Consider the following 56,406-nt stretch of genomic DNA (forward strand, 5'->3'; position numbering starts at 1 on the left):
CGGCGACTTCTTCGCCAACCCGGTGCTGACCGCCGCCGTCGATAAGGCCGTAGCGGCCGGCAAGGCAGTGCATATCATGGGCCTGCTGTCGCCGGGCGGCGTGCACAGTCACGACGAGCACATCCTGGCCATGATCAAGCTGGCCGCCAAACGCGGCGCCAAAGCCGTTTATCTGCATGCCTTCCTCGACGGGCGCGACACGCCGCCGCGCAGCGCCGAAGCCCCGCTGCAACGCTGCCGCGACGCCTTCGCCGCGTTGGGCGTCGGGCGCATCGCCTCGCTGATCGGCCGCTACTACGCGATGGACCGCGACAACCGCTGGGATCGCGTGCAGCTGGCCTATGACCTGCTGACCGCGGCCAAAGGCGACGCCGTGGCCGAGGATGCGGTCGCCGGTTTGCAGGCCGCCTACCAGCGCGGTGAAAACGACGAGTTCGTCAGACCGACCGTGATCCGCGCCGCCGGTGAGGCCGATGCCGCGATGCAGGACGGCGACGCGTTGATCTTCATGAACTTCCGCGCCGACCGCGCGCGCCAGATCACCCGCGCCTTCGTGAACGCAGATTTCGACGGTTTCCCGCGCGCCAAGCAAGTGCAGTTCGGCGATTTCGTGATGCTGACCGAATACGCCGCCGACATCGCGACCGCTTGCGCCTATCCGCCGGCGTCGCTGGCCAACACCTTCGGCGAATGGCTGATGAAGCACGACAAAACCCAGCTGCGCATCTCGGAAACCGAAAAATACGCCCACGTTACCTTCTTCTATAACGGCGGCGTGGAAGCGCCATTCAAGGGCGAAGACCGCGTGCTGGTCAACTCGCCGAAAGTCGCCACCTACGATCTGCAGCCGGAGATGAGCGCCGCCGAGCTGACCGACAAGCTGCTGAGCGCCATCCGCAGCGGCAAATACGACGCCATTATCTGCAACTACCCGAACGGCGACATGGTGGGGCATACCGGCGTGTATGAAGCGGCGGTCAAAGCGGTGGAGACGCTGGACGCCTGCATCGCCCAGGTGGTTGACGCGGTGCGCGACGTCGACGGCCAGCTGCTGATCACCGCCGATCACGGCAACGCCGAGCAGATGCGCGATCCCGCCACCGGCCAGGCGCACACCGCCCACACCAGCCTGCCGGTGCCATTGATTTACGTCGGCAAACCGGCGCGGGCGATCGAGGGCGGCAAGCTTTCGGACATCGCGCCAACCCTGTTAACGCTGATGGGAATGGAAATCCCGCAAGAGATGACTGGTAAGCCGCTGTTCATCGTGGAATAATCCTTCTCCATGAGGGAGAAGGCGTTTTTTGCACTATCAAGGGTAACCCGAAGCGCAAACGCAGGCAGCCGGCCGCTGCCTGAACGCACCGCGCCAAGGACGTTCACCGCCATGTGCGCCAGCGTATTTTGCGCTGGCGTCTTGCTGTTGCCGCTCGCCGGCCAGGCGGCGGAAGACAATAAATCCCAGCTGAAAGACATCCAGCAGAGCATCGCCGAGAAAGAAAAAGCGGTGAAGCAGCAGCAACAACAGCGCAGCTCGCTGCAGGATCAGCTGCGTCAGCAGGAAAAAACCATCGCCCAGGCCAGCCGCCAGTTGCGCGACACCCAGGGCACGCTCACCCAGTTGGGCAAGGACATTTCCGGCCTGAACGCCTCGATAGCCAAACTGCAAAAGCAGCAATCGGCCCAACAAAACCTCCTCGCCAAACAGCTCGACGCCGCCTTCCGGCAAGGGCAGCACAGCGCCGTGCAGCTGATCCTCAGCGGTGAAGAAAGCCAGCGCAGCGAACGTATTCTGGCCTATTTCGGCTATCTGAACGAAGCGCGCCAGAAAACCATCGAAGAGCTGAAGCAGACCCGCGCCGAACTGGCAAAGCAAAAAACCACGCTGGTGGCCAAACAGGGCCAGCAAAAATCCTTACTGGGCGAGCAACAGACGCAGCAGCAGAAGCTGGAGCAGGCGCGCGGCGCCCGCAAGAAAACGCTGACCGCGCTGGAAGCCTCCCTGGAAAAAGACCAACAACGCCTGGTGGAACTGCGCCAGAACGAAGCCCGCATGCGCGACAAGATCGCTCGGGCGGAGCGCGAAGCCCGTGCGCGCGCCGAACGCGAAGCGCGTGAAGCGGCCAAGGTGCGCGAACAGGTGCGCATCAAGGAGCAGCAGGCGAAGAAAACCGGCACCACCTACAAACCTAGCGAAGCCGATCGATCGCTGATGGCGCGAACCGGCGGTCTCGGTCGTCCGGCCGGCCAGCTGATGTGGCCGGTGCGCGGGCGCACGCTGCACGGCTTTGGCGAACAGCAGCAGGGCGAGCTACGCTGGAAAGGCATGGTGATCGAAGCCCGCGAAGGCAGCGAAGTGAAAGCCGTCGCCGATGGCCGCGTGCTGCTGGCCGACTGGCTGCAAGGCTATGGCCTGATGGTAGTGGTCGAACACGGTAAAGGCGACATGAGCGTGTACGGCTATAACCAAAGCGCGTTGGTCAACGTCGGGGCGCAGGTGCGCGCCGGCCAGCCGATCGCTCTGGTCGGCACCAGCGGCGGCCAGGGAACGCCGTCGCTCTATTTCGAAATCCGTCGTCAGGGACAGGCGGTTAACCCACTGCCGTGGTTGGGAAGATAGATTTGCGTTATGTCAAAACCCGTACAGCTCTGTTAATAGGCTGTCTGCTGCAGGTTTACGCTGCGCAGGCAGGAAAACTCTCCATCGTCATCGATGACGTGGGCTACCGCCCTCACGAAGAAAACGCGGTGCTGCAAATGCCGACGGCAATCTCGGTCGCGGTGTTGCCCAACGCGCCGCATGCCCGCCTGATGGCCACCCGCGCCCACAGCCAGGGCCGTGAAGTCTTGATCCACATGCCGATGGCGCCGCTGAGCAAGCAGCCGCTGGAGCGCGATACCCTGCAGCCTTCCATGAGCAGCGAAGAGATCCAGCGCATCATCCGCAACGCGGTGAACAACGTGCCCTACGCGGTCGGCATGAACAACCACATGGGCAGCGCCATGACCTCCAGCCTGCCGGGCATGCAGAAAGTAATGCAGGCGCTCGAAAGCTACCGCCTGTACTTCCTCGACAGCATGACCATCGGCAACAGCCAGGCGACCCGCGCCGCGGCAGGCACCGGCGTGAAAGTGATCAAACGCAAGGTGTTCCTCGACGATACCGCGAACGAAGCCGACATCCGTCGCCAGTTCAACCGCGCGGTCGAATTGGCACGGCGCAACGGCTCTGCCATCGCCATCGGCCACCCGCGCCCGGCGACGGTGAAGGTGCTGCAGCAGATGCTGCCGTCGCTGCCCGCCGATATCGTGCTGGTCAAACCGAGCGCGCTGCTGAATGAACCGCAGGGCAACGGCGGCGGCAGCTACGTCCCTCCGCCGGTCAAACCGCAAAAACCGCAGCCGAAGAACCCATTCAGCGGTGGCATCAAGCAGTGCAAGGTCAAACCGCCGAAGGAAAAAACCAACGCCGGCACCGCGCTGGGCATCATCGCCGACAGCATCGCCACCTCGCCACCGGTGACCTTCATCAAGCGTCATTGGCAGCACTGGACGCAAGCCAAACCGCAAACATAAAAAAAGGCCGGAATTCCGGCCCTTTTCACATCAGCCGAGATTAATCCCAGCTCAGCACCACTTTACCCGACTTGCCGGAGCGCATGGCGTCGAAGCCCTGCTGGAACTCGTCGATCGAGAATCGGTGGGTGATGATCGGGGTCAAATCCAGACCGGACTGGATCAGCGCCGCCATCTTATACCAGGTTTCAAACATTTCACGGCCGTAAATCCCTTTGATAAACAGCCCCTTGAAGATGACCTGATTCCAGTCAATCGACATGTCCGAAGGCGGAATGCCCAGCATGGCGATACGTCCGCCGTGGTTCATCGCGTTGAGCAACGTGCGGAACGCCGGCGGCGCGCCGGACATTTCCAGACCGACGTCGAACCCTTCGGTCATGCCCAGCTCGGCCATCACGTCGTTAAGGTTTTCCTTGCTGACGTTCACCGCGCGGGTCACACCCATCTTGCGCGCCAGTTCCAGGCGGTATTCGTTAACGTCGGTGATCACCACATGGCGGGCGCCGACGTGTTTGCACACCGCCGCCGCCATGATGCCGATCGGGCCGGCGCCGGACACCAGCACGTCTTCCCCGACCAGATCGAACGACAGCGCGGTGTGCACCGCGTTGCCGAACGGATCGAAGATCGAAGCCAGTTCGTCGGAGATGTTATCCGGGATCTTGAAGGCATTGAACGCCGGGATCACCAGGTATTCCGCGAAGCTGCCCGGACGGTTCACGCCCACGCCGACGGTGTTGCGGCACAGGTGCGTGCGGCCGCCGCGGCAGTTGCGGCAGTGGCCGCAGGTGATGTGGCCTTCGCCGGACACGCGATCGCCGATGCTGAAGCCTTTGACTTCCTGACCGATCGCCACCACTTCGCCCACGTATTCATGGCCGACCACCATCGGAACCGGAATGGTTTTTTGCGACCACTCGTCCCAGTTGTAGATATGCACATCGGTGCCGCAGATCGCGGTTTTGCGGATTTTGATCATGATGTCGTTGTGGCCCAGCTCCGGCTGAGGCACGTCGGTCATCCAAATTCCTTCTTCCGCTTTCAGTTTTGACAGTGCTTTCATGGTTTTACCTTATGCAATAACGCCAAGATCCTTACCGATACGTGTAAACGCCGCCACTGCGCGTTCGATTTGCTCCGGGGTGTGGTCGGCGGACATCTGGGTACGGATGCGCGCCTGGCCTTTCGGCACCACCGGATAGAAGAAACCGGTCACATAGATGCCTTCCTTGAGCAACGCATTGGCGAATTCCTGCGCCAACTTCGCCTCACCCAGCATCACCGGGATGATGGCGTGATCGGCACCGGCCAACGTGAAGCCGGCGGCGGTCATTTTTTCGCGGAACAGACGCGCGTTGGCCCACAGGCGATCGCGCAGGGCATCGCCCTCTTCCAGCAGTTCCAGCACTTTGATCGACGCGGCGACGATCGCCGGCGCCAGCGAGTTGGAGAACAGGTACGGTCGTGAACGCTGACGCAACCACTCCACCACTTCTTTCTTGGCCGCGGTGTAGCCGCCGGACGCGCCGCCCAGCGCTTTGCCTAACGTACCGGTGATGATATCGACGCGGCCCATCACTTCGCAGTATTCATGGGTGCCGCGCCCGTTGGCGCCGACAAAGCCCACCGCATGGGAGTCATCCACCATCACCAGCGCCTGGTACTCGTCCGCCAGATCGCAAACCCCTTTCAGGTTGGCGATCACGCCGTCCATCGAGAAGACGCCGTCGGTGGCGATCAGAATGTGGCGCGCGCCGTCGGCTTTGGCCTGCTTCAGCTGCGCGGCCAGCTCGGTCATGTCGTTATTGGCGTAGCGATAGCGTTTGGCCTTGCACAGGCGCACGCCGTCAATGATCGACGCGTGGTTCAGCGCATCGGAGATAATGGCGTCTTCCGGGCCGAGCAGGGTTTCGAACAGCCCGCCGTTGGCGTCGAAGCAGGAGGAGTACAGGATCGCGTCTTCCATGCCCAAAAAGGCCGCCAGTTTCTGTTCCAACTGCTTGTGGCTGTCCTGGGTGCCGCAGATGAAGCGCACCGACGCCATGCCGAAACCGTGGCTGTCCATTCCCGACTTGGCGGCGGCGATCAGCGCCGGGTGGTTGGCCAGGCCCAGGTAGTTATTGGCGCAGAAGTTGATCACATGGCTGCCGTCGGCAACGGCGATATCCGCCTGTTGCGCGGAGGTGATGATGCGTTCTTCCTTGAACAGCCCTTCACTGCGAGTGGCGGCAAGCTGTTGTTCCAACTGCTGATAAAAAGACGCTGACATTCGGTTATCTCCAGGATTGGGCTATTTGCGGCATATTTTACTGATTTGTAACCAAACTGACGAGAATGCGCGGGAGAGAATATTAAAATTGCAGCAGATATCACGGCAAAAAGCGGACTTCAATGGCAATGCGGGATATTCGGAGCCCTTCCGCTGTTTGCCGCGGCATGAAATGCTATGATAACCACCATTGAGCGTGGGGCATTGTGCCCCGCCAGCAGCTTAGCAGGGGTAACCCAATGATTATCGTCACAGGCGGCGCCGGCATGATCGGCAGCAACATCATTAAGGCACTGAACGACAAGGGATATCGCGATATCCTGGTGGTGGATAACCTGAAAGACGGCACCAAGTTCGTCAACCTGGTCGATCTGGACATCGCCGACTATATCGATAAAGAAGACTTTATCGCCAGCATCATGGCCGGCGACGATCTGGGCGATATCGAGGCGGTCTTCCACGAAGGCGCCTGCTCCGCGACCACCGAGTGGGACGGCAAGTACATGATGGACAATAACTATCAGTACTCCAAAGACCTGTTGCACTACTGCCTGGACCGCGAAATTCCGTTCCTGTACGCCTCCTCCGCCGCCACTTACGGCGGCCGCGAAGAGTTTATCGAAGAGCGTCAGTATGAAGCGCCGCTCAACGTGTACGGCTACTCCAAATTCCTGTTCGATCAGTACGTGCGTGAGATCCTGCCGGAAGCGGACTCGCAGATCTGCGGCTTCCGCTACTTCAACGTTTACGGCCCGCGCGAAGGCCATAAAGGCAGCATGGCCAGCGTCGCTTTCCACCTGAATACCCAGATCAACCGCGGCGAAAACCCGAAACTGTTCGCCGGCAGCGAAAACTTCAAGCGTGACTTCATCTACGTCGGCGACGTGGCGGCGGTTAACCTGTGGTTCTGGGAAACCGGCAAATCCGGCATCTTCAACTGCGGCACCGGCCGGGCGGAAACCTTCCAGGCGGTGGCCGACGCGGTGGTGGACTTCCACCAGAAGGGCGCGGTGGAATACATCGAGTTCCCGGAGAAGCTGAAGGGCCGCTATCAGGCGTACACCCAGGCCGATCTGACCAAGCTGCGCGCCGCCGGCTACGACGCACCGTTCAAAACGGTCGCCGAAGGCGTGAAAGAGTACATGGCCTGGTTGAACCGCACCGCATAAGCTGAAGGAATTAACGCTGGGTATGAAAATACTGGTTATCGGCCCTTCTTGGGTTGGCGACATGATGATGTCGCAAAGTCTCTATCGCACCCTGAAGGCCGAATACCCGTCGGCGGAGATCGATGTGATGGCGCCGGCCTGGTGCCGCCCACTGCTGGCGCGCATGCCGGAAGTCAATCAGGCGCTGGCGATGCCGCTGGGCCACGGCGCGCTGGGGCTCGGCGAACGCCGCCGCCTGGGGCGCGCCCTGCGCGCCAACCGTTACGATCGCGCTTATGTTCTACCCAACTCGTTCAAATCCGCGCTGGTGCCCTTCTTCGCCGATATCCCACAGCGCACCGGCTGGCGGGGCGAAATGCGCTACGGCCTGCTGAACGACGTCCGCGTGCTCGACAAGGCGGCCTTTCCGCTGATGGTGCAGCGCTACGTGGCGCTGGCCTATGACAAAGGCCGCATTCAGCGCGCCGACGATCTGCCGCAGCCGCTGCTGTGGCCACAGCTGCAGGTGAGCGACGAAGAGATCGCCGACACCACCGCAGCCTTCAACCTGACCGACAGCCGGCCGATCGTCGGCTTCTGCCCGGGTGCGGAGTTCGGCCCCGCCAAACGCTGGCCGCACTACCATTATGCGACGCTGGCTCAGCAGTTGATCGAGGGCGGCTATCAGATCGCGCTGTTCGGTTCGGCGAAAGACCACGAGGCTGGCGAACAGATCCGCGCTGCGCTGCAGGAAGACGCGCGCGATTTCTGTCTTAACCTGGCCGGAAAAACCCAGCTGGAGCAGGCGGTGATCCTGATCGCGGCCTGCCGGGCGGTGGTCAGCAACGACTCCGGTTTAATGCACGTTGCCGCAGCGTTGAACAAACCGCTGATAGCCTTGTACGGTCCAAGCAGCCCCGACTTCACGCCGCCGCTCTCCGACAAGGCACGGGTGATTCGTTTGATCAGCGGTTATCACAAGGTGCGCAAGGGCGATGCCGAGCAGGGATACCACCAAAGTTTGATCGATATTCAGCCGCAGCAAGTGTTGGATGCGCTGACGCCGCTACTTGTCGCCAGCGAGGAATAGTCATGCAGGTGTTAATTGTAAAAACCTCCTCGATGGGAGACGTGCTGCATACGCTGCCCGCCCTGACCGACGCGCTGCAGGCCATTCCCGATATCCGCTTCGACTGGGTGGTGGAAGAAGGTTTCAGCCAAATCCCGACCTGGCACCCGGCGGTGGATCGCGTGATCCCGGTAGCCATTCGTCGCTGGCGCAAAAACTGGTTCGGCAACGACACCCGGCAACAGCGCTGCGACTTCAAACGTGCGCTGCAAGAACGCCGTTACGACGTAGTGATCGACGCGCAGGGCCTGATCAAAAGCGCCGCGCTGATCACGCGCATCGCCAAAGGCAACAAACATGGCCCGGACTGCAAGAGCGCGCGCGAGCCGTTCGCCAGTTGGTTCTACAACGTGCGCCATGAGATAGACAAGCATCAGCACGCGGTGGAACGCACGCGCGAACTGTTCGCCAAAAGCCTCGGCTACGATAAACCGGGCAGCTACGGTGATTACGCCATCGCCGCACGCTTTCTCGGCCACCCGCCGGCCGATGCCGGGCAGTATTTGGTGTTTCTGCACGCGACGACCCGTGACGATAAACATTGGCCGGAGCAAAACTGGCGTGAGCTGATCGCGCTGACGGCCGACAGCGGGCTGAAGATCAAACTGCCGTGGGGCGCAGAGCATGAACATCAGCGCGCGCTGCGCTTGGCGGAAGGTTTTCCACATGTCGAAGTGCTGCCGAAGCTCAGCCTGCAGCAGGTGGCCGAGGTGCTGGCCGGCGCCAAGGGCGTGGTCTCGGTCGACACCGGACTCAGCCATTTGACCGCCGCGCTCGACAAACCCAACATCACGCTGTTCGGGCCGACCGATCCCGGCCTGATCGGCGGCTACGGGCAAAATCAGCACTCGTTGATTTCGCCGGAAAAAAGCATGGCAGATATAAACGCCAGCGATGTCATGACACGGCTCAACTAGGTCCTGACAGAGGGATAATCGTAATATGACTCCAGAAAAAGTATTGCTCAGTATCGTCATAGCGGCGCACAACAGCGAAAATTATGTTCGGCAAACTCTGCACAGTTTGATCGCTGCTTTAGACACCGCCTTGGCACGGTGTGAGATCATATTGGTGAACGACGCCTCTACAGATAGCACCGGTGCCATTTTTGCAGACTTCGCGCAATCTGTGCCACAGGCGCGCTATTACGAGGTGGAGTACAAAAATATCGGCAAAGTGCGTAATTTCGCCATCGCCCATTGCCTCGGGCGTTATGTCACCATGCTTGATAGCGACGACGTACTGAAAAAAGGCTCAATAGAGAGCATTATTGATTTTCTCGAAAAAAACAGTCCGGACCTCCTGCTGACCAAACTGCATGAAGTACATCATCTCGCTGACGTAGATAAAACCTGGAAAGGATTACAACCGGAGAAACTGTCTACTGACGAAGCAATCTCTCGCTTCCTCCGTCATAAAGATTTTCAAGCGCACCTGATTGGCCAGTTTATTAAACGTAACTTATTGTTAGACTCGCCAATACCTGATTTTAACTGTTATGAAGATTTTTATATCTTCCCAGATTTATTAACGCACTCGAGAAAAATCATTTTCTCTCGAGAGAGCCATTATTTATATATTAAACATGGTTCCAGCTTATCTAACACTCCCTCAGCAGAAAAGATAAATAATCTTTTCGTCTGCACAGAGAAAATGGATGAAGTATTCGGCAGTAAGTTTCACGACCAAGTTTTATGCCATTGGTTAGACATCTATCTAAAACAGAAAGAGTGGATAGTTAACCCGGAACAACTAGACACTCTTCATAAAAAAGTGAAAGAGACACATAGAATTGGCTTTCTTATGAATTCAGTGGTCAGATTTAGCTACAAAAGAAAGGCGGTAAAGACATTATGGAAAAACTAGAGCGAAATTTTTACATCACTACTTTTGTGATGGCAGCATTATCAATTATATTTTCGCTCATCATCGCATCTAAACAGCGGGAGTTCTTTTACTTCGCTTTCTATATTGCCGCCCTTGCTCTTTTTTTCGAAAGAAGAAAAATAAAATTTCCCAAGTTTGATATTTCTTACTTGATAATAGCGATTGGTTTAATCAAGATAATATGGACTTTAGTGCTATATAGACAGGCCGCAGATTATGGTTTTGGTGCCACACAACTGGACTCTGGAAAAAAGTTGATTGTCGGTGGCATTCTCATATTTTATCTTGCGCAGTTCTCACATTACCGAACAACCTTTAATTATCACCGTTACCTGCTAATTGCATTTTCTCTCGCATTCATACTCGCGACAGGATATGGTCTGTATCAGATTTATAACGGTATAGATCGAATAGCAATGAGCACAAACCGTGCAACAATCGCTGCTTATATTTATTCTGCTTTATCGATATTATTAATTTACCTCTTACTAAAAACAAAAATTGCAAAAGGTCATCATTATATTACCTTAGCCATGGTGTTTATAATCTCATTTTTGATCATTACCATGACAGGAACACGTGCAGCCATTTTAGCGCATCCCCTATTGATTATACTGATGATGTTATTCCACTATCGAAAAATTCATCTCAAGTCATTGGTGATGATAGCTGTCTTGATCAGCTTGGGTGTCACCGTTTCCTACGATAAATACATCAAACCTAAATTTGAACAGACCAGCACTGAAATATTGGAATATCAACAGGGTAACGACTTCAGTTCACTCGGTTCGCGTTTTTCACTGTGGAATGTTGGCCTCAATATTTTCCTGCAGCACCCATTCGGCAATACTGTTGAAGCGCGCCATACTCAGGCGGAAAACATCGTACTTCAGGAGCCAAAGAACAAGACTGCGATGGTTTACATAGACTCCCATTTGCATGATGAATTACTGGAAAGCGCCTCATTACAAGGTGTTGCTGGCCTGTTTTCCGTGCTCGCTTTATATATCGCTATCATCGCCCTTGCGGTGAAACGCAAAAACACGCCGCTATTAATGATAGGTAGCTGCATGATCGTCTACGGTTTAACAGACGTACTATTAATCAGCTCTGAGTCATTGCTTTTCTTCATATCTTGCATTGCATTCTTTGCAAAAGAAACATCATCAGAAGTCAAGATTTGATATCACCAAACCGGCGCTAGAGATAGCGCCGGTTTGCCTATTTATTGCCATACCGGACTAAAATATGAGCAATGGCCTGATTGAACGAATGGTAATAGTTGTCATCGTAAAATTTGGAAATAGAGCCTTTAATCTGCTGCTGATCGATGACAATATCACCGTCTACCAACTCCTGCAGAATAGCAGTTAATTGCGGCGAGTCCCCTACCTTATACAAACGACCGTTATGGCCATCAATCACATCTGCCGGCCCCGTAGGACAATCTGAACTGACACAGAAAATGCCATGTGCCATGGCTTCCAGCAACGTCATGGGTAATCCCTCAAATGCCGATGTCAACACTAAGGCTTTTAGATTCCCGATATGGTCACTCACATACCCCCATGGTTTTTTTTGCCAACCATGCCATATTACCCGAATTCCGATACCTAACGTCGCTGAGTATTGCCGGCATAGCTCCATGTCATCACCATCGCCGACCACATGCAATCGCCAATCGCCTTGCACCTCAGCTAAAGACGTCAGCAGATCTTTCAATCGTTTTTGCCCTTCAAAAATAACGCGGCCAATGTAAATAAAGTTAACCGGTACCCCGCTGCTGACCGCAATATTCGTCTCCGTCCTTCCTACTGGATTAAATATCGTATAGACGTCATTCTCATCGACACCGAGTTCTTGCACTTGGCGATTGATGCCATTACTAATAACTAAGTGAGCATCGGCATACAGGATGTAATTATACTTATACAGATCATAAAGAGAGAAATGCAGCCATGAAGCAATCGGATATTTTCCGAATATCCATTTTCTGGCCACATTGGCGATGTAACAAGACAGGGTATCCAGAGCAATAATCAGATCCGTTTTTTTTCCACACAAGAATCGAGACAGTGAATAAGCAAAATGTAACCTTCTCAACTTAGTATTATGTATGGAGGAAGAGCACGTTTCGGCATCCAAACCTGCATACCATTCCTCATTCACGTCTTTTTTCTCATTGAAGAAAAGGAATTTCACCTGAGTCTCAGGTTGATTCTCGGCAATGAGTTTGACCAGTCTTTTGCAAACGGTCTCCATCCCACCGTGGCCGCCCAGCGAGTAACCGACTATGACAATGTTCATAATACCCTATCACTCAATGCAAACTGGAAGTATCTTCATATCTTCCAGCGAATCGTAGACCCGTGCAACCGGGATGATTGCCAATGGCAACTCATCAGACGAAATGACTGTGCCTTCATAGCGTTCAGAAAGATCGATGACGCAATGTATCTCTTTGTTCTGATAAGGACCGGTAAAACGCGGCTTCGCCGTAACGAACAGGCTTAGCGTTGGTACCTTCAAAGCCACCGCCAAATGCAGAGGCCCGGTATCACCAGTCAACAGCACATTCAACGAATCGATAACACCAACTAATTGTGGTAGCGACGTTTTCCCTACGTAACTGACAATACGGGATTGAACATCCGTTGCTAGGTGAGCCATAAAGATGCTTTCAATTTCACGGTCAGCCGGTGAACCGATGATGAACACTTCCACATTATTATGTCGTGTAATCAATTTGTTAGCTAACTCAGCGAAATACTCAACGGGCCAACAGCGCTCTTTGCTTGATGCCCCCATATTGAAACCTATACGGATAACATCCGCACGCTGAGACAGCTTTTCAAACTGACACGGGATCTCCATTTCAATATTGGTGGTATCGCCGCCAATAAAATTCATCAGATCTAACTTACGCTGAATCAAGTGCCCGCTGAAATTCAATGAACAGCTGTAAACCCACCTATCGATGCCCTTCGGAAGGGTGAGATAATTATCTCGCAGAATATACTGACAGCCAGCCAGCACCGCACTAATAATATCATATGGCAAATGTGCATGTAGAATCACAGCAAGCTCTGGCCGTCTTTTCCTTATTTCTGCCACGGCTCCACGCATTTGCCTGAACTTATTATCCCAAAAAATAACCTCGTCAAAGCAGCTGTAATCTTTAACCATTCCACGATTTATCGTGCCGGCAACTAAAGTAATATGCGCACTCGGATAACGGTTGCGGATAGCGCGCATCGTCGGTGTGTTGAACATGAAATCACCCAACGCCGTTGTGGAATATACTACAATACGCTTGAACTCCTGGTCAGGCCGCAAAGTTCCTTTCGGCTTTACATTGCCGAACAAAAAATTATAAACAGTCAAAAACCAATGCGCGTATTTTAATTTTTTTAATTTCATATGTTATTCAGCGGTAGTCTTTTTCTGATAATACTCGGCCAGCGTCATGCCCACCGTGCGCTGCTGCAGCCACTCAAACAGCTGCTCCAGATCGCGGTACAGCACTTCGATATCCTGCTCGGTTTTGAACGTCGGGCTGCCGCCCGGCATAAACTCGGAGGAGTGCAGCATAAATTCGACGTAGTCATGCCCCTGCGCCAGCGACGCCTCAGCCACGCTTATCATCTTGGCCACGTTGCCGCCACTCGGCCGCAGCCAGTTGACGGACGGTGAACGCCGCTTGCCACGCAGCCGATCATAGCCTTGCTTGAACGCGTTCATCAGCGCCGAGTGCTTGTACTGAATGCTCATCGGCACTTCCAGCAGCGACGAAGTGCCCGGTTTGGCAATGTTCTGCGGATCGATGAAATAAGCCTGCGACGGGAACCGGCTGTAATCGGTGCCGCCGTTGCCCTGCGGATTGCCCGGCGAAAACTGCCAGTTGACCCGCGGCGTCACCGAACAGTCCACCTGATAGCCGTATTCCAGCAGCAGCGAGGCATAATATTCGTTGAACGCCCAGCGGCCGGCGCGATGGCTGAGCATTTTGGTCTGAAAGGCATCTTCCAGCAGCTTGGTCATGTGATCGACCTTGGCACGGATCTGATCGGCGGGATACTCGATCAAATAAGGCTTGTGGCGCCAGTCGTCGTCGGTGAGCGGCGTCAGCGGCGGGCTATTCCAGGCGTGCAGGTGCATGCCCACTTCTCCCACGCCGCGGGCAATTACATCACGCGCGAACTCGACGTAAGCCGGGTCCACCGCCATTTCATAGTTGGTGAGATAAACCGGTTTGAAGGCGTATTTTTCGCACAATGCCTGAAAGCGCGGCAAGAAACGCGTGTTTTCGGTCGCGATGCGATCGTGGTTTTGCCACAGATTATCGCCTTCGGTATCAATGGTGATGAGAAACGCCGGTTTAGTCATGAATATCGAGCCTGATATCAACAGAATGCACTATGTTACGCAGGCCGTTTCGCCAGGGCAAACGACTTTGCTGCCTGGTTTGGACAACGTTGAAGCGCATTCGTCCCCGGCCCGGCGATTTTTTTGCGGCCCGGCAAGAAAACCTTGCAACAGTAGCCACATGCGATCGGGTCATTTAGAATCAAAGATTGGTTTCCCAGAAAGCGACTCATGATGAACGACGCGCCAGCCCCAACTTCCGCCCCATCCGTACAGCGTATTTTGATCATAAAACTGCGCCATCACGGCGATATGCTGCTGGTCACGCCGGTCATCAGCAGCCTGCGGAAAAACTACCCGCAGGCGCAGATCGATGTGCTGCTGTATCAGGAAACGCAGGAGATGCTGGCCAGCAATCCGGAGCTGTCGACGCTGTTCGCCATCGACCGCCAATGGAAAAAGCAGGGCACCCGCGCGCATCTGGGGCACGAGCTGGCGCTGCTGCGCCGCCTGAAGGCGCAGCGCTACGATCTGGTGGTCAACCTGGCCGATCAGTGGCGCAGCGCCATTATCACGCGCCTGACCGGCGCGCGCATCCGTCTGGGCTTCGATTTCCCCAAACGCCGCGGCTTCCTGTGGCGCCACTGCCACACGCAGTTGGTGCCGGTCGACAATCACGCCCACCTGCATACCGTCGAACAAAACCTCTCGCTGCTGGCGCCGCTAAACCTGCCCGCGCTCAGTGATCATGTGACCATGAGTTACGATCCGCAGGATTGGCAGGCCTGTGAGCAACGGTTGCAGAAACAGGGCGTCGCCGGCAGTTATATTGTGGTGCAGCCCACCTCGCGCTGGTTCTTCAAATGCTGGAGCGAAGAGAAAATGGCCGCCACCCTCACCGCCTTGCAGGCCGACGGCCACCAGCTGGTGATCACCTCCGGCCCCGACGCCAGAGAACAAGCCATGGTAGAACGCATTTTGGCGCTCTGCCCGCCGCAGGGCGTGATCTCGTTGGCCGGCCAGCTGACGCTGCGCCAGCTGGCCGCCCTGATCGACCACGCCAAGCTGTTTATCGGCGTGGATTCGGTGCCGATGCACATGGCCGCCGCGCTGCAAACGCCGTGTGTGGCGCTGTTCGGCCCTTCCAAGCTGACGTTCTGGCGGCCATGGCAGGCTACCGGCGCCGTGATCTGGGCCGGCGACTTCGGCGAACTGCCCGATCCGGACGCCATCGATACCGGCACCGACGAACGGTATCTCGACCTTATTCCTACAGACGCGGTGATTGCAGCCGCGCGGAGCACGCTGGCATGAAAGCATTTCGTTTGGCGATCGTTCGCCAAAAGTACCGCCCGGACGGCGGAGCCGAACGTTTCGTTTCCCGCGCCCTGGAGGCGCTGGAGCAACAGGATCTCGATCTGAACGTTATCACCCGCGAATGGCAGGGTGACGCCAATCCCAACTGGCATATCCACTTGTGTAACCCGTTAAAACTCGGCCGCATCAGCCGCGAGCGAGGCTTCGCCGTGGCAGCCAGGGCGCTGTGGCAGAAAGAGCATTTCGATCTGGTGCAAAGCCACGAGCGCATTCCCGGATGCGACATCTACCGCGCCGGCGACGGCGTACACCGCCGCTGGTTGCTGCAACGCGCGCGTCTGCTGCCGGAATGGCGCCGCAAATGGCTGTTCTCCAATCGCTATCACCGCTATGTGATGTGCGCCGAACGCGCCATGTACGCCGCGCCGGAGCTGAAAGCCGTCATCTGCAACGCCGAGATGATCAAGCAGGAAATCATCGCCGACTTTGGCGTGCCCGCCGAAAAAATCACGGTGATCTATAACGCCATCGACAATCAAAAGTTCCCGCCCGCCGACGAGGCCCAGCGCCAACGTCTGCGCGAGCAGTATCAGATCCCGCAACAGGCGCACTGCCTGATCTTCGTCGGCTCCGGTTTCGAGCGCAAAGGGCTGGCCGCCGCCATCCGCGCCGTGGCGGCGACCGACAGCCACCTCCTGGTGGTCGGCAAAGACAAGGCCGAAAAACGCTACCGGGCGCTGGCGCAGTCGCTGGGCTGCAGCGATCGGGTTCACTTTATGGGCGTGCAGAAGCAAACCTTGCCGTTCTATCAGGCCGCGGACGCGCTGCTGCTGCCGACGCTGTACGATCCGTTCCCGAATGTGATTCTGGAAGCGATGTCGTGCGGCCTGCCGGTTATCACCAGCACCACCTGCGGCGGCGCCGAGTTTATCACCCCCGGCCAGAACGGCTTCGTGACCGACGCGCTCGACGTACCGGCCATCACGGAGGCCATTCGGGCACTGCCGCGCCAGGCGCTGGGATCATCCATGGGTGAAGCGGCGAGATTGCGCATTATGACGGCTACGCCGGCACATCTGTCCGAACAGCTGATTTCCCTCTATAACCGGTTACTGGATTAACTATGCGTATTCTGATGATCATCGACGGCCTGCCGGGAGGCGGAGCGGAAAAAGTGGTGCTGACCCTGTGTCAGGGCATGCAGCAACAGGGGCATGACATCTGTCTGATCTCGCTGCGCGACGTCTGCAATTACCCTATCCCGCCAGGCATTGATTATCAGGTGGTGGCCGATCGCAGCCGCGCCCCCTGGCGCAAGCTGACCGAGCTGCCGCGCCGCGCCGCCGCGCTGGATCGGGCGATAGCCGAACACGAGCGCCAACGCGGCGCGTTCGATCTGGTGTTCTCCAACCTGCATAAAACTGATCGCATCGTCAGCCGCAGCAAGCGGTTGGCCGCGGATCGCCTGTGGTTCTGCATTCACGGCATTCTCTCCACCTCCTACCTTGGCCACCGCAAGGGCCTGGATCGCTGGCTGAAGCAGCGCAAAATCGCCAACGTTTACCTGGGGAGAAATATCGTCGCCGTTTCACGGGCGGTCGGCGACGATCTGCAGCAGAACTTGCCGATTCGCCCACGCCGGCTGGCGGTCATCAACAACCCGTTCGACATCGACGCCATCCAGCAACAGGCGGCGGCGCCTTGCGAACTGGCCGGTCAGGACTATCTGGTGCACGTCGGCCGCTTTCACGCCACCAAGCGGCATGACCGTCTGCTGAAAGCCTATGCGCACTCGGGCATTCAGGCACCGCTGGCCTTGATAGGCACCGGGGACGACGCCAGAGTCGCCGAGGTCAAACGTCTGGCAACAGACTTAGGCATCGCAGAGCGCGTGCTATTCCTCGGTTTCCAGGCCAATCCCTACCCGTTTATTCGCCATGCCTCGCTGCTGGTGCTCAGCTCCGACAGTGAAGGGTTTGGTAACGTGCTGGTGGAATCGCTGCTGTGCGGCACGCCGGTGGTCAGCACTCGCTGCCCGGGCGGCCCTGCGGAAATTCTGGAAAAAGCCGGCATGGCTAACGCGCTGGCGGAATTAAACGAAGCGTCGCTGGCAGAAAAAATGGCGGAAATTTACGCCAATCCGCCGCAGATAAATCAACAGCAATTGCTGAGTTATGGGCTGGAGCCTATTTGCCGCCAATATATTGAGCTGAAAGAAAAATAATAAAGAAATAAATAAGGCAGGGATACCTGCCTTATTTTCTTCGTTAGCTGAGCGCCTGCATTTTCTGCCAAACCTCATCGACAGAAACATCTTCACAGTGCCCCGACTCACTCTGCAAAATATGATGACGGCCGGTCCATGGATGCCAGGAGGCTTTATCGGTATCGCCAAAGAACACCACCATGTCCTTATTCAGCGCGGCGGCAAGATGCATCTGCCCACCGTCGCTGCACAGCACCCGGTCGCATAAATCGAACCCGCCCAACAGCTCGCGCACCGAGGCCGTCGGGTAAAGCGCGACGCGTTCGTTTTGACACAGCGCCAACAGCTGTTCGGCGCGCTGCTGGTCGCCGATGTCGTCCGGCGCCAGCGTGCCCTGCGGCGACCAGAAGATCAGCACGCCGGTGTGGGGATCGGCAACCAGACGGTTGATGATTTCGGCATAACGTTCAACCGGCCAACGCCTTTTCGGGCTGCGGCTACTGATGTGCACGGCGCATACGCGCTCGACCGGCGGCAGACGCTCCTGTAGCCGTTGCGCCGCCAATTGCCGCTCTTCAGGCGTCAAAAACACCCGCACCGGCGGGATCGGAATGGATTGGTCGGTTATCGCCGATAAATAGCTGTAGGTATGTTCGACCTGATGTTGACCGTGGAAATCGTCCTTGCGGAACGGGCGATGAATATCTTTCGTGCCCAAATCGGCGCCGATGATATGGGTGGCGCCGGCCATTTTTGCTAAACGCAGGCTGTATTTGCAAGGCACCGGGTTGGCCAGAATGACCGCATCGAACTTTATTTTTCGCAGCTTCAGGAAGATCATCAGGCGTTCGAAATAAACGCCCAACGTCGTTTCATTCTTCGCCTTGTGCTTGGCCTTTTTATAGACAAAAACCTTCTCGAGATGAGGATTGTTTTTAACGACATCCTGGCTGATTTTATTGATCAGCAGATAAACTTTAGCGTCTGGATAGGCAATTTTCACCCCTTCAATCAGAGGCGTGGTGCAAACAAGATCGCCGATGTTGTCGCGGCGAATAATTAAAATATTCTTCATTCCGAGCCTGTCGGCGAAATCGCTCGCCGGTTGTCTGAAACTGACACCCAAGGTTACCAAATTAGCGCCTTTCCCTTCCAGTTATGGTACTATTCCGAATAACCCATATAAATGAAATTGATAGAATGTTGCTGCGTTTATATCAGGTACTACTCTACCTCATCCAACCCCTGATCTGGCTCCGCTTACTGCTGCGCAGCCGCAAAGCTCCAGCCTACCGTAAACGCTGGGCGGAACGCTATGGCTTCTGCGCCGGGAAAGTCGTGCCAGGCGGCATCATGCTGCATTCCGTCTCCGTCGGCGAAACGCTGGCGGCCATCCCGTTGGTACGGGCGCTGCGCCACCGTTACCCCGCTTTGCCGATAACTGTGACCACAATGACCCCAACAGGTTCAGAACGCGTCCAGTCCGCGTTCGGCAAAGACGTACATCATGTCTATCTGCCCTACGATCTGCCCGGTTCCATGAACCGCTTCCTCGATCAGGTGAATCCCAAGCTGGTGATCATCATGGAAACCGAGCTGTGGCCTAACCTGATCAACGCGCTGCACCAGCGGCAAATCCCCCTGGTGATCGCCAATGCGCGCCTGTCGGCCCGCTCCGCCGCCGGCTATAAGAAAATTGGCGGATTCATGCGCGATATGCTGCGCCGCATTACGCTGATCGCCGCACAGAACCAGGAAGACGGCGATCGGTTTATCGAACTGGGCCTGAAGCGCTCGCAGCTGGCCGTAACCGGCAGCCTGAAGTTCGATATCTCCGTCACCCCGGAGCTGGCCGCCCGCGCCGTTACGCTGCGTCGCCAATGGGCGCCGCGCCGCCCGGTGTGGATCGCTACCAGTACCCATGACGGTGAAGAAACCATCCTGCTGGAAGCGCATCGCAAACTGCTGGAAAAACACCCCGATCTGCTGCTGATCCTGGTGCCGCGTCACCCGGAACGCTTCCCGACCGCCAAAGAGCTGGTGCAGAAGGCCGGCTTCAGCTACACCCTGCGCAGCAGCGGCGAAATCCCGTCCGGCAGCACCCAGGTGGTGATCGGCGATACCATGGGCGAGCTGATGCTGCTGTACGGCATCGCCGATCTGGCCTTTGTCGGCGGCAGTCTGGTGGAACGCGGCGGGCACAACCCGCTGGAAGCCGCCGCGCACGCCATCCCGGTGCTGATGGGCCCGCATACCTTCAACTTCAAAGACATCTGCGCCAAGCTCTCGCAGGCCGAAGGCCTGATCACCGTGACCGACGTGGATTCGCTGGTGAAGGAAGTGGAAACCCTGCTAACCGACGAAGACTACCGGCGCTACTACGGCCGCCATGCGGTGGAAGTGTTGTATCAGAATCAGGGAGCGTTGCAGCGCCTGCTGCAGCTGCTGGAACCGCACCTGCCGCCCCGGAGTCACTGAATGAGCAGCCGCAAAAGCCTGTCGGTGGTGATGATCGCCAAAAACGAAGCCGGGCTGTTGCCGGACTGTCTGCGTTCGATCGAATGGGCCGATGAAATCATCGTGCTGGACTCCGGCAGCGAGGACGACAGCGTCGCCATCGCCGAAGGCCTGGGCGCCAAAGTCTTCACGCACACCGACTGGCAAGGGTTCGGCAAGCAGCGTCAGCTGGCACAAAGCTATGCCAGCCATGACTACGTTTTGATGATCGACGCCGACGAACGCGTCACGCCCGAGCTGCGGCAATCCATCGAGCGAGTGTTGAATACGCCGGACGACGGCGCCGTCTACAGCTGTGCGCGGCGCAACCTGTTTCTAGGCCGCTTCATGCGCCACAGCGGCTGGTATCCCGACCGCGTCAACCGCCTGTACGCCAACCAACGCTATCGTTATAACGACGATCTGGTGCACGAGTCGCTGAACATCGGTGGCGCCAAAGTGATCCCCCTCAGCGGCGATATGCTGCACCTGACCTGCCGCGACTTCTTCGCCTTTCAGCGCAAACAGCTGCGCTATGCCGAAGAGTGGGCCGCGCAGCGCCAGCGGGCCGGCAAGCGTTGCGGCTATCTGTCTATCCTGACCCACACGCTCGGCGCCTTCGTCAAAACCTGGCTGCTGCGGGCCGGCTTCCTCGACGGTAAACAGGGGTTGCTGTTAGCGGTGGTCAACGCGCAATATACCTTCAATAAATATGCCGCATTATGGGCATTGGGCCGCAACTACTCAGAGAAGTGAATCATGACCAGCAAAGCCATCTATCCCGGGACCTTCGATCCCATGACCAACGGCCACCTGGATTTAGTGACGCGCGCGTCACTGATGTTCGATCACGTGATTCTGGCCATCGCCGCCAGCCCGAGCAAAAAGCCGCTGTTCAGCCTGGATGAACGCGTGGCGTTGGCGACGCAGGTCACCTCGCATCTGGACAATGTGGAAGTGCTGGGCTTCAGCGAGCTGATGGCGCACTTCGCCGCTCACCAAAATGCCAATATCCTGGTACGCGGCCTGCGTGCGGTGTCTGACTTTGAATACGAATTGCAGCTGGCGAACATGAACCGCCATTTGATGCCGACGCTGGAAAGCGTGTTCCTGATGCCTTCCGAAGAGTGGTCGTTCATCTCCTCCTCACTGGTGAAGGAGGTCGCCCGTCACGGCGGCGATATCGCACCTTTCCTGCCTGACGTGGTCACCCAGGCGCTGATGGCGAAGCTCGCCGCCGAGTGATGCTCAGCGCTGGCAGCGACGGCAAAAGAAGGTGCTGCGCTGCCCGTGCTTGGCCGATTCGATCGGCGTACCGCACGCGCGGCACGGTTCTCCCGCCCGCCCGTAAACCTGCAGCTCCTGCGCGAAATACCCCGGTTTGCCGTCCGACTGCAAAAAGTCGCGCAATGTCGTGCCGCCCTGCTCGATAGAGCGCTGCAACACCGCCTTGATGGTCTTCACCAGCAGTTCCGCTTCGGCTTTGCTCAACGATCCCGCCGGACGATCGGGCAGGATCCCGGCGCTGAACAGCGATTCGCTGGCGTAAATGTTACCGACCCCAACCACCAGCTTATTATCCATCAGCCACGGTTTGATCAGCGTGCGCTTATTACGTGATTTTTCATACAGGTAATCGCCGTTGAACGCTTCACTCAGCGGTTCCGGCCCCAGATGCGCCAACACGCTGCTGGCCGCCAGGTCTTCGCACCACAGCCAGGCGCCGAAACGGCGCGGATCGGTATAGCGCAGGATCATGCCGTTGCTGATCACCAGATCGACGTGGTCGTGTTTGCCGGCTTCGTCTTCGTTTTCCTCGCGTAGCATGCGCAGGCTGCCCGACATGCCCAGGTGCACGATAATCCAACCGTTCTCCAGCTCGATCAGCAGGTATTTGGCCCGGCGCTGCACGCTGAGCACCGGCCGATCGCTCAGCGTCAGGATCTGCTCGGAAACCGGCCAGCGCAGGCGCGCGTTGCGCACCACCGCATACTGAATGCTGTGGCCGACAAGATAAGGCTCTATACCGCGTCTGCTCGTCTCAACTTCCGGTAATTCAGGCATCTGGCTTCCCCTCCGACGTTTTCTACCCTTTATAAAACAAAAAACCCGGCCAAGGCCGGGTTTTTCATTAATCCACTAAAATTATTTAATTTTAGCTTCTTTGTATACTACGTGCTGACGGACAACTGGATCGAATTTCTTCAGTTCCAATTTTTCCGGCTTAGTACGCTTGTTCTTCGTGGTGGTATAGAAGTGACCAGTACCAGCAGAAGAAACCAGCTTGATCTTCTCGCGAACACCTTTAGCCATGATTCAGTTCCTTAATACTTCTCACCACGGGCACGCAGATCGGCCAGAACCGTCTCAATACCCTTCTTATCGATAACACGCATACCTTTAGCAGATACACGCAGAGTTACAAAGCGCTTCTCAGCCTCAACCCAAAAACGGTGTGAGTGCAGGTTAGGCAGAAAACGGCGTTTGGTCGCGTTCATTGCGTGGGAACGGTTGTTACCGCTCACCGGGCGCTTGCCAGTAACTTGGCAGACTCGGGACATGTCTATTCTCCAAAAATCAAATCAGCTCGAGCTTCGTATAGGGTATGGCCGCCTCGTCAGGCTTTTAGAGCCCATCTCAGCAAACTTCATACTGAGGAGACTCTCGTCATCAGGTAGAAACCACACATCAGGTCAGAAACCTGCTGAGATAGGCTCTTGCGCCAAACCCAAGATTCTCAAAGGTGGCGTAGTATACGCTCTGAAGCGTAAGTGCTCAAGTCCCGAACAGCTAAAGATCCCACAAGGATCGCGAAAAAATCGCTTAAAGCCATCCGCGCTCGGCAAAAGAGACGCATTCACCCCGACCGATCACCAAATGATCAAGCACTCGGATCTCCAATAACTGACAGGCTTTCACCACCTGTTCCGTTATCAAACGGTCGGCATGACTGGGTTCAGCCTTACCCGAAGGGTGATTATGCGCGAGAATCAGCGCAGCGGCATTAGCCTTCAACGCTTCACGCACAATTTCTCTCGGGTAGACGACGACGCTGCTGATGGTACCAGCAAACATCTCCTGATGGCGAATAACCCGGTGCTGATTGTCTAAAAACAATACCAAAAAGACCTCTCGCTCGCGATGCGCCAGCAGGCTTTGCAGATAATGCTGGGTGACGCGCGGATTGAGCATGGCGTTTTCCTGCGACAAATGGCTGGAAAAGAAGCGCAGCGCCAGCTCGGCAATCGCCTGCAGCTGCGTATAGCTGGCGTCTCCCAGACCTTTTTGGCTGCAAAAAGCCTGATGGTCGGCCGACATCAGGTGATAAAGCGAGCCGAACCGACGCAGCAGCTGCTCTGCCAGCTGCATCACGTGCACGCCGGGCAACCCGGTACGCAAGAAAATGGCCAACAGCTCTGCGTCGGACAGCGCCGCCGCCCCCTGCATCAACAGCTTTTCACGCGGCGCCAGCGCGCCCGGCCAGCACGCCACAATCGGGTTGCTCATCGTGTTCCTCCCTGAAAGGGCTACAGCATGCCATGTGCTGCCCGGCGCGTTCGACAGGTGTTTGATAACATTGCGAAGTGTTTCGCAAAGCACAATGTAACGCCCTGCAGCCATTGCGGAATCGCTCACCTGAACGGCGGATATGCTAAAATGGCGCATCTTTCGGCTTTCAATCGGACAATGATGATGACGGGACTTTCCGGCAAACATATTGTGCTTGGCATCAGCGGCGGCATCGCCGCCTACAAATGCCCAGAGCTGGTGCGCCGCCTGCGCGACAGGGGCGCAGAAGTGCGCGTGGTGATGACCCACGCCGCCAAGGCGTTCATTACGCCGCTGACGCTGCAGGCCGTTTCCGGCTACCCGGTGTCCGACGATCTGTTGGATCCCGCCGCCGAAGCCGCCATGGGCCACATCGAACTGGGCAAGTGGGCGGATCTGGTGATCCTGGCGCCGGCGACCGCCGATCTGCTGGCGCGCGTCACCGCCGGCATGGCCAACGATCTGTTGACCACCGTCTGCCTGGCGACCGACGCCCCCATCGCCGCCGCCCCCGCCATGAACCAGCAGATGTATCGCGCCACCGCCACGCAGGCCAACCTGCAAACGCTGCAGGCGCGCGGCATGCTGCTCTGGGGGCCGGACAGCGGCAGCCAGGCCTGCGGCGACGTCGGCCCGGGCCGCATGCTGGATCCGCTGGACATCGTCGACCTGGCGAACGCGCATTTCTCCGCCCCGCAGGATCTGCAACATTTGCAGGTTATGATCACCGCCGGCCCGACGCGTGAGGCGCTGGATCCGGTACGTTTCATCAGCAACCACAGCTCCGGCAAAATGGGCTTCGCCATTGCCCGCGCCGCCGCCGCCCGCGGCGCGCAGGTGACGCTGATCGCCGGGCCGGTCAGCCTGCCGACGCCGCCATCGGTCACCCGAGTGGACGTCACCAGTGCGCTGGAGATGGAGCAGGCGGTGCAACAGCGCGCCGCGCAGCAGCAGATTTTCATCTCCTGCGCCGCCGTGGCCGACTACCGCCCCGAGCAGATCGCCGATGAAAAAATAAAAAAACAGGGTGATGAAATCGTCCTCAAGATGGTAAAAAACCCCGATATCGTCGCCGGCGTGGCGGCGATGACCAAAAATCGACCGTTTGTCGTGGGGTTTGCCGCCGAAACCCAGAATGTGGAAGAATACGCGCGGCAAAAACTGGCGCGTAAGAAGCTGGATTTGATTTGCGCTAACGATGTATCGCTTGCAGAGCACGGGTTCAACAGCGACACCAATGCCCTGCATCTTTTTTGGCAGGATGGAGAAAAGCGCCTGGCGCTGAGCGACAAGGCACTCCTTGGCCAACGTTTAATAGACGAGATAGTCAGCCGTTATGATGAAAAAAATCGACGTTAAGATCCTCGACCCGCGCATCGGTCAGGATTTCCCGCTACCGACCTACGCCACGCCGGGTTCTGCCGGTCTCGACCTGCGCGCCTGCCTGGACAGCGCGGTGGAGCTGGCGCCGGGTGAAACCACGCTGCTGCCTACCGGTCTCGCGATCCACATCGCCGACGCCGGCCTGGCGGCGGTGATCCTGCCGCGCTCCGGCCTGGGCCATAAGCACGGCGTCGTGCTGGGCAACCTGGTCGGCCTGATCGACTCCGATTATCAGGGGCAGCTGATGGTGTCCGTTTGGAACCGCGGCCAGAAGCACTTCACCATCGAGCCGGGCGAACGCATCGCGCAGATGGTCTTCGTGCCGGTGGTGCAGGCCGAATTCAACCTGGTGGAAGAGTTCGACGGCAGCGAGCGCGGCGAAGGCGGCTTCGGCCACTCGGGGCGCCACTAAGCGCCCCCCAAGGCACGATGGCCGGCAGGAAAACGTCGCCTGAACCTTGCCTTTCCGGGGAGAAGGATGTCTCTGCGGCAAGGTTTTACCGCGACAATTGCAGCGCACACCAGGCAGCGCGGAAAAAGGCCGTTAAGGCCGCTGACCCCAGCATCGTAAAAAAGCTATCACATAAGCCGCACAGAGCCTGCTCTGCAGCGGCCGGTGCGCGGGTTTCCGTCAGTTAAGTTTTAGCAAGGGTCTAATCAGACATGGCAGAAAAAGAAAAGACGAAAAGGAATCGGCGCGAGGAAATATTGCAGGCGTTAGCCCAGATGCTGGAGTCCAGCGACGGCAGCCAACGTATCACCACCGCCAAGCTCGCCGCGAACGTGGGTGTTTCTGAAGCTGCGCTGTACCGGCATTTCCCCAGCAAGACACGGATGTTCGACAGTCTGATCGAGTTTATCGAAGACAGCCTGATCACCCGCATCAACCTGATCTTGCAGGACGAGAAAGAGACGTTTAATCGTCTGCGCCTGATTTTACTGCTGATTCTGGGCTTTGCGGAACGCAACCCAGGGCTGACGCGCATCATGACCGGCCACGCGCTGATGTTTGAACAGGATCGCCTGCAGGGCCGCATCAATCAGCTGTTCGAACGCATCGAGGCGCAGCTGCGCCAGGTGTTGAAAGAGCGCAAATTGCGCGAAGGCAAAGGCTTTATCGTCGATGAAACGCTGCTGGCGAGCCAGCTGCTGGCCTTCTGTGAAGGCATGTTGTCGCGCTATGTGCGTTCGGAATTCCGCTATCGCCCAACGCAGGAATTCGACGCCCGCTGGCCGCTGTTGGCGGCGCAGTTGCAATAATAAAGATAACGCCGGGTATGCCCGGCGTTTTTACTTACACGCCGTACTGCTCACGGTAAGCGCGCACCGCCGCCAGGTGGTCCGCCATTTCCGGCTTCTCTTCCAGATAGGCGATCAGGTCCTTCAGCGTGACGATCGAAATCACCTTGCAGTGATAGTCGCGTTCCACTTCCTGAATGGCGGAGATATCCGCGCGGCCGCGTTCCTGACGGTCGAGGGAGATCAGCACACCCGCCAGCGAAGCACCGCTGGCGCCGATGATTTCCATCGACTCGCGGATCGCGGTGCCGGCGGTGATCACATCGTCCACCAACATCACGCGCCCCTGCAGCGGGCTGCCCACCAGCGAACCGCCTTCGCCGTGGGTCTTGGCTTCCTTGCGGTTAAAACAGTAAGGCACGTCGCGCTCATGGTGTTCCGCCAACGCCACCGCCGTGGTGGTGGCAATAGGAATGCCTTTATAGGCCGGGCCAAACAGCAGGTCGAAATCGATGCCGGAGTCCATCAGAGCTTCGGCGTAGAAGCGCCCCAACAGCGCAAGATCGCGCCCGGTATTAAACAGGCCGGCATTAAAGAAATACGGGCTGGTGCGGCCGGACTTCAGGGTGAACTCGCCGAATTTCAATACCTGCTTGTTAAGCGCGAACTCGATAAACTGGCGCTGATAGGCTTTCATTACTGCTTCTCCTCGTCTGAATCTGCTTGGGTCTAGTCATTACTGCCGCCCGATCGCCGGGCATAAAAAAGGCGACTTCTCAGTCGCCTTAAAAAATCAGTCCGCCAGCGCCGCTTTCTGCGCCTGGAAGATGGTTTCGATGCCCCCTCGGGCCAGCGCCAATAGCGCCAACAGCTCATCGTGGCTGAACGGCTCGCCTTCGGCGGTGCCCTGCACTTCAATCATGCGGCCGTCTTCCATCATCACCACGTTCATGTCGGTTTCCGCCGCGGAATCTTCCACATACTCCAGATCGCACAGCGCTTCGCCATTGACGATGCCGACGGAAACCGCCGCCACCATGCCCTTCATCGGGTTGGCTTTCAGCTTGCCGTTGGCCACCAGCGTGTTCAGCGCATCGGCCAGCGCCACGCAGGCGCCGGAGATGGAGGCGGTGCGGGTACCGCCGTCGGCCTGCAGTACGTCGCAGTCGAGGGTGATGGTGAATTCACCGAGCTTTTTCAGATCCACCGCGGCGCGCAGCGAGCGGGCGATCAAGCGCTGGATCTCCAGCGTGCGGCCACCCTGTTTGCCTTTGGCGGCTTCACGGGCGTTGCGGCTGTGGGTAGAGCGCGGCAGCATGCCGTACTCGGCGGTGATCCAACCTTGCCCCTGGCCTTTCAGGAAGCGCGGAACGCCCTCTTCTACCGTGGCGGTGCACAAGACTTTGGTATCGCCAAACTCAACCAGCACTGAACCTTCAGCGTGTTTGGTATAGTGACGGGTCAGTGTCAGGGGGCGAACTTGCTGTGGTGCTCTGCCTGCAGGACGCATGGGCTCTCTCCGGCTTCAAATCAACGATTGGCTGCGCATTATACGGGCTTCGTGACGTAATGCCTATCCTGCCCGCAGCCGCGACGCTATAATCGCCCCATCTTTTCCTATTACGGGTACGCATCAATGATCCGCAGCATGACCGCCTACGCCCGGCGTGAAATCAAGGGTGAATGGGGCAGCGCAGCCTGGGAGCTGCGTTCCGTTAACCAGCGCTACTTAGAAACCTACATCCGCCTGCCGGAACAATTCCGCAGCCTGGAGCCGGTGATCCGTGAACGTATCCGTGGCCGCCTGACCCGCGGCAAAGTCGAATGCAACCTGCGTTTCGAACTGGATCCAAGCGCGCAAAGCTCGCTGATCCTGAACGAAAAACTGGCCAAACAGCTGGTTGAAGCCGCCAACTGGGTGAAAATGCAGAGCGACGAAGGGGAAATCAACCCGATCGACGTGCTGCGCTGGCCGGGCGTGATGTCCGCGCAGGAGCAGGATCTGGACGCCATCAGCGCCGAGCTGATGCAGTCGCTGGACGGCGCGCTGGATGACTTCATCGTCGCACGTGAAAGCGAAGGCGCCGCGCTGAAAACGCTGATCGAACAACGCCTCGACGGCGTCAGCGCCGAAGTGGTCAAAGTGCGCGCCCAGATGCCGAACATCCTGCAATGGCAGCGCGAGCGTCTGGTCAGCAAGCTGGAAGAGGCGCAGGTACAGCTGGAAAACACCCGCCTGGAGCAAGAGCTGGTGCTGATGGCGCAGCGCATCGACGTCGCCGAAGAGCTGGACCGTCTGGAAGCGCACGTGAAAGAGACGCACAACATCCTGAAGAAGAAAGAAGCCGTCGGCCGCCGCCTCGACTTTATGATGCAGGAGTTCAACCGCGAATCGAACACCCTGGCCTCCAAGTCGATCAACGCCGACGTCACCGCTTCCGCTATCGAGCTGAAGGTGCTGATCGAGCAGATGCGCGAGCAGATCCAGAATATCGAGTGATCCCGCTCCGCACGCCACCAAGCCCGCGCCAAGCGGGCTTTTTTATGGCTGAAGATCAGCGATAAGCGGCCGACTGCTCTTCACCCGTCAGCCCCATTTTCTGTAGCTGCACCGCAATGCTCCAGGTTGAGCGCTCGAACTCATCGCTCAGCGCTTCCAGCGTCGCCCCGGCCGCATGGCTCTCGCGCAGCCGCAGCTTTTCCTCTTCCGACCAGGGGAAGTAGGCATTGGCCGGCCGACCCTCGGTGCGATTTTTCTGCCGCTTCTCCTCCGGCGTCAGCCGAGCTTTTTTCTGCAGTTCGGACTCACCATCGAACTCGTTGGCCAACGCGAACAGCAGGCGGATAGCCTCCGGCGCGCAGGCCGCCGAAGCCGATCTCAACAGCTCGCCGGTGTCGGGATTAACCCCGTTGGCCAACGCCCTGAGCAACGTGCCGGTATTCATCGTTCACCTCCTTGTCCGAGAAAATGTGCGCCGGTCACGGCACCTTTCCCAAACATGTTTCTCCGCCTCAGCCAAGAAAACCACGCTTTGCGTCGGAAAAAATCGCTCGTTGCGATCCAGGTTCCAGGCGTTTGCACGCAAGTGACGGCGATTGCATCAGGTTGCGAGCCGGCAGGCCCCTGGGGAACCGGCTCACCAGGGAGCTTATGAAAAACTGCCGGACAGCGCGTGTGGATGACATTTGGCAAGATATCCCGCATACCATAAGTATTTTGTTCTAATTATCACGCAAGGTAATGAAAGGACGGCGATGCTGTGGCTAAATGTGTTTTTTCTCTGCCCGTGAACCGTACGGACCGTTTATGCCACAAATTCTGCAATTTATTATGGCCCTGGTGGTGATCATCGCCCTGGCGCTGCTGGTCAGCAATAATCGCAAGAAAATCCGCCTGCGCTATATCATCCAGCTGCTGGTGATCGAAGGCGCGCTGGCCTATTTCTTCCTGCACTCTGCCAGCGGGCTCAGCGTGATCAAACACGTCGCCGGCTTCTTCGATACCCTGCTCGCCTACGCCGCCCAAGGATCGGAGTTCGTGTTCGGCGGCATGAGCAAGGATGGCCTGGCGTTCATCTTCCTCGGCGTTTTGTGCCCTATCATCTTTATTTCCGCCCTGATCGGCATTTTGCAGCATTTCCGCATTCTGCCGCTGATCATCCGCCTGGTCGGCACCCTGCTGTCCAAGGTCAACGGCATGGGCAAGCTGGAGTCGTTCAACGCCGTCAGCACGCTGGTGCTGGGGCAGTCGGAGAACTTTATCGCCTACAAGGGCATCATCGGCGATATCTCGCCGCGCCGCATGTACACCATGGCCGCGACCGCCATGTCGACGGTTTCGCTCTCCATCGTCGGCGCCTATATGTCGATGATCGACGCGCAGTACGTGGTGGCGGCATTGATCCTTAATATGTTCAGCACCTTCATCATCCTGTCGATCATCAACCCGTATCAGGTCGAAGACGAGCCGGAGCTGAAGCTGAACAAGCTGCACGAAGATCAGAGCTTCTTCGAAATGTTGGGCGAGTACATTCTGGCCGGCTTCAAGATTGCGATGATCATCGCGGCGATGCTGATCGGCTTTATCGCGCTGATCTCCGCCGTCAATGCGCTGTTCTCCGCAGTGCTCGGCATCAGCTTCCAGCAGATCCTCGGCTATGTGTTCTATCCGCTGGCCTGGCTGATCGGTATCCCGGCGGAGGAGGCTCTGAAGGCGGGCAGCATCATGGCGACCAAACTGGTGGCCAACGAATTCGTGGCGATGATTGAGCTGAAGAAAATCGCGGCGGAGCTGTCGCCGCGCGGGCTGGGCATTCTGTCGGTGTTCCTGGTGTCGTTCGCCAACTTCGCCTCCATCGGCATCGTCGCCGGCGCCATCAAGGGGCTGAACGAGCAGCAAGGCAACGTGGTTTCCCGTTTTGGCCTGAAGCTGGTTTATGGCTCGACGCTGGTGAGCCTGCTGTCGGCGGCCATCGCCGGCCTGGTGCTGTAATCCCCACTCCCGGCCGTATGGCCGGGAGTTCGCTTTAAAACGCCACGCACACCGGCGCATCCACCCGCATCACCGAATCCTGCGCAAACTGCTGCTTATAGCCGCTGCGCAGCGCCTCGATATTCGCCTCATTCTCTTTGCCCGGCACATGGATCAACAACAGCGCCTTGCTGTTCTCGCGCGCCAGCTTGCCGTCGTGGCCCAGCCACTGCCCTTTGGCATCAAAGATCGTCAGCCCGTCTTTAAAGCGGGGCGTCACCTGGCTGTCGACGAAGGTTTGCCACTCGGCGGCGGTGATGGTCGGCCCCGCCGGGCGATTCAGGCCGAAGTAGAGCGTTGTTTGCACCAGCGGATCGCCGGTGTGGCAAGCCGGAGCGGGTGACACAGCCTGATGGCCTGGCGCCACGCAGCCGCTCAGCAGCAGGGCGGCCACCACGGCGCCGGCGGCCAGTTTCGGAGAGTTTTTCATCTGCAGTCTCGGTTTATCGGTTGAAGAATTCGCTGCAAAAAGCATAGTCAGCAATGGAAATCAGCGCGAAATTTCTAATGCTTTTATTAACATCCAGATGTTAAAAAAGGCTGGTTATCGGCAATAAAAACGGAGTTTGGATTAGCTAAATTAATCCGAAACACCATCGGTGAAAAAAACTCAGTGGCGCGCGCCATCGGCGGCGATTACCCTGCCGGCCATCATTCTGACGCAAGTACGCTGTGAATCCCTTATGTTACTGAGCATCCTTTATATCATCGGCATCACCGCCGAAGCCATGACCGGCGCGCTGGCGGCCGGCCGCCGCCAAATGGACATGTTCGGCGTGATCATCATCGCTTCGGTCACGGCGATCGGCGGCGGGTCGGTGCGCGATATGCTGCTCGGGCATTTTCCATTGGGCTGGGTCAAACACCCGGAATACATCGTCATCGTCGCGATAGCGGCGATCGTCACCACCTGGGTGGCCCCCCTGATGCGCCATCTGCGCCGCCTGTTCCTGGTGCTCGACGCCGTCGGCCTGATCGTCTTCTCCATCATCGGCGCGCAGGTAGCCCTGGATATGGGGCACAGCGCGATTATCGCCGCCATCGCCGCGGTGATCACCGGCGTCTTCGGCGGGGTGCTGCGCGACATGTTCTGCAACCGCATCCCGCTGGTTTTCCAGAAAGAGATCTATGCCGGCATCTCCTTCAGCGCCGCCTGGCTGTATATCGGCCTGCAGCACCTCAGCCTGCCGCACAATCTGGTGGTGATCCTCACATTGGTCGCCGGCCTGAGCGCGCGCCTGATCGCCCTGCGCTTCCGCCTCGGCCTGCCGGTGTTCAACTACCAGCATCCGGATCACTGATCGTCCGGCAGCATGTACCGCGCCAGATAATCCACGAACACCCGGACTTTCGGCAACATGTGCCGGTTAGAGGGCCACACGGCAGAAAACGCGCCGCGCTCGGGCGTGCTGTCTTGCAGCACCGCCGTCAGCTGCCCGCCGAGCAGGGCCTGGCTCAAAGTGAAATCCGGCAGGTAGGCGATGCCCAATCCCTGCTGCGCCGCGTGGATTAGCGCCTCAACGCTGCTGAAACTCATCGTCACCGGCAACCTTAACGGCAGCGCCTCATCGTCGGCGCTCAGCCGCCACGCTTGCAACTGCTGCCCGCCCGGGAAGCGATAACGCAGACAAGCATGCTCGAGCAGATCCGCCGGTTTCAACGGCGTTCCGCGCCGGCGGAAGTAGTCCGGCGCGCCGACCAAAACCTGGCGAAACGGTCCAAGACGCCGCGCCATCAGGCGAGAATCGGCCAGCTCGCCGCCGCGAACCGCCACATCCAGGCCCTCGGCGATCAGATCCGCGATGCGATCGTTGAAGTCCACATCCAACTCAATCTCAGGATAACGCGCGGTAAAATCAGCCAACAGCGGCACCAGCATGCGGTAACCGATGGCGGGCATGCTGACGCGCAGCTTGCCGCGCGGCGCCTCTGAAATGCGTGCCATCTCGGCTTCGGCGTTCTCGATGTCACTAACAATACGCCAGCAGCGTTCGTAAAATAGCGCCCCTTCCTCCGTCAAATTGATGCGCCGGGTGCTGCGGTTGAACAGCCTAACGCCCAACGACGCCTCCAGCCGCGCCACGCTTTTACCCACCGCCGAGGCCGACACCCCCAATCGCTCCCCAGCAGCGACAAAGCTGCACGATTCGGCAGCGCGAACAAACGCCAGCAGCCCGCTCAAACTTTCCATATGGCCCCCATTAGAGCGTTTTTGTCCTGAAAGTGTGGAATTCAGCCTTATTTTTAACCTATTCAGTCTTATTTATCATCCATACCCCTCGAAACCACCGCATCAGGAATCGCCCATGAACGCTCATCCATCCCGAAACGCGCCCCCACAGCGCTGGCTCATACTCTTTTCCGTGTGTCTCGCAGGCCTGATCATGCCGCTGAGCTTTACCGGCCCCGCAGTTGCACTCACCGCGATCGCCAAAGATTTGGGCGGCGGACTGGTCGCGCTCAGTTGGGTCACCAACGCATTTATGCTGACCTTCGGCTGCAGCCTGATGCTCGCCGGAGCGCTCGCCGATCGTTTTGGCCGCAAGCGCGTGTTTATCTGTGGATTGGCGGCGCTCGCGCTCAGCGCTCTGCTCATGAGCGCGGCGCAAGACATTATATCCTTCGACACAATACGCGCGCTGCAAGGCATCGCCGCCGCGGCCGCGCTGGCCGGCGGCACCGCAAGCCTGGCCCAGGTATTTAACGGGCCGGAGAGAAGCAAGGCCTTCAGCCTACTGGGCACCACGTTCGGCATCGGGCTGGCATTCGGTCCGCTGCTGGCCGGCACGCTGACGCAGCTCTTCGGCTGGCGCGCGCTTTTTCTCTGCCTGGCGCTGCTCAGCGCCATTGCGTTGTTCAGCGGCCAGCGCGATATGCCCGAATCGCGCGATCCCGCCGCCTCTCGCCTCGATTGGCCCGGCGCCATCGTCTTTACGCTGGCGCTGTCGCTGTTGACTTACGCCGTGCTGCTGGCGCCCGACAGCGGCTGGAGCAGTGCGCAAGTCATTAGGCCGCTGACCGGCGCGCTGCTGTTTATGCTGGCTTTTATCCTGATTGAACGCCGCACCGCTCGGCCGATGCTCGATCTGTCGCTGTTTCGCTACCCGCGCTTTGTCGGCGTACAGCTGTTGGCGGCAGCGCCGGCCTATTCGTACGTGGTGTTGTTGGTGCTGCTTCCCCTCCGATTTATCGGCATCGAGGGTTACAGCACCGTGGAAACCGGCATGATGATGCTGACGTTGTCCGCGCCAATGCTGGCGCTGCCGCTGCTGACCGGGGCATTCGCTCACCGCTTTTCCGCCGGCGCCGTTTCCAGCCTCGGCTTATTGATTTGCGCCGCCGGGCTGGCATGGCTGGCGCACTATGCGCCGGGGCAATCGCTCGCGCGGTTACTGCTACCGATGCTGACCATCGGTTGCGGTATCAGCTTGCCCTGGGGATTGATGGACGGTTTAGCCGTCAGCGTCGTGCCGCGAGAGCGAGCGGGCATGGCGACCGGCATTTTCAGCACCGTTCGCGTCGCGGGGGAAGGCATTGCATTGGCGATCGTCGGTGCCCTGTTGGCCTTGTTGGTTGGGCGCCATCTCGCTCCCCCAACCGCAAACGCCGCCGGCGCGCACGCTCTGGCCATGGGGGATATGCCACGGGCGACCGCCCTGCTCAATGCGGACGCCGCACGGCTGAAGCATGCCTACGAACTGGCTTTCCAGAATCTGCTGTACCTACTCGCCCTGACGACGCTGGCGTCCGCCGTCATTATCTTTCTCTTTCTCCGCCACCGCGCACGGGAAACCCCTTCGTCCGCCCCCCGCATTACCGACGCGCCGTAATCTGACATGGCCTCTCCGCCGAGGCCAAAACTGCTGAAATGTCGCCCTTCGGCACGCAAATTCGCCCTTTCGACGCTTTTTCCACGCAAAGCCTCGGGCAAAATGCGAGCTAACGCTGCACCCGGCGCGTTAGCCGTGTATACTGTGCGGAGAAAATACACATCCGCTGTTATTGGCATATCAACCGTTATCAACGAACATCATCATGGCTCAAGGCACGCTTTATATTGTCTCTGCTCCCAGTGGCGCAGGTAAATCAAGTCTGATTCAGGCTTTGTTAAAGACGCAACCGCTGTACGACACGCAGGTTTCGGTTTCGCACACCACGCGCGACAGCCGCCCGGGTGAAAATCACGGCGAACACTATTTCTTCGTCTCGAAAGACGAATTCCGCCGGATGATCGAGCAGGACGCGTTTCTTGAGCACGCCGAAGTGTTCGGCAACTATTACGGCACCTCGCGCGCCGCCATCGAACAAGTGTTGGCGACCGGCGTAGACGTGTTTCTGGATATCGACTGGCAGGGCGCACAGCAAATCCGCGCCAAAATGCCGCAGGCGCGCAGCATTTTCATTCTGCCGCCGTCGAAGGAAGAACTGGGCCGCCGCCTGCGCGGGCGCGGGCAGGATTCCGAAGAGGTGATCGCCAAGCGCATGGCTCAGGCCGTGGCGGAAATGACGCATTACGCGGAGTACGATTACCTGATCGTGAACGATGATTTCGATCTGGCGCTGTCCGATCTGAAGACCATCATTCGCGCCGAACGCCTGCGTTTGGGCCGCCAGTTGCTGCGGCATGACGCTTTAATCAGCAAACTATTGGCAGACTGAAGGCAGTTTCAGTATCATGCCCAGTCTTTTCGTCACCTGTGGAGTAGCACAAATATGGCACGCGTAACTGTTCAAGACGCTGTAGAGAAAATTGGTAACCGTTTTGACCTGGTGTTGGTCGCTGCTCGTCGGGCGCGTCAGATCCAGACCGGCGGCAAAGATGCACTGGTTCCGGAAGAGAACGACAAGTACACCGTTATCGCCCTGCGCGAAATCGAAGAAGGCCTGATCACCAGCCAGATCCTCGACGTGCGTGAGCGCCAGGAACAGCAAGAGCAGGAAGCCGCAGAGATTCAAGCGGTTACCGCGATTGCTGAAGGTCGTCGTTAATTAGACTGCGAGTCCGCCTTGTACCTGTTTGAAAGCCTGAATCTGCTGATTCAACGTTACCTGCCCGAGGAGCAGATTAAGCGCCTCAAACAGGCATACCTCGTCGCGCGCGACGCGCACGAGGGCCAGACACGCTCCAGCGGTGAGCCTTACATTACTCACCCGGTCGCCGTGGCCTGCATCCTGGCGGAAATGCGTCTCGATCACGAGACGCTGATGGCGGCATTGCTGCACGACGTCATCGAAGACACCCCGGCCACCTATCAAGATATGGAACAGCTGTTCGGCAAGAGCGTCGCCGAACTGGTTGAGGGCGTCTCCAAGCTCGACAAACTGAAGTTTCAGGACAAGAAAGAAGCGCAGGCGGAAAACTTCCGCAAGATGATCATGGCGATGGTGCAGGATATCCGCGTCGTGCTGATCAAGCTGGCCGACCGTACGCACAACATGCGCACCCTCGGTTCGCTGCGCCCCGACAAACGCCGGCGCATCGCGCGTGAAACACTGGAAATCTACAGCCCCCTCGCCCACCGTCTGGGTATTCATCACCTGAAAACCGAGCTGGAAGAGCTGGGCTTCGAGGCGCTGTATCCGAACCGCTATCGCGTGATCAAGGAAGTGGTGAAGGCCGCGCGCGGCAACCGCAAAGAGATGATTCAAAAAATCCTCTCCGAGATCGAAGGGCGGCTGACCGAAGCCGGCATCGCCTGTCGCGTCAGCGGGCGGGAAAAACACCTCTACTCTATCTACCTCAAGATGCACCTCAAAGAACAGCGTTTCCATTCCATCATGGATATCTACGCGTTCCGGGTGATCGTGAAAGAGGTCGATACCTGCTACCGCGTGCTCGGCCAGGTGCACAGCCTGTACAAACCGCGCCCAGGGCGAGTGAAAGATTACATCGCCATTCCCAAGGCCAACGGCTATCAATCGCTGCATACCTCGCTGATCGGCCCGCACGGCGTGCCGGTCGAAGTGCAGATCCGCACCGAAGACATGGACCAGATGGCTGAGATGGGGGTAGCCGCGCACTGGGCTTATAAGGAAAGAGAACAGGGCGAAACCGGCACCACGGCGCAGATCCGCGCCCAGCGCTGGATGCAAAGCCTGCTGGAGCTGCAGCAAAGCGCCGGCAGTTCGTTTGAATTTATCGAGAGCGTCAAATCCGATCTGTTCCCGGATGAGATTTACGTTTTCACCCCGGAAGGCCGGATCGTCGAGCTGCCCGCCGGCGCCACGCCGGTCGACTTCGCCTACGCGGTGCATACCGATATCGGCCATGCCTGCGTCGGCGCGCGCGTCGATCGTCAGCCGTACCCACTGTCGCAGTCGCTGACCAGCGGCCAGACCGTCGAGATCATCACCGCACCGGGCGCGCGGCCCAACGCCGCCTGGCTGAACTTCGTGGTCAGCTCGAAAGCACGCGCCAAAATTCGCCAGATGCTGAAGAATCTCAAGCGCGACGACTCCGTCGGCCTCGGCCGCCGTCTGCTCAACCATGCGTTGGGCGGCAGCCGCAAGCTGGCCGAAATCCCGCAGGAAAACATTCAGCACGAGCTGGACCGCATGAAGCTGGCGACGCTGGACGATCTGCTGGCGGAAATCGGCCTGGGCAACGCCATGAGCGTGGTGGTAGCGAAGAACCTGCAGGGCGATCAGTCCAGCCTGGGAACCTCCTCCGGCGTGCGTAACCTGGCCATCAAAGGCGCCGACGGGGTGTTGATCACCTTCGCCAAGTGCTGCCGTCCGATTCCGGGCGACCCGATTATCGCTCACGTCAGCCCGGGCAAAGGGTTGGTTATCCACCATGAATCCTGCCGCAATATTCGCGGCTATCAGAAAGAGCCTGAGAAGTTCATGGCGGTCGAGTGGGATAAAGAGACCGAGCAGGAGTTCATCGCCGAGATCAAGGTGGACATGTTCAACCACCAGGGCGCGCTGGCCAACCTGACGGCGGCGATCAACGCAGCCGAGTCCAATATTCAGAGCCTGAACACCGAAGAGAAAGACGGTCGGGTTTATAGCGCCTTTATCCGCTTGACCACCCGCGATCGCATCCATTTGGCAAACATTATGCGTAAAATCCGTATCATGCCGGATGTGATCAAAGTTAACCGCAACCGAAACTAGCGCTTATGAGTCCTGAACGCTATGCGCGGATTTGTGAAATGCTCGCGACCCGGCAGCCGGATTTGACGGTCTGCCTGGAGCAAGTGCACAAACCGCATAACGTCTCCGCCATTATCCGCACCGCCGACGCCGTCGGCGTGCATCAGGTCCACGCCGTGTGGCCCACCACCCGCATGCGCACCCTGGTTTCCTCCGCCGCCGGCAGCAACAGCTGGGTCAGCGTCAAAACCCATCGTTCCATCGGCGACGCGGTCGGTCACCTGAAAGCGCAGGGCATGCAAATTCTGGCCACCAATCTGTCTGCGCGCGCGGTCGATTTCCGCGAGGTGGACTACACCCGGCCCACCTGCGTGCTGCTCGGCCAGGAAAAAACCGGCATCACCGAAGAAGCGCTGGCGCTGGCCGATCAGGACATCGTCATTCCGATGATCGGCATGGTGCAATCGCTCAACGTCTCCGTGGCCTCGGCACTGATTCTGTATGAAGCGCAGCGCCAGCGGCAGAACGCCGGCCTGTATCGCCGCGACAACAGTATGCTGGATGAAGAAGAGCAGCAGCGTCTACTGTTCGAAGGCGGTTACCCGGTGCTGGCCAACGTGGCCAAGCGCAAAGGGCTGCCGCGCCCGCAGATTGACGAACAGGGCCAGGTGGTCGCCAGCGCCGAATGGTGGGCGGCCATGCAGGCGACGGTGCGCAAATGAAAGGCCGCCTGCTGGATGCTGTCCCACTCACCACGCTTTCCGGGGTTGGCGCCAGCCAGGCGGGCAAACTGGCCAAGCTTGGCCTCGACACCATTCAGGATCTGCTGCTGCACCTGCCGCTGCGCTACGAAGACCGCACTCGCCTCTACCCGATCAACGATCTGCTGCCCGGCATCTACGCCACGGTAGAAGGAGAAGTGCTGCGCAGCGACATCAGCTTCGGCCGCCGCCGCATGCTGACCTGCCAGATCAGCGACGGCACCGGCATCCTCACCATGCGGTTCTTCAACTTCAACGCCGCAATGAAGAACAGCCTGGCCACCGGCCGCCGCGTGACCGCCTATGGCGAGATCAAGCGCGGCAACCACGGCGCGGAAATCATCCATCCGGAATACCGTATTCAGGGTGAAGCCAGCGAGGTCGAGCTGCAGGAGTCGCTGACGCCGGTCTACCCCACCACCGAGGGGGTAAGGCAGGCCACGCTGCGCAAGCTGACCGATCAGGCACTGGAGCTGCTGGATACCTGCGCCATCGCCGAACTGCTGCCGCCGGAGCTGAGCGGCGGCCTGATGAGCCTGCCGCAGGCGCTGCACACCCTGCATCGCCCGCCGCCGGACATCCAGCTGGCGGATCTGGAGCTGGGCAAACACCCGGCGCAAAAGCGCCTGATCCTCGAAGAACTGCTGGCGCATAACCTCAGCATGCTGGCGGTGCGCGCCGGCGCCCAGAGTTACCAGGCGCAGCCGCTGCTGCCGGACGATCGGCTGAAAAACCGTTTTCTCGCCCAGCTGCCGTTCTCGCCGACCGGCGCGCAAACGCGCGTGGTGGCCGACATCGAAGCCGACATGCAAAAAGACTTCCCGATGATGCGGCTGGTGCAGGGCGACGTCGGCTCCGGCAAAACGCTGGTGGCGGCGCTGGCGGCGCTGCGCGCCATCGCGCACGGCAAGCAGGTGGCGCTGATGGCGCCGACCGAGCTGCTGGCCGAGCAGCACGCCAACAATTTCCGCCAGTGGTTCGAGCCGCTGGGGCTGGAGGTCGGCTGGCTGGCCGGCAAACAGAAAGGCAAGGCGCGCATCGCGCAGCAGGAGGCCATCGCCAGCGGCCAGGTGTCGATGGTGGTCGGCACCCACGCCATCTTCCAGGAGCAGGTACAGTTCAACGGGCTGGCGCTGGTGATCATCGATGAGCAGCACCGCTTCGGGGTGCATCAGCGGCTGGCGCTGTGGGAGAAAGGCGAAGAACAGGGCTTCCACGCCCATCAGTTGATCATGACCGCCACGCCGATCCCGCGCACGCTGGCAATGACCGCCTATGCCGATCTCGATACCTCGGTCATCGACGAGCTGCCGCCGGGCCGTACGCCGGTGACCACCGTCGCCATCCCCGATACCCGCCGCGCCGACATCATTCAACGGGTGAAGAGCGCCTGTCTGGAAGAGGGGCGGCAGGCTTACTGGGTGTGTACGCTGATCGAAGAGTCCGAACTGCTGGAAGCGCAGGCGGCGGAAGCCACCTGGGAAGAATTGAAAACCGCGCTGCCGGAGCTGAAGGTGGCGCTGGTGCACGGCCGCATGAAAGCGCAGGAAAAGCAGGCGGTGATGCAGGCGTTTAAACAGGGCGAGCTGCAGCTGTTGGTCGCCACTACGGTGATCGAAGTCGGTGTCGACGTGCCGAACGCCAGCCTGATGATCATCGAAAACCCGGAGCGGCTGGGCCTGGCGCAGCTGCACCAGTTGCGCGGTCGCGTAGGGCGCGGCGCCGTGGCCTCACACTGCGTGCTGCTGTACAAAACGCCGCTGAGTAAAACCGCGCAGACGCGCCTGCAGGTGCTGCGCGACAGCAACGACGGCTTCGTCATCGCGCAGCGCGATCTGGAGATCCGCGGCCCGGGCGAGCTGCTGGGCACCCGCCAGACCGGCAGCGCCGAATTCAAGGTGGCGGATCTGCTGCGCGATCAGGCGATGATCCCCGAAGTGCAGCGCGTCGCTCGCCATCTCCATCAGCACTATCCGGAGCACGCCCAGGCGCTGATCGAACGCTGGCTACCGGAGAAGGCACGCTACTCCAACGCATAAAAAAGGGCGCCGCAGGCGCCCTTTTCGCGATGACTCGCGACATCACCCCACCGCCGGGAACACCGGCAGCAGCAGATACAGCTTGATGACGATCGCATTGGCGATATCGATAAAGAACGCCCCCACCATCGGCACCACCAAAAACGCCACGTGCGACGGGCCAAAGCGATCGGTGATAGCCTGCATGTTGGCGATCGCCGTCGGCGTGGCGCCCATGCCGAAGCCGCAGTGGCCGGCGGCCAGCACCGCCGCGTCGTAGTTCTTGCCCATCACCCGGTAGGTGACGAAGATCGCGTACAACGCCATGACCAGCGTCTGCACAGCCAGGATCGCCAGCATCGGCAGCGCCAGCGAGGCCAGCTCCCACAGGCGCAGGCTCATCAACGCCATCGCCAGGAATAGCGACAGGCTGACGTTGCCCAGCACCGATACCGCCCGCTCGAACACGGTATAGAAACCGGTGAAGGCCAGCGTGTTGCTGAGGATCACCCCGACGAACAGCACGCAAACGAAGTTCGGCAGTTCAAACACCGTGCCACTCAGCAGACCGGCAATCAGCTGCCCCAGGCTTAGACAGATGGCGATCATGGCGATGGTTTCGATCATCACCAGCGAGGTGATCAGGCGGCCGCTTTCCGGCTTCTCGAAGCCGCTCGGCTGCACGCTGTCTTCCGGGGTGCCCTCCGGCGTGGAGGAGTGCTTGACCAGATAGCGCGCCACCGGGCCGCCGATCAGGCCGCCCAGCACCAGCCCGAAGGTGGCGCAGGCCATGGCGACTTCCGTCGCGTTTTCAAAACCGTAGCGCTCGATGAACAGCTTACTCCAGGCCGCCCCGGTGCCGTGGCCGCCCGACAGGGTGATCGAGCCGGCGATCAGGCCCATCAGCGGATCCAGCCCCAGCATTTTCGCCATCCCGATGCCGATGGCGTTCTGCACGATAAGCAGCCCCAGCACCACGAACAGGAATACCACCAGCACCTTGCCGCCGGCGCGCAAACGCGCCAGGTTGGCGTTCAGGCCGATGGTGGCGAAGAAGGCCAGCATCAGCGGGTCCTTCAGCGACATGTCAAAACTGATTTCCCAGTTGACGAGCTTTTTCAGGGCTAACAGCAGGAGGGCCACCAGCAAACCGCCGGCAACGGGAGCAGGAATGGTATATTTTCGCAGCAGAGGAATGGTTCTGACGCACTTGCCCCCGAGGAGCAAAACCAGCGTCGCCGCGACTAACGTGCCATAAGTATCAAGATGAAACATCCAGGTACTCCATGTAAGGGAAAAGATCCAAATAAAAATAATAAGTTATAGAAAACCACTTAGTTTTTAAACTTGATGAGTGCGGGATTAAAAGTAAAAAACGCTGAGATGACAAGAAAAAATGAATGAAAATGCGACATAAACGAGAAAGTCGGCAACATAATATTTACGCGCAACCGTTTGCTTTTGCGGGGCGGAGCATTAAAATGCCTGCTTTGCCGTATCTGGAAACGCCACACCATGAGCATGTCATCCTCCGAGCTTGATGCCGCGCGCCAAGCCGCCTCAGAACCCCGCGCCAGTGAACTGATTTATCGCCTGGAAGATCGCCCGCCGCTGCCGCAAACGCTGTTTGCCGCCGGCCAGCATCTGCTGGCGATGTTCGTCGCGGTGATCACCCCGGCCCTGCTGATCTGCCAGGCGCTGGGCCTGCCGGCACAGGATACCCAGCACATCATCAGCATGTCGCTGTTCGCCTCCGGTCTGGCTTCCATACTGCAAATCAAAACCTGGGGGCCGGTGGGTTCCGGGCTGCTGTCGATTCAGGGCACCAGCTTCAACTTCGTTTCGCCGCTGATCATGGGCGGTCTGGCGCTGAAAAACGGCGGCGCCGACGTGCCGACCATGATGGCCGCGCTGTTCGGCACCCTGATGGTCGCCTCCTGCACCGAAATTTTGCTGTCGCGCGTGCTGCATCTGGCGCGCCGCATCATCACCCCGCTGGTTTCCGGCATCGTGGTGATGATCATCGGCCTGTCGCTGATTCAGGTCGGCCTGACCTCGATCGGCGGCGGCTACGCCGCGATGAACGATCACAGCTTCGGCTCGCCGAAAAACCTGCTGCTGGCCGGCGCGGTGCTGGCGGTGATCATCCTGCTGAACCGCCAGCGCAACCCTTATCTGCGCGTGGCTTCGCTGGTGATCGCCATGGCGGTCGGCTATCTGTTGGCCTGGGCGATGGACATGCTGCCCGCCGACGCACCGGCGGCCCCCACGGCGGCGATCACCATCCCCACGCCGCTCTATTACGGCCTGGGCTTCGACTGGAACCTGCTACTGCCGCTGATGCTGATCTTTATGGTCACCTCGCTGGAGACCATCGGCGACATCACCGCTACCTCCGACGTCTCCGAACAGCCGGTCAGCGGGCCGCTGTATATGAAGCGCCTGAAGGGCGGCGTGCTGGCCAACGGCCTGAACTCGATGCTGTCGGCGGTGTTCAACACCTTCCCCAACTCCTGCTTCGGCCAGAACAACGGCGTGATCCAGCTGACCGGCGTCGCCAGCCGCTACGTTGGCTTCGTGGTGGCGCTGATGCTGATCGCGCTGGGGCTGTTCCCGGCGGTGGCCGGCTTCGTACAGCACATTCCCGAGCCGGTCCTGGGCGGCGCGACCATCGTGATGTTCGGCACCATCGCCGCCTCCGGCGTGCGCATCGTGTCGCGCGAGCGTCTGAACCGCCGCGCCATCATGATCATGGCGCTGTCGCTGGCCGTCGGCATGGGCGTGTCCCAGCAGCCGCTGATCCTGCAGTTCGCGCCGGACTGGCTGAAAACCCTGCTCTCTTCCGGCATCGCCGCCGGCGGTATTACCGCCATCGTGCTGAACCTGGTGTTCCCGCAGGAACACGAGAAGAAGTAACCCGTCCATTGACGTTCAAACGGCCGCTTGCGGCCGTTTTTATTGTCTATCAGACCATTGCCCTTGAGATGCCCGGCCAATTGCGGCATAAACAGGGTATCTTTTTTGACCGATGCGGATGTAGACGATGAAATTTATCGGAAAGCTGTTGCTGACGTTGCTGCTGCTGATCGTGCTGGCGGTAGTGGTGCTGTACCTGGTGGGGCAAACCCGCTGGGCGGCAGGCCGCCTGAGCGCCTGGATCAGCGACAACAGCGAATACCGCCTGTCGATAGGAAAAATAACCCATTCGTGGAACCAGCCGGACCAGATCGGTCTGGAAGACGTGCAACTGGCACGTAACGGCCAGCCGCAGGCGCTGGTCGCCAAACGCGTCGATCTGGGCCTCAGCCTGCGCCAAATCACCGAGCCGCGCTATTTCCACAGCGTCACGCTGCGCGACGGCACGCTGAACGTGCGGCCGCAGGCGACGGCGCTGCCTGTACAGGCCGACGTGCTGCAGCTGAGCAACATGGCGCTGCAATCCAACGATAACGAGTGGCAGCTCAACGCGCAGCAGGTCACTGCCGGCATCACGCCGTGGCGCCCGCTGGCCGGCCATCTGCTGGGGGACAACAATCAGTTTCAGTTCAGCGCCGGTTCGATGACGCTGAACGGCATCCCGGCCTCGAAGGTGTTGGTGCAAGGGGAGCAAAAGCAGGGCCAGCTGCTGTTGAACAACTTCGGCGCCGATCTGGCGCAGGGCGACCTGACCGGCGTGGCCAGCCGTGCCGCCGACGGCAGCTGGCAAGTGGATCGCCTGCGGCTGAGCGGCGTGCGCCTGCAAACCCCGTTGACGCTGGCGGAATTCATGCAGCGCTTTACCACCCTGCCGCCGGTCACCCTCAAGCGTTTCGATCTGATCGATGCGCGCCTGGAAGGCAAGGCGTGGGCGTTTAACGATCTCGATCTGTCGCTGCAAAACGTCAGCGTCGAAAAGGGCGACTGGCGCAGCGAAGACGGCTCGCTCAACGTCAACGCCAGCGATGTAGTCAACGGCGGTTTCCACCTGATCGATCCGATCGCCACCCTGCGGCTCTCCTCCGCCGGCATCGCCATTCAGCAATTCACCACCCGCTGGGAAGGCGGGCTGCTGCGCACCTCCGGCAACTGGCTGCGCGCGGGCAAACGCCTGCAGCTGGATGAAGTGGCCATGGCGGCGCTGGAGTACACCCTGCCTATCGACTGGCGCGAGCTGTGGCTGAAACCGCTGCCGGACTGGCTGGCGGAGGTGTACGTCACCAAGCTGACCACCAACCGCAATCTGATCATCGATATCAACCCGGCCTTCCCGTTCCAGATCACCGCGCTGGACGGCTATGGCAGCAACCTGCTGCTGGCGCGCGATCGCAAGTGGGGCATATGGTCCGGCTCGCTGAACCTGAACGGCAGCGAGGCGACCTTCAACAAGATAGACGTGCGGCGCCCTTCGCTGGCGCTGAACGCCGACGCCAATCAGATTAACGTCACCGAGCTCAGCGCCTTTATGCCTAATGGGTTGCTTGAGGCCAAAGCGACCGTCGATCAGCTACCGGGCAAGCCGTTCCAGCTGACGCTGCACGGCCGATCGGTACCGATCAACACCTTGCAGCAATGGGGATGGCAGGCGGTGCCGCTGACGGGCGACGGCAACCTTGAGCTGCAGTTGAAAGGGCTGCTGAACAGCGACGGGCCGTTCAAAGCCTCGTTGAAAGGCAATCTGCAGGCCACCGCCGGCGACGGCCAAACGGTGAACCAACAACTGCCGTAATGCACTGCGCGGCCCGCCCTTAAGGCAGGGCCGCCTTACTCTTCCAGCGCTTCAGAGCCGCCCTGATCCAGCGGCACATCCGGCTCGGCCGGCAACACCATGTAGGTGCCTTCGAACACCGCGCCTTTATCCTCGTCGCCGAACAGATGCACTTCGGCCTGCACGCGCGCGCGGCGGCCGCGCGCCAGACGCGCCAAATCGCCGCTCAGCGAGCCGAGATCCGCCACCGCTCGCGGCCTGCCGGTGATCGGTTTGCTGTAGCGAATGTGCGCGTCCGCCAGAATGATGGTGCCGCCCAGATGGCGCTCGCGCAGCAGCAGCCAAATCAGCCCCCAGGCGGTCAGCGTCGCCAGCGAGAACAGGCTGCCGGCGAACAGCGTGTGGTGCGGATTCTGGTTGCCGATCTCCGGCATGGTGGTGACGAAGCGCTGGCCGGTGTATTGGCTGATGCGCACGCCCATCTTTTCGCTCAGAGGGATATGTTCATACCAGGCCTGCTGCAGTTGGCCGCACCAGTCGGGGCGATGCAGGATATCGTCCAGCGTCGCCACCGGTTTGATCATCAAAAAGTGGCGGATCGGGGTGGTCTGCGGCGCAGTGATCTCCCCCTGATTGACGAACCCCAGCTTGGCGAAGAAATCCACCGCGTCTTCACGGGCGCTGCACACCACCCGCTTTACGCCTTCCTGCCGCGCAACGGACTCCAGCGTCATCGCCACCAGCGTTCCCAGCCCTTTATCCTGCAGCGTCGGGTCTACCGCCAGAAAACGGATCGCCGCCTCGTTGTCGGCATTGATGTACAGCCGCCCGATGGCGACGATTTTACCGGCCTCGTCCACCACCATTTGGTGATGGGCCATGGCGTCATAGGCATCCTTTTCCGAACCCACCGGCTGGTGCAGCGGTTTGCGCAGCATTTCCCAGCGAAACTGGTAATACTCCTTCAGTTCTTGCTCTGTTACGGGTACTCGTAGGTGATACATAGACGCCTGTTCTCCGAATGCTTAGACCTGTAGCCAGAATGTCACCGGACCATCGTTGACCAGCGCCACCTGCATATCGGCGGCGAACTCGCCGGTCTGGGTCTCTACGCCGCGTTCGCGGCACTGGCCAACAAAATATTGATACAACCGATCGGCTTCCTGTGGCGCAGCGCCGCGCGAGAAGCTGGGCCGCATGCCCTTCTGGGTGTCCGCCGCCAGGGTGAACTGCGAAACGACCAGCACGCTGCCCCCGGCCTGCTGGACGTTGAGATTCATCTTGTCGTTCTCGTCGCCGAAAATGCGGTATCCCAACACGCGTTCGCACAGGCGCTGCGCTTTTTGCTCGTTATCGCCCTGCTCCACGCCCAATAACACTAACAAACCGGGGCCAATCTTGCCTACCGTCTCGCCACCCACCGTGACGCTGGCGTTTAACACCCGTTGAATCAACGCAATCATTCCTGCTGCCCTTCTGGTTTCTGTTCCTGTTGCTCCGCCTTCTGCCGGCGGTAGTCGCGGTATTCGCCGATGGTCACGGTGATTTCCGCGCCGAGTAACACGATACACCAGCTCCAGTAGACCCACAGGAATAAAATCGGGATCACCGCCAGCACGCCGTAAATCAGCTGGTAGGAAGGGAACATGGTGACGTACAGCGCGAATCCCTTCTTGCCCAGCTCGAACAGCAATCCGGCCACCACCGCGCCAATCAGCGCGTCTTTGGGCGGCACACGCACCGTCGGCACGATGCAATACAGCAGCCAGAAGGAGATGCACGACAAAATCAGCGGGAAGATACGCAGCACCTGATCCACCAGGCCATTGACGCCGGTCTGCGCCAACCAGTTGAGCGACAGCAGGTAGGAGCTGATGGCCATGCTGGCGCCCACCAGCAGCGGCCCCAGCGTCAGCACCATCCAGTACACGGCGAAGGAAAAGACGATCGGCCGCTTGTTCTTGCTGCGCCAAATGGTGTTCAGCACGCTGTCCACCGAGGAGATCAGCAGCAGCGCGGTGACGATCAGCCCGCAGGTGCCGACGGCGGTCATCTTGTTGGAGTTGGCGACGAACTGTTCCAGGTAGTTCTGTATGACGTTGCCGGCGGCCGGCACGAAATTGGAAAAAATAAAGCTCTTCAGCTGTTCGCTGATGTCGGAAAACATCGGGAAAGCGGCGAACAGGGCAAACACCACGGTGACGAGCGGCACCAGCGACAGCAGGGAAACATAGGCGAGATGGCCCGCCAACATCGTCAGGCCATCATGATCGATACGCTGGTACAGCAGCCGTCCGAAGGTGACGCCGGGCTTAATGGCAGAGGGCAGCTTCTTGCGGCGGAAAAACGACATGGTCACTCCTTGATGTCCGTTGATACGCCTTAAGCTTAACGCGCTCTGCACTCATTGAGCAAAATAGGCCGGCACCACGTCGCGATCGGTGACATGCACCGTCTTGATCCCCAGCGCCTGCGCGGCGAGGATGTTCGCCGGGTGATCGTCGAAGAACACCGCGTCGGCGGCGGCGGTGTTTTCCGCGGCCAGCACATGCTGATAGATGTTGGCTTCCGGCTTGCGCATGCCGAGATCTTGCGACAGATAGAGATGATCGGCGGCGGCGGCCACTTCAGGATAGTGCTGCGGCCAGTAGTTGCAGTGCAGACGGTTGGTGTTCGACAGCACCACCACCCGGTGACCCTCGTTGCGCAGGCGCTGCATGATGTCGATCACTTCCGGGCGCAGCGCGACGAATACCGCCTGCCAGCCGGTGGCGAATTGCTCGAAACTGAGCGCGATGCCCATTTCATCGCACAGCTTGCCGGCGAAATCTTCGTCGCTGATTTCACCGCGTTCATGTTGCTGGAACACCTCACCCATGGCGAAACGATCGGACAGCACCGCCAACGGCGTGCCGCTCAAATTGCTCCACACGCCCAGCACACGCTTGAAATCGATATCGACGATCACATTACCTAAATCAAAGATATACAGCATAGTCCTCTCCTATGGGCCGGTGAGATTTCACTGTAGCGGGAAAAGGAACAGCTGAACAGGGAGCGAGCGGAAAAGCGCATAGCGCGCCGCACAAACGGGGAACAACAGAGGAAAAAACTCAGGGCGCGAGAACCGCGCCCTAAGCATGAGACACCCAATCAGCGATTAAGCGTCTTTAGGACCGCGGCTGGCACGCTTACGATCGTTTTCCGTCAGGTGACGCTTACGGATACGGATCGAGGTTGGCGTCACTTCTACCAGTTCGTCGTCATCGATGAACTCCAGAGCTTGCTCCAGGGTCATTTTGATGGCCGGAACCAGGGTAGTCGCTTCGTCAGTACCGGAAGCACGCATGTTGGTCAGCTTCTTACCGGTCAGGCAGTTTACGGTCAGGTCGTTAGAGCGTGAGTGAATACCGATGATCTGGCCTTCATACACTTCTGCGCCGTGGCCCAGGAACAGCTTGCCGCGATCCTGCAGGCCGAACAGCGCGAACGCTACCGCTTTGCCCTGGCCGTTGGAGATCAGCACGCCGTTCTGACGCTGGCCCACTTCGCCCGGACGCACGTCGTCGTAGTGGCTGAAGGTGGAGTACAGCAGGCCGGTACCCGAAGTCATGGTCATGAATTCGTTACGGAAGCCGATCAGACCGCGGCTTGGGATCACGTAGTCGAGACGCACGCGGCCCTTACCATCCGGATCCATGTTTTTCAGGTCGGCTTTACGCTCACCCATCGCCTGCATCACGGAACCCTGATGCTGCTCTTCGATATCCAGCGTCACGTTCTCGAATGGCTCCTGCTTGCGGCCATCGATTTCACGGAAGATAACTTTCGGACGGGATACCGCCAGCTCGAAACCTTCGCGACGCATGTTTTCGATCAGCACCGACAGGTGCAGTTCGCCACGGCCGGATACGCGGAAGGCGTCCGCATCGTCGGTTTCTTCAACGCGCAGCGCTACGTTGTGCACCAGCTCTTTGTTCAGACGATCAAGGATCTGACGCGACGTCACGTACTTGCCTTCTTTACCGCAGAACGGCGAGGTGTTGACGTTGAAGAACATGGTTACGGTCGGTTCGTCGACGGACAGCGCCGGCAGCGCTTCTACGGCGTTGGTGTCGCAGATGGTGTCGGAGATGTTCAGTTCGCCCAGGCCGGTGATGGCGATGATGTCGCCCGCTTCCGCCAGGGTGCTGTCGATACGCTCCAGACCCAGGTGACCCAGCACTTTGCCCACTTTACCGTTGCGAGTTTTACCTTCGCTGTCGATGATGGTGACCTGCTGGTTCGGCTTCACTTTACCGCGCTTGATGCGGCCGATGCCGATAACGCCCAGGTAGTTGTTGTAGTCCAACTGGGAGATCTGCATCTGGAATGGCGCTTCCAGCTCAACCTGCGGCGCAGACACGTGGTCGACGATCGCCTGATACAGCGGGGTCATGTCTTCCGCCATGTCGGTGTGGTCGACGCCGGCGATGCCGTTCAGCGCAGAAGCGTAAATGATCGGGAAGTCGAGCTGCTCGTCGGTCGCGTCGAGGTTCACGAACAGGTCGAACACCTGATCCACAACCCAGTCAGGGCGCGCGCCAGGACGGTCAACCTTGTTGATGACCACGATCGGCTTCAGACCGTTGGCGAAGGCCTTCTTGGTCACGAAGCGGGTTTGCGGCATAGGGCCATCCATTGCATCCACAACCAGCAGCACCGAGTCAACCATCGACATCACGCGCTCTACCTCGCCGCCGAAGTCGGCGTGTCCTGGGGTATCCACGATGTTGATACGGTAACCGTTCCAATTAATGGCGGTGTTTTTTGCGAGGATGGTAATCCCACGCTCTTTCTCCAAATCGTTGGAGTCCATTACGCGTTCAGTCGCTTCCGCACGCTCTCCGAAAGTACCGGATTGTTGCAGCAGCTTGTCAACCAGGGTGGTTTTACCATGGTCAACGTGGGCAATAATGGCGATGTTACGCAAATTTTCGATCACAGCTTTGCCTCGGGCATTAGAAATAGCGCGCTATTGTACACGTATTAAGCGAGGGACTAAACAAGATCACAACCATCTCTTATAAACAACCGCGTACCGGTCAGTTTGTGATCCCTTTCACGGTGCAAAAAGCCGCAATCGTTGCACTTTTGCACCATTTCAGTGCCCACGCTCACCCTTATTGCACCATAACAGTGCAAATTATCGTTGGTGGTGCATACTGTGGCTGGGTAAAACCCGCGCAGAAAGGCGATGAACGCCTTTTTAAAAAGTTGGCACGCTTTTCGCTTTAGTCTTTTCAAGGCGAAAAAAAGCCAGTTCCACAGATTCGTTCCACGACGACGACAATGATAAACCGGGAGAGTTAAGTATGTCCGCTGAACACGTTTTGACGATGCTGAATGAGCATGAAGTGAAATTCGTAGACCTGCGTTTCACTGACACCAAGGGTAAGGAACAGCACGTGACGATCCCGGCTCACCAGGTAAACGCCGACTTCTTCGAAGAAGGTAAAATGTTTGACGGCTCCTCTATCGGTGGTTGGAAGGGCATCAACGAATCTGACATGGTGCTGATGCCGGACGCCAGCACGGCGGTTCTGGATCCGTTCTTCGAAGAACCTACGCTGATCATTCGCTGCGACATTCTCGAGCCGGGCACCATGCAAGGCTACGATCGCGACCCGCGCTCCATCTCCAAACGCGCCGAAGACTTCCTGCGCTCCTCCGGCATCGCGGATACCGTGCTGTTCGGGCCAGAGCCTGAGTTCTTCCTGTTCGACGACATCCGCTTCGGCAGCAGCATCCGCGGTTCCCACGTGGCCATCGACGACATCGAAGGCGCCTGGAACTCCGGCACAAAATACGACGGCGGCAACAAAGGCCACCGTCCGGCGGTGAAAGGCGGTTACTTCCCGGTTCCACCGGTCGACTCTTCGCAGGATCTGCGTTCCACCATGTGTCTGACCATGGAAGAGATGGGCCTGGTGGTTGAAGCGCACCACCACGAAGTGGCAACCGCCGGTCAGAACGAAGTGGCAACCCGCTTCAACACCATGACCAAGAAAGCCGACGAAATTCAGATCTACAAATACGTGGTGCACAACGTGGCGCACGCCTTCGGCAAAACCGCGACCTTCATGCCGAAGCCTATGTTCGGCGACAACGGTTCCGGCATGCACTGCCACATGTCGCTGTCCAAGAACGGCACCAACCTGTTCGCCGGCGACAAATACGGCGGCCTGTCTGAAACCGCGCTGTTCTACATCGGCGGCATCATCAAGCACGCCAAAGCGATCAACGCCCTGGCCAACCCGACCACCAACTCGTACAAGCGTCTGGTGCCAGGCTACGAAGCGCCGGTGATGCTGGCTTACTCCGCCCGTAACCGCTCCGCGTCTATCCGCATCCCGGTGGTATCCAGCCCGAAAGCGCGCCGCATCGAAGCCCGCTTCCCGGATCCGGCGGCTAACCCATACCTGTGCTTCGCCGCGCTGCTGATGGCCGGCCTGGACGGCATCATCAACAAGATCCACCCTGGCGACGCCATGGACAAAAACCTGTACGACCTGCCGCCGGAAGAAGAAGCCGAGATCCCAAAAGTGGCCGGCTCGCTGGACGAAGCGATGGCCGCACTGAACGAAGACCGCGAGTTCCTGACCCGCGGCGGCGTGTTCACCGACGATGCGATCGATGCCTACATCGAACTGCGCAAAGAAGAGATGGACCGCGTTCGCATGACGCCACACCCGGTTGAGTTCGAACTGTACTACAGCGTCTAAGCCCTACCCGCGCCGTCTGCACAGGCGGACGGTGCCCACATTTTTGTTATCGCTTTTTTGTTGCCGTGGAAACTTTCAGCCCATCTTCGGATGGGTTTTTTTCTCCACCGTATTTTCTGCAAAACTATTCCATACCGCGCCGATCCCGGATGGAGTAGGATAGATGCACTAAAAAGGTGCAGGAGTCTGCTGTATGGCAACTGGCAAGCTGCCCGATGCTGGGCAGATCCTCAATTCACTCATCAACAGCATCCTGCTGTTGGATGACTCACTGGCGGTTCACTACGCCAACCCGGCGGCACAGCAGCTGCTGGCGCAAAGCTCCCGCAAGCTGTTCGGCACGCCGCTGCCCGATTTGCTCGGTTATTTTTCGCTGAACGTCTCTTTGATGCGCGAAAGCTTACGCGCCGGTCAGGGCTTCACCGACAACGAAGTGACCCTGGTGGTCGACGGACGTGCGCACATCCTTTCCCTGACCGCTCAGGCGCTGCCGGAAGGCTATATCCTGGTCGAGCTGGCACCGATGGACAATCAGCGCCGCCTGAGCCAGGAACAGCTGCAGCATGCCCAACAGGTGGCGGCTCGCGATCTGGTGCGCGGTTTGGCGCACGAGATTAAGAATCCGCTGGGCGGCCTGCGCGGCGCGGCGCAGCTGCTGGCCAAGGCGCTGCCCGATCCGGCGCTGACCGAATACACCAAGGTGATCATCGAGCAGGCCGATCGGCTGCGCAATCTGGTGGATCGCCTGCTCGGCCCACAGCGGCCCGGCCAGCACATTACCCAGAGCATTCATCAGGTCGCGGAGCGCGTCTGCCAGCTGGTGTCGCTGGAAATGCCGGATAACGTCACGCTGGTGCGCGACTACGATCCGAGCCTGCCGGAAATGGCCCACGACCCGGATCAGATTGAACAGGTGCTGCTGAACATCACCCGCAACGCGCTGCAGGCGCTGGGCGAGGCGGGCGGCACCATCACGCTGCGCACCCGCACCGCGTTTCAGATTACGTTGCACGGTACTCGCTACCGCCTGGCAGCGCGCATCGACGTCGAAGACGACGGCCCCGGCGTACCGGCGCAGCTGCAGGACACGCTGTTCTACCCGATGGTCAGCGGCCGTGAGGGCGGTACCGGCCTGGGATTATCCATCGCCCGCAATCTTATCGATCAGCATTGCGGAAAAATTGAATTCAACAGTTGGCCAGGTCATACCGAATTCTCGGTCTACCTGCCCATTCGTCAGTGAGGTTTGCTATGCAACGAGGGATAGTCTGGATCGTCGATGACGATAGCTCCATCCGCTGGGTGCTTGAGCGCGCGCTCACCGGCGCGGGCCTGAGCTGCGCCACCTTCGAAGGCGGCAATGACGTGCTGGAAGCCTTGGCCACGCAAACCCCCGACGTGCTGCTGTCCGATATCCGCATGCCGGGTATAGACGGCCTGGCGCTGCTCAAGCAGATCAAACAGCGCCATCCGATGCTGCCGGTGATCATCATGACCGCGCATTCGGATTTGGACGCCGCCGTCAGCGCCTATCAGCAAGGGGCCTTCGACTACCTGCCGAAGCCGTTCGACATCGACGAAGCGGTGGCGCTGGTCGAGCGCGCCATCAGCCATTATCAGGAGCAGCAGCAGCCGGTGCGCAGCCAGCCGGCCAGCAATCCGGCGGCGGACATCATCGGCGAAGCGCCGGCGATGCAGGACGTGTTTCGCATCATCGGCCGGCTGTCGCGTTCGTCGATCAGCGTGTTGATCAACGGCGAATCCGGCACCGGCAAGGAACTGGTGGCGCATGCGCTGCACCGCCACAGCCCGCGCGCCAAGTCGCCGTTCATCGCCCTGAACATGGCCGCCATCCCCAAGGATCTGATCGAGTCGGAGCTGTTCGGCCACGAAAAAGGCGCCTTCACCGGCGCGAACCAAATCCGTCAGGGCCGCTTTGAACAGGCCGACGGCGGCACGCTGTTCCTCGACGAGATCGGCGATATGCCGCTCGACGTACAAACGCGCCTGCTGCGGGTGCTGGCGGACGGCCAGTTCTACCGGGTCGGCGGCTATGCGCCGGTGAAGGTCGACGTGCGCATCATCGCCGCCACGCACCAGAACCTGGAGCTGCGGGTGCAGGAAGGCAAGTTCCGCGAGGATCTGTTCCACCGCCTGAACGTGATCCGCGTACACCTGCCACCGCTGCGCGAGCGCCGTGAAGACATCCCGCGGCTGGCGCGCCACTTCCTGCAGATCGCCGCCAAAGAGTTAGGCGTCGAGGCCAAGAACCTGCACCCGGAAACCGAAACCGCGCTGACCCGCCTGCCCTGGCCGGGCAACGTGCGCCAGTTGGAGAACACCTGCCGCTGGCTGACGGTGATGGCCGCCGGGCAGGAAGTGCTGATCCAGGATCTGCCGGGTGAGCTGTTCGAAACCGCCGCGCCGGAAAGCCCCAGCCACAGTCTGCCGGACAGTTGGGCCACGCTGCTGGCGCAGTGGGCCGATCGCGCGCTGCGTTCCGGTCATCAAAACCTGCTGTCGGAAGCACAGCCGGAAATGGAGCGCACGCTGCTTACCACCGCGCTGCGCCACACCCAGGGGCACAAACAGGAAGCCGCGCGCCTGCTGGGCTGGGGACGAAATACCCTGACCCGCAAGCTTAAAGAGCTGGGCATGGAATAGGAACGGGGATGGATGATGAAAAACGCAGTCCGGCGCACAAAAAAACGCCAACCACGGGCTTTACAGCCGGTGCGGGCGCAGTATGATCGTGTCGCACACTCTGGAGGTTGACGATGCTGGACTCTTTCATCGTATTCATTTCTCAGGGCGCGGAGCTGGGCTCCGCCGCCAGTCACACCCCGCAGGCGGCGGTTGCCGCGGTGTTGTGCGCCGCGCTGATTAACTTCTTCAGTTAAAAAAACAGCCGCATCAGCGGCTGTTTTTTCATCCTCAGATCACCCGTGAGAATTGCTGGCTGCGCGCCTGTTGCCGCAGATAGCGGTCAAAACACATGCAGATATTGCGAATCAGCAAGCGTCCACGCGGCGTGACGCGGATGCCCTGCTCGTCCCGCTCCACCAGCCCATCGCGTTCAAACGGCGCCAGCAGCTGCAGGTCTTCGGCGAAGTAAGCGGTGAAGTCGATGCCGTATTGCCGTTCGAGCGGCGGATACGCCAACCGGAAGTTGCAGATCAGGGTTTTGATCAGATCGCGCCGCAGGCAATCGTCGTCCGTCAGCGCCAGCCCGCGCCACAGCGCATTACCCTGCGCCTGCACGCTGTCATAGTAACGCTTCAGCTCTTTCTGGTTCTGCGCATAGCTGTCGCCAAGCATGCTGATGGCCGACACGCCCAGCCCCAGCAGATCGCTGTCGCCCTGGGTGGTATAGCCCTGGAAATTGCGATGCAGCTTGCCTTCGCGTTGGGCGATTGCCAGCTCGTCGTCCGGGCGCGCAAAGTGATCCATGCCGATGAACTGATAGCCGGCGCCGGTCAGGAAAGCGATGCTCTGCTGCAGGATATCGAGCTTCTGCTGCGCGCCCGGCAGATCGGCGTCTTTGATTTTGCGCTGGGCGGCGAACAAGTTCGGCATATGCGCGTAGTTGAACACGCTGAGGCGATCGGGATTCAGCTCAGCCACCCGCTGTAGCGTGAAAGCGAAGCTTTCCGGCGTCTGTTTCGGCAGGCCGTAGATCAGATCGATATTGGTCGAGCGGAAGCCCAGCGCTTTGGCCCGCTCTATCAGGGCGAAGATAAAGGCCTCGTCCTGCTCGCGGTTGACCAGCTGCTGCACCTGCTTGTTGAAATCCTGCACCCCCATGCTCAGGCGGTTAAAGCCTTCGGCGCGTAAATGATCGAGCACATCCAGCTCTATCTCACGCGGATCGACCTCGATCGACATCTCCGCATCGGGCAGGAAATCAAAGTGTTCGCGCAGCAACGCCACCAGCCGGCTGATTTGCGCTTTATCCAGGTAGGTCGGCGTACCGCCGCCCCAGT

The 56,406-nt window shown here is 59.0% G+C and carries 54 protein-coding genes (2 of these 54 cut by a window edge); 32 read left to right on the forward strand and 22 right to left on the reverse strand.

The window, feature by feature from the left end; all coding sequences use genetic code 11:
* The 3 genes in view from gpmM to ACUTSC_RS22035 are tightly spaced (at most 9 nt apart) and all read left to right on the forward strand, a layout consistent with a single transcriptional unit that may run on beyond the window.
* Positions 1-1,276, forward strand: the 3' portion of a protein-coding gene (gene gpmM, locus ACUTSC_RS22025) for a 2,3-bisphosphoglycerate-independent phosphoglycerate mutase (RefSeq protein WP_197768775.1). It extends 269 nt beyond the left edge of the window; only the last 1,276 of its 1,545 coding nucleotides appear in the window; the start codon falls outside the window, past its left edge; the stop codon is at positions 1,274-1,276.
* Positions 1,277-1,285: 9 nt separating this feature from the next.
* Positions 1,286-2,620 carry a murein hydrolase activator EnvC gene (envC, locus tag ACUTSC_RS22030; protein ID WP_130017759.1) on the forward strand — a complete coding sequence of 445 codons (1,335 nt, stop codon included), beginning with the start codon at positions 1,286-1,288 and terminating at the stop codon, positions 2,618-2,620.
* Between the two features lie 2 nt (positions 2,621-2,622).
* Positions 2,623-3,576, forward strand: a complete 954-nt coding sequence (locus tag ACUTSC_RS22035) for a divergent polysaccharide deacetylase family protein (RefSeq protein WP_060453250.1) — start codon at positions 2,623-2,625, stop codon at positions 3,574-3,576.
* Between the two features lie 40 nt (positions 3,577-3,616).
* Here ACUTSC_RS22035 and tdh read toward each other — a convergent pair whose 3' ends face one another.
* Entirely contained in the window at positions 3,617-4,642 is a 1,026-nt protein-coding gene (gene tdh / locus ACUTSC_RS22040) for an L-threonine 3-dehydrogenase (protein ID WP_025304682.1), read from the reverse strand.
* A 9-nt stretch (positions 4,643-4,651) separates the two neighbouring features.
* Positions 4,652-5,848, reverse strand: a complete 1,197-nt coding sequence (gene kbl, locus ACUTSC_RS22045; protein ID WP_004931154.1) for a glycine C-acetyltransferase — start codon at positions 5,846-5,848, stop codon at positions 4,652-4,654.
* Between the two features lie 239 nt (positions 5,849-6,087).
* Between kbl and rfaD the strand changes: the two genes are divergently transcribed.
* The 5 genes from rfaD to ACUTSC_RS22070 are packed head-to-tail and all read left to right on the forward strand — an operon-like array spanning position 6,088 to position 11,196.
* A complete protein-coding gene (gene rfaD, locus ACUTSC_RS22050) occupies positions 6,088-7,017 on the forward strand; it encodes an ADP-glyceromanno-heptose 6-epimerase (RefSeq protein ID WP_060453247.1) in 930 nt (309 codons plus the stop codon).
* A 22-nt stretch (positions 7,018-7,039) separates the two neighbouring features.
* Positions 7,040-8,086, forward strand: a complete 1,047-nt coding sequence (rfaF, locus tag ACUTSC_RS22055) for an ADP-heptose--LPS heptosyltransferase RfaF (protein WP_060453246.1) — start codon at positions 7,040-7,042, stop codon at positions 8,084-8,086.
* A 2-nt stretch (positions 8,087-8,088) separates the two neighbouring features.
* Positions 8,089-9,042, forward strand: a complete 954-nt coding sequence (gene rfaC / locus ACUTSC_RS22060; protein ID WP_197768776.1) for a lipopolysaccharide heptosyltransferase RfaC — start codon at positions 8,089-8,091, stop codon at positions 9,040-9,042.
* A gap of 25 nt (positions 9,043-9,067) precedes the next feature.
* Complete coding sequence (locus ACUTSC_RS22065) at positions 9,068-9,991, forward strand: glycosyltransferase (protein ID WP_197768777.1); 924 nt, start codon at positions 9,068-9,070, stop codon at positions 9,989-9,991.
* Entirely contained in the window at positions 9,979-11,196 is a 1,218-nt protein-coding gene (locus tag ACUTSC_RS22070; protein ID WP_197768778.1) for an O-antigen ligase family protein, read from the forward strand. The genes ACUTSC_RS22065 and ACUTSC_RS22070 overlap by 13 nt, the downstream gene beginning before the upstream one ends.
* Positions 11,197-11,233: 37 nt before the next feature.
* On the opposite strand, the gene ACUTSC_RS22075 is transcribed toward ACUTSC_RS22070, so the two are convergent.
* From ACUTSC_RS22075 to ACUTSC_RS22085, 3 genes are read right to left on the reverse strand one after another with little or no spacing between them, the layout of a single operon-like run.
* Positions 11,234-12,319 (reverse strand): glycosyltransferase, encoded by a 1,086-nt coding sequence (locus ACUTSC_RS22075; RefSeq protein WP_197768779.1) that lies wholly within the window; start codon positions 12,317-12,319, stop codon positions 11,234-11,236.
* Between the two features lie 9 nt (positions 12,320-12,328).
* Positions 12,329-13,432, reverse strand: a complete 1,104-nt coding sequence (locus ACUTSC_RS22080; protein ID WP_197768780.1) for a glycosyltransferase family 9 protein — start codon at positions 13,430-13,432, stop codon at positions 12,329-12,331.
* 3 nt (positions 13,433-13,435) lie between these two features.
* Positions 13,436-14,398, reverse strand: a complete 963-nt coding sequence (locus tag ACUTSC_RS22085; protein ID WP_197768781.1) for a polysaccharide deacetylase family protein — start codon at positions 14,396-14,398, stop codon at positions 13,436-13,438.
* Between the two features lie 210 nt (positions 14,399-14,608).
* Here ACUTSC_RS22085 and rfaQ point away from each other — a divergent pair, with 210 nt between their 5' ends.
* From rfaQ to ACUTSC_RS22100, 3 genes are read left to right on the forward strand one after another with little or no spacing between them, the layout of a single operon-like run.
* The gene (gene rfaQ / locus ACUTSC_RS22090; protein ID WP_197768782.1) at positions 14,609-15,691 is read left to right on the forward strand and encodes a putative lipopolysaccharide heptosyltransferase III; all 1,083 of its coding nucleotides are present in this window, start codon (positions 14,609-14,611) and stop codon (positions 15,689-15,691) included.
* A complete protein-coding gene (locus ACUTSC_RS22095) occupies positions 15,688-16,815 on the forward strand; it encodes a glycosyltransferase (protein WP_197768783.1) in 1,128 nt (375 codons plus the stop codon). Before rfaQ ends, ACUTSC_RS22095 begins: the two co-directional genes overlap by 4 nt.
* Before the next feature lie 2 nt (positions 16,816-16,817).
* Positions 16,818-17,918 carry a glycosyltransferase gene (locus tag ACUTSC_RS22100; protein ID WP_197773842.1) on the forward strand — a complete coding sequence of 367 codons (1,101 nt, stop codon included), beginning with the start codon at positions 16,818-16,820 and terminating at the stop codon, positions 17,916-17,918.
* A 43-nt stretch (positions 17,919-17,961) separates the two neighbouring features.
* On the opposite strand, the gene ACUTSC_RS22105 is transcribed toward ACUTSC_RS22100, so the two are convergent.
* Positions 17,962-18,975 (reverse strand): glycosyltransferase family 9 protein, encoded by a 1,014-nt coding sequence (locus ACUTSC_RS22105; protein ID WP_060453242.1) that lies wholly within the window; start codon positions 18,973-18,975, stop codon positions 17,962-17,964.
* A gap of 125 nt (positions 18,976-19,100) precedes the next feature.
* On the opposite strand from ACUTSC_RS22105, the gene waaA reads away from it, so the two are divergent.
* From waaA to coaD, 3 genes are read left to right on the forward strand one after another with little or no spacing between them, the layout of a single operon-like run.
* The gene (waaA, locus tag ACUTSC_RS22110; protein WP_025304695.1) at positions 19,101-20,378 is read left to right on the forward strand and encodes a lipid IV(A) 3-deoxy-D-manno-octulosonic acid transferase; all 1,278 of its coding nucleotides are present in this window, start codon (positions 19,101-19,103) and stop codon (positions 20,376-20,378) included.
* Positions 20,379-21,152: a glycosyltransferase gene (locus ACUTSC_RS22115; protein ID WP_197768785.1), complete on the forward strand. Its 774-nt coding sequence runs from the start codon at positions 20,379-20,381 to the stop codon at positions 21,150-21,152.
* A gap of 3 nt (positions 21,153-21,155) precedes the next feature.
* Positions 21,156-21,641 (forward strand): pantetheine-phosphate adenylyltransferase, encoded by a 486-nt coding sequence (gene coaD, locus ACUTSC_RS22120; protein ID WP_004931181.1) that lies wholly within the window; start codon positions 21,156-21,158, stop codon positions 21,639-21,641.
* A 3-nt stretch (positions 21,642-21,644) separates the two neighbouring features.
* Here the strand turns inward: coaD and mutM are convergent, their stop codons facing one another.
* From mutM to radC, 4 genes are all read right to left on the reverse strand, one after another.
* Entirely contained in the window at positions 21,645-22,460 is an 816-nt protein-coding gene (mutM, locus tag ACUTSC_RS22125) for a bifunctional DNA-formamidopyrimidine glycosylase/DNA-(apurinic or apyrimidinic site) lyase (RefSeq protein ID WP_164040053.1), read from the reverse strand.
* An 81-nt stretch (positions 22,461-22,541) separates the two neighbouring features.
* On the reverse strand, positions 22,542-22,709 hold the full coding sequence (gene rpmG, locus ACUTSC_RS22130; protein ID WP_002442576.1) for a 50S ribosomal protein L33: 168 nt from the start codon (positions 22,707-22,709) through the stop codon (positions 22,542-22,544).
* 11 nt (positions 22,710-22,720) lie between these two features.
* The gene (gene rpmB / locus ACUTSC_RS22135) at positions 22,721-22,957 is read right to left on the reverse strand and encodes a 50S ribosomal protein L28 (RefSeq protein ID WP_004931195.1); all 237 of its coding nucleotides are present in this window, start codon (positions 22,955-22,957) and stop codon (positions 22,721-22,723) included.
* A gap of 262 nt (positions 22,958-23,219) precedes the next feature.
* Positions 23,220-23,903 (reverse strand): RadC family protein, encoded by a 684-nt coding sequence (gene radC, locus ACUTSC_RS22140; RefSeq protein WP_025304698.1) that lies wholly within the window; start codon positions 23,901-23,903, stop codon positions 23,220-23,222.
* A gap of 183 nt (positions 23,904-24,086) precedes the next feature.
* On the opposite strand from radC, the gene coaBC reads away from it, so the two are divergent.
* The 3 genes from coaBC to slmA all read left to right on the forward strand — a co-directional run bounded on the left by coaBC (position 24,087) and on the right by slmA (position 26,588).
* Complete coding sequence (coaBC, locus tag ACUTSC_RS22145; RefSeq protein ID WP_197768799.1) at positions 24,087-25,304, forward strand: bifunctional phosphopantothenoylcysteine decarboxylase/phosphopantothenate--cysteine ligase CoaBC; 1,218 nt, start codon at positions 24,087-24,089, stop codon at positions 25,302-25,304.
* The gene (gene dut, locus ACUTSC_RS22150) at positions 25,282-25,740 is read left to right on the forward strand and encodes a dUTP diphosphatase (RefSeq protein ID WP_100397017.1); all 459 of its coding nucleotides are present in this window, start codon (positions 25,282-25,284) and stop codon (positions 25,738-25,740) included. The genes coaBC and dut overlap by 23 nt, the downstream gene beginning before the upstream one ends.
* A 251-nt stretch (positions 25,741-25,991) precedes the next feature.
* Positions 25,992-26,588, forward strand: a complete 597-nt coding sequence (slmA, locus tag ACUTSC_RS22155) for a nucleoid occlusion factor SlmA (protein WP_004931203.1) — start codon at positions 25,992-25,994, stop codon at positions 26,586-26,588.
* 34 nt (positions 26,589-26,622) lie between these two features.
* On the opposite strand, the gene pyrE is transcribed toward slmA, so the two are convergent.
* Entirely contained in the window at positions 26,623-27,264 is a 642-nt protein-coding gene (gene pyrE, locus ACUTSC_RS22160; RefSeq protein WP_004931204.1) for an orotate phosphoribosyltransferase, read from the reverse strand.
* A 96-nt stretch (positions 27,265-27,360) separates the two neighbouring features.
* Positions 27,361-28,077 (reverse strand): ribonuclease PH, encoded by a 717-nt coding sequence (gene rph / locus ACUTSC_RS22165; RefSeq protein ID WP_025160305.1) that lies wholly within the window; start codon positions 28,075-28,077, stop codon positions 27,361-27,363.
* A 126-nt stretch (positions 28,078-28,203) separates the two neighbouring features.
* Here rph and ACUTSC_RS22170 point away from each other — a divergent pair, with 126 nt between their 5' ends.
* Entirely contained in the window at positions 28,204-29,067 is an 864-nt protein-coding gene (locus ACUTSC_RS22170) for a YicC/YloC family endoribonuclease (protein WP_063991293.1), read from the forward strand.
* A 55-nt stretch (positions 29,068-29,122) separates the two neighbouring features.
* On the opposite strand, the gene ACUTSC_RS22175 is transcribed toward ACUTSC_RS22170, so the two are convergent.
* Positions 29,123-29,512, reverse strand: coding sequence for a hypothetical protein (locus ACUTSC_RS22175; protein WP_197768786.1), 390 nt, complete (start codon positions 29,510-29,512; stop codon positions 29,123-29,125).
* A gap of 362 nt (positions 29,513-29,874) precedes the next feature.
* On the opposite strand from ACUTSC_RS22175, the gene ACUTSC_RS22180 reads away from it, so the two are divergent.
* Positions 29,875-31,059 (forward strand): NupC/NupG family nucleoside CNT transporter, encoded by a 1,185-nt coding sequence (locus ACUTSC_RS22180; protein ID WP_004931212.1) that lies wholly within the window; start codon positions 29,875-29,877, stop codon positions 31,057-31,059.
* 34 nt (positions 31,060-31,093) lie between these two features.
* Here ACUTSC_RS22180 and ACUTSC_RS22185 read toward each other — a convergent pair whose 3' ends face one another.
* Complete coding sequence (locus ACUTSC_RS22185) at positions 31,094-31,528, reverse strand: DUF3574 domain-containing protein (protein WP_197768787.1); 435 nt, start codon at positions 31,526-31,528, stop codon at positions 31,094-31,096.
* Between the two features lie 253 nt (positions 31,529-31,781).
* On the opposite strand from ACUTSC_RS22185, the gene ACUTSC_RS22190 reads away from it, so the two are divergent.
* Positions 31,782-32,399, forward strand: a complete 618-nt coding sequence (locus tag ACUTSC_RS22190; RefSeq protein WP_025304704.1) for a trimeric intracellular cation channel family protein — start codon at positions 31,782-31,784, stop codon at positions 32,397-32,399.
* Here ACUTSC_RS22190 and ACUTSC_RS22195 read toward each other — a convergent pair.
* On the reverse strand, positions 32,393-33,289 hold the full coding sequence (locus tag ACUTSC_RS22195) for a LysR substrate-binding domain-containing protein (protein WP_197768788.1): 897 nt from the start codon (positions 33,287-33,289) through the stop codon (positions 32,393-32,395). The genes ACUTSC_RS22190 and ACUTSC_RS22195 overlap by 7 nt on opposite strands.
* A gap of 115 nt (positions 33,290-33,404) precedes the next feature.
* Between ACUTSC_RS22195 and ACUTSC_RS22200 the strand changes: the two genes are divergently transcribed.
* From ACUTSC_RS22200 to recG, 6 genes are all read left to right on the forward strand, one after another.
* Positions 33,405-34,928 (forward strand): MFS transporter, encoded by a 1,524-nt coding sequence (locus tag ACUTSC_RS22200; protein WP_445653548.1) that lies wholly within the window; start codon positions 33,405-33,407, stop codon positions 34,926-34,928.
* A gap of 205 nt (positions 34,929-35,133) precedes the next feature.
* Positions 35,134-35,757, forward strand: coding sequence for a guanylate kinase (gmk, locus tag ACUTSC_RS22205; RefSeq protein WP_004931218.1), 624 nt, complete (start codon positions 35,134-35,136; stop codon positions 35,755-35,757).
* Between the two features lie 54 nt (positions 35,758-35,811).
* Positions 35,812-36,087: a DNA-directed RNA polymerase subunit omega gene (gene rpoZ, locus ACUTSC_RS22210; protein WP_004931221.1), complete on the forward strand. Its 276-nt coding sequence runs from the start codon at positions 35,812-35,814 to the stop codon at positions 36,085-36,087.
* Positions 36,088-36,105: 18 nt separating this feature from the next.
* Positions 36,106-38,217: a bifunctional GTP diphosphokinase/guanosine-3',5'-bis pyrophosphate 3'-pyrophosphohydrolase gene (gene spoT / locus ACUTSC_RS22215; RefSeq protein ID WP_004931224.1), complete on the forward strand. Its 2,112-nt coding sequence runs from the start codon at positions 36,106-36,108 to the stop codon at positions 38,215-38,217.
* A gap of 5 nt (positions 38,218-38,222) precedes the next feature.
* Positions 38,223-38,918: a tRNA (guanosine(18)-2'-O)-methyltransferase TrmH gene (gene trmH, locus ACUTSC_RS22220; protein WP_041037384.1), complete on the forward strand. Its 696-nt coding sequence runs from the start codon at positions 38,223-38,225 to the stop codon at positions 38,916-38,918.
* Entirely contained in the window at positions 38,915-40,996 is a 2,082-nt protein-coding gene (gene recG, locus ACUTSC_RS22225) for an ATP-dependent DNA helicase RecG (RefSeq protein WP_197768789.1), read from the forward strand. The genes trmH and recG overlap by 4 nt, the downstream gene beginning before the upstream one ends.
* Before the next feature lie 42 nt (positions 40,997-41,038).
* Here the strand turns inward: recG and gltS are convergent, their stop codons facing one another.
* Positions 41,039-42,250, reverse strand: coding sequence for a sodium/glutamate symporter (gene gltS / locus ACUTSC_RS22230; protein ID WP_038872558.1), 1,212 nt, complete (start codon positions 42,248-42,250; stop codon positions 41,039-41,041).
* 240 nt (positions 42,251-42,490) lie between these two features.
* Between gltS and ACUTSC_RS22235 the strand changes: the two genes are divergently transcribed.
* Positions 42,491-43,891 (forward strand): nucleobase:cation symporter-2 family protein, encoded by a 1,401-nt coding sequence (locus ACUTSC_RS22235; RefSeq protein ID WP_019452186.1) that lies wholly within the window; start codon positions 42,491-42,493, stop codon positions 43,889-43,891.
* Between the two features lie 127 nt (positions 43,892-44,018).
* Entirely contained in the window at positions 44,019-45,680 is a 1,662-nt protein-coding gene (locus ACUTSC_RS22240) for an AsmA family protein (RefSeq protein WP_197768791.1), read from the forward strand.
* A gap of 35 nt (positions 45,681-45,715) precedes the next feature.
* On the opposite strand, the gene fabY is transcribed toward ACUTSC_RS22240, so the two are convergent.
* The 5 genes from fabY to typA form a co-directional block, all read right to left on the reverse strand.
* A complete protein-coding gene (gene fabY / locus ACUTSC_RS22245) occupies positions 45,716-46,663 on the reverse strand; it encodes a fatty acid biosynthesis protein FabY (RefSeq protein ID WP_063991286.1) in 948 nt (315 codons plus the stop codon).
* A 21-nt stretch (positions 46,664-46,684) separates the two neighbouring features.
* Complete coding sequence (gene dtd / locus ACUTSC_RS22250; protein WP_025304712.1) at positions 46,685-47,122, reverse strand: D-aminoacyl-tRNA deacylase; 438 nt, start codon at positions 47,120-47,122, stop codon at positions 46,685-46,687.
* Complete coding sequence (locus ACUTSC_RS22255; RefSeq protein WP_049201866.1) at positions 47,119-48,012, reverse strand: virulence factor BrkB family protein; 894 nt, start codon at positions 48,010-48,012, stop codon at positions 47,119-47,121. Before ACUTSC_RS22255 ends, dtd begins: the two co-directional genes overlap by 4 nt.
* Positions 48,013-48,063: 51 nt before the next feature.
* Positions 48,064-48,654 (reverse strand): glucose-1-phosphatase, encoded by a 591-nt coding sequence (gene yihX / locus ACUTSC_RS22260; protein WP_060426997.1) that lies wholly within the window; start codon positions 48,652-48,654, stop codon positions 48,064-48,066.
* A gap of 165 nt (positions 48,655-48,819) precedes the next feature.
* Positions 48,820-50,643: a ribosome-dependent GTPase TypA gene (gene typA / locus ACUTSC_RS22265; protein WP_004931243.1), complete on the reverse strand. Its 1,824-nt coding sequence runs from the start codon at positions 50,641-50,643 to the stop codon at positions 48,820-48,822.
* Positions 50,644-51,013: 370 nt separating this feature from the next.
* On the opposite strand from typA, the gene glnA reads away from it, so the two are divergent.
* The 4 genes from glnA (at position 51,014) to ACUTSC_RS22285 (ending at position 55,323) form a co-directional block, all read left to right on the forward strand.
* The gene (gene glnA, locus ACUTSC_RS22270; RefSeq protein ID WP_019452181.1) at positions 51,014-52,423 is read left to right on the forward strand and encodes a glutamate--ammonia ligase; all 1,410 of its coding nucleotides are present in this window, start codon (positions 51,014-51,016) and stop codon (positions 52,421-52,423) included.
* Positions 52,424-52,616: 193 nt separating this feature from the next.
* Positions 52,617-53,666, forward strand: a complete 1,050-nt coding sequence (gene glnL / locus ACUTSC_RS22275) for a nitrogen regulation protein NR(II) (protein WP_004931246.1) — start codon at positions 52,617-52,619, stop codon at positions 53,664-53,666.
* Positions 53,667-53,674: 8 nt separating this feature from the next.
* Positions 53,675-55,087: a nitrogen regulation protein NR(I) gene (gene glnG / locus ACUTSC_RS22280; RefSeq protein ID WP_197768792.1), complete on the forward strand. Its 1,413-nt coding sequence runs from the start codon at positions 53,675-53,677 to the stop codon at positions 55,085-55,087.
* A gap of 113 nt (positions 55,088-55,200) precedes the next feature.
* Positions 55,201-55,323 (forward strand): YshB family small membrane protein, encoded by a 123-nt coding sequence (locus tag ACUTSC_RS22285; RefSeq protein WP_015379453.1) that lies wholly within the window; start codon positions 55,201-55,203, stop codon positions 55,321-55,323.
* 34 nt (positions 55,324-55,357) lie between these two features.
* On the opposite strand, the gene hemN is transcribed toward ACUTSC_RS22285, so the two are convergent.
* On the reverse strand, positions 55,358-56,406 hold the 3' portion of the coding sequence (gene hemN / locus ACUTSC_RS22290; RefSeq protein WP_197768793.1) for an oxygen-independent coproporphyrinogen III oxidase. 325 nt of this gene lie beyond the right edge of the window; the window shows 1,049 of its 1,374 coding nt (coding positions 326-1,374); the start codon falls outside the window, past its right edge; it ends in the stop codon at positions 55,358-55,360.

This window comes from Serratia sp. TSA_105.2, from assembly GCF_052692115.1.

Excerpts from the sequence above, each read along its gene's own strand:
- envC (WP_130017759.1), top strand. The coding sequence starts at position 1,286 with ATGAGGGAGAAGGCGTTTTTTGCACTATCAAGGGTAACCCGAAGCGCA.
- tdh (WP_025304682.1), bottom strand. The coding sequence starts at position 4,642 with ATGAAAGCACTGTCAAAACTGAAAGCGGAAGAAGGAATTTGGATGACC.
- kbl (WP_004931154.1), bottom strand. The coding sequence starts at position 5,848 with ATGTCAGCGTCTTTTTATCAGCAGTTGGAACAACAGCTTGCCGCCACT.
- rfaD (WP_060453247.1), top strand. The coding sequence starts at position 6,088 with ATGATTATCGTCACAGGCGGCGCCGGCATGATCGGCAGCAACATCATT.
- rfaF (WP_060453246.1), top strand. The coding sequence starts at position 7,040 with ATGAAAATACTGGTTATCGGCCCTTCTTGGGTTGGCGACATGATGATG.
- rfaC (WP_197768776.1), top strand. The coding sequence starts at position 8,089 with ATGCAGGTGTTAATTGTAAAAACCTCCTCGATGGGAGACGTGCTGCAT.
- ACUTSC_RS22065 (WP_197768777.1), top strand. The coding sequence starts at position 9,068 with ATGACTCCAGAAAAAGTATTGCTCAGTATCGTCATAGCGGCGCACAAC.
- ACUTSC_RS22070 (WP_197768778.1), top strand. The coding sequence starts at position 9,979 with ATGGAAAAACTAGAGCGAAATTTTTACATCACTACTTTTGTGATGGCA.
- ACUTSC_RS22075 (WP_197768779.1), bottom strand. The coding sequence starts at position 12,319 with ATGAACATTGTCATAGTCGGTTACTCGCTGGGCGGCCACGGTGGGATG.
- ACUTSC_RS22080 (WP_197768780.1), bottom strand. The coding sequence starts at position 13,432 with ATGAAATTAAAAAAATTAAAATACGCGCATTGGTTTTTGACTGTTTAT.
- ACUTSC_RS22085 (WP_197768781.1), bottom strand. The coding sequence starts at position 14,398 with ATGACTAAACCGGCGTTTCTCATCACCATTGATACCGAAGGCGATAAT.
- rfaQ (WP_197768782.1), top strand. The coding sequence starts at position 14,609 with ATGATGAACGACGCGCCAGCCCCAACTTCCGCCCCATCCGTACAGCGT.
- ACUTSC_RS22095 (WP_197768783.1), top strand. The coding sequence starts at position 15,688 with ATGAAAGCATTTCGTTTGGCGATCGTTCGCCAAAAGTACCGCCCGGAC.
- ACUTSC_RS22100 (WP_197773842.1), top strand. The coding sequence starts at position 16,818 with ATGCGTATTCTGATGATCATCGACGGCCTGCCGGGAGGCGGAGCGGAA.
- ACUTSC_RS22105 (WP_060453242.1), bottom strand. The coding sequence starts at position 18,975 with ATGAAGAATATTTTAATTATTCGCCGCGACAACATCGGCGATCTTGTT.
- waaA (WP_025304695.1), top strand. The coding sequence starts at position 19,101 with ATGTTGCTGCGTTTATATCAGGTACTACTCTACCTCATCCAACCCCTG.
- ACUTSC_RS22115 (WP_197768785.1), top strand. The coding sequence starts at position 20,379 with ATGAGCAGCCGCAAAAGCCTGTCGGTGGTGATGATCGCCAAAAACGAA.
- coaD (WP_004931181.1), top strand. The coding sequence starts at position 21,156 with ATGACCAGCAAAGCCATCTATCCCGGGACCTTCGATCCCATGACCAAC.
- mutM (WP_164040053.1), bottom strand. The coding sequence starts at position 22,460 with ATGCCTGAATTACCGGAAGTTGAGACGAGCAGACGCGGTATAGAGCCT.
- rpmG (WP_002442576.1), bottom strand. The coding sequence starts at position 22,709 with ATGGCTAAAGGTGTTCGCGAGAAGATCAAGCTGGTTTCTTCTGCTGGT.
- rpmB (WP_004931195.1), bottom strand. The coding sequence starts at position 22,957 with ATGTCCCGAGTCTGCCAAGTTACTGGCAAGCGCCCGGTGAGCGGTAAC.
- radC (WP_025304698.1), bottom strand. The coding sequence starts at position 23,903 with ATGAGCAACCCGATTGTGGCGTGCTGGCCGGGCGCGCTGGCGCCGCGT.
- coaBC (WP_197768799.1), top strand. The coding sequence starts at position 24,087 with ATGATGACGGGACTTTCCGGCAAACATATTGTGCTTGGCATCAGCGGC.
- dut (WP_100397017.1), top strand. The coding sequence starts at position 25,282 with ATGATGAAAAAAATCGACGTTAAGATCCTCGACCCGCGCATCGGTCAG.
- slmA (WP_004931203.1), top strand. The coding sequence starts at position 25,992 with ATGGCAGAAAAAGAAAAGACGAAAAGGAATCGGCGCGAGGAAATATTG.
- pyrE (WP_004931204.1), bottom strand. The coding sequence starts at position 27,264 with ATGAAAGCCTATCAGCGCCAGTTTATCGAGTTCGCGCTTAACAAGCAG.
- rph (WP_025160305.1), bottom strand. The coding sequence starts at position 28,077 with ATGCGTCCTGCAGGCAGAGCACCACAGCAAGTTCGCCCCCTGACACTG.
- ACUTSC_RS22170 (WP_063991293.1), top strand. The coding sequence starts at position 28,204 with ATGATCCGCAGCATGACCGCCTACGCCCGGCGTGAAATCAAGGGTGAA.
- ACUTSC_RS22175 (WP_197768786.1), bottom strand. The coding sequence starts at position 29,512 with ATGAATACCGGCACGTTGCTCAGGGCGTTGGCCAACGGGGTTAATCCC.
- ACUTSC_RS22180 (WP_004931212.1), top strand. The coding sequence starts at position 29,875 with ATGCCACAAATTCTGCAATTTATTATGGCCCTGGTGGTGATCATCGCC.
- ACUTSC_RS22185 (WP_197768787.1), bottom strand. The coding sequence starts at position 31,528 with ATGAAAAACTCTCCGAAACTGGCCGCCGGCGCCGTGGTGGCCGCCCTG.
- ACUTSC_RS22190 (WP_025304704.1), top strand. The coding sequence starts at position 31,782 with ATGTTACTGAGCATCCTTTATATCATCGGCATCACCGCCGAAGCCATG.
- ACUTSC_RS22195 (WP_197768788.1), bottom strand. The coding sequence starts at position 33,289 with ATGGAAAGTTTGAGCGGGCTGCTGGCGTTTGTTCGCGCTGCCGAATCG.
- ACUTSC_RS22200 (WP_445653548.1), top strand. The coding sequence starts at position 33,405 with ATGAACGCTCATCCATCCCGAAACGCGCCCCCACAGCGCTGGCTCATA.
- gmk (WP_004931218.1), top strand. The coding sequence starts at position 35,134 with ATGGCTCAAGGCACGCTTTATATTGTCTCTGCTCCCAGTGGCGCAGGT.
- rpoZ (WP_004931221.1), top strand. The coding sequence starts at position 35,812 with ATGGCACGCGTAACTGTTCAAGACGCTGTAGAGAAAATTGGTAACCGT.
- trmH (WP_041037384.1), top strand. The coding sequence starts at position 38,223 with ATGAGTCCTGAACGCTATGCGCGGATTTGTGAAATGCTCGCGACCCGG.
- recG (WP_197768789.1), top strand. The coding sequence starts at position 38,915 with ATGAAAGGCCGCCTGCTGGATGCTGTCCCACTCACCACGCTTTCCGGG.
- gltS (WP_038872558.1), bottom strand. The coding sequence starts at position 42,250 with ATGTTTCATCTTGATACTTATGGCACGTTAGTCGCGGCGACGCTGGTT.
- ACUTSC_RS22235 (WP_019452186.1), top strand. The coding sequence starts at position 42,491 with ATGAGCATGTCATCCTCCGAGCTTGATGCCGCGCGCCAAGCCGCCTCA.
- ACUTSC_RS22240 (WP_197768791.1), top strand. The coding sequence starts at position 44,019 with ATGAAATTTATCGGAAAGCTGTTGCTGACGTTGCTGCTGCTGATCGTG.
- fabY (WP_063991286.1), bottom strand. The coding sequence starts at position 46,663 with ATGTATCACCTACGAGTACCCGTAACAGAGCAAGAACTGAAGGAGTAT.
- dtd (WP_025304712.1), bottom strand. The coding sequence starts at position 47,122 with ATGATTGCGTTGATTCAACGGGTGTTAAACGCCAGCGTCACGGTGGGT.
- ACUTSC_RS22255 (WP_049201866.1), bottom strand. The coding sequence starts at position 48,012 with ATGTCGTTTTTCCGCCGCAAGAAGCTGCCCTCTGCCATTAAGCCCGGC.
- yihX (WP_060426997.1), bottom strand. The coding sequence starts at position 48,654 with ATGCTGTATATCTTTGATTTAGGTAATGTGATCGTCGATATCGATTTC.
- glnA (WP_019452181.1), top strand. The coding sequence starts at position 51,014 with ATGTCCGCTGAACACGTTTTGACGATGCTGAATGAGCATGAAGTGAAA.
- glnL (WP_004931246.1), top strand. The coding sequence starts at position 52,617 with ATGGCAACTGGCAAGCTGCCCGATGCTGGGCAGATCCTCAATTCACTC.
- glnG (WP_197768792.1), top strand. The coding sequence starts at position 53,675 with ATGCAACGAGGGATAGTCTGGATCGTCGATGACGATAGCTCCATCCGC.
- ACUTSC_RS22285 (WP_015379453.1), top strand. The coding sequence starts at position 55,201 with ATGCTGGACTCTTTCATCGTATTCATTTCTCAGGGCGCGGAGCTGGGC.